We start from the raw sequence: 46,275 nt of genomic DNA, 5'->3' as shown, positions 1-46,275 counted from the left end.
CGGTGTGACCAGCGAAAGTCGGCAGGTTTATCGAGCGGACGGATCGTTTCCATATCCTCCGACGTGAGGACAAAATCAAACACATCCAGATTTTGTTTCATACGCTCGATATGGGTACTTTTGGGAATAGCGATGATGTTCCGTTGTATCAAATAACGCAGGGCAACCTGTTGTACCGTCTTATTATATTTTTCTGCCAATCCTACTAATACCGGATTGGTCTGCAGATCAGGATCGCCCTGCGCCAGTGGCCCCCACGCCATGATATGCGTGCCGTAAGGTTTCATTTCAACCTCTGCATCCCACTGCTGGCTGAAGACATTGGTTTTTAACTGGTTTACGGCAGGTTTGATGTCGGCATACTCTGCCATATCCACAAAACGGTCAGGATAGAAGTTAGAAAGCCCGATGGCACGTATCTTTCCTTCCCGCACAGCCTTTTCCATAGCCCGCCATGTTCCCGGATAGTCGTTGAGCGGCTGATGGATAAGCAGCAAGTCGATATAGTCGGTGCGTAGTTTGCGGAGTGATTCGTTGATGCTACGAGCCGCTTTCTCTTCTCCAGCATTGGTAATCCAGACTTTGGTCGTAAGAAAAAGCTCGTTGCGAGGTACACTGCATTTGGCAATCGCATTGCCCACGCCATCTTCATTATAATAAGCCTGCGCAGTATCTATCAGACGATAGCCCGCAGCGATAGCGTTAAGTACGCAACGTTCACATTCTTTTGATGATACTTGAAAGACACCATATCCTAATGTCGGCATTTCAATGCCATTGTTCAATTTTATAGTTTCCATACTCAGTTATTATTTTGATTCCAATTCTTTCCGAAATTAGTCTGTTCCGTTTCTACACAACCACGATGTCCATGCACTTTACAAGTATCCAAAGCCGATTGCAACTGTTGAAATTCCATATCAGAAAGTTCCACATCCCAAGCTCCGAGATTTTCAAGAATACGTTCCTGATTTTTTGAACCGGGAATAGGAATAACATTCGGATATTTATGAAGCATCCACGAAAGGGATATTTGTGCCATAGTTGCATTTTTCTTTTTGGCATACAACGAAAGCAAATCCAAAATTGGCTGATTTGCCTCGATATTCTCTTTCGATAATTGAGGAACAAATTTTCTCACATCGTCAAATCCGAATTGAGTCTGTATCGTTACATGGCCGGACAAAAAACCACTTGCTATGGGAGAAAACGGCACTACACCAATATTCTTTTCCATACATAGTGGAATAATTTCTTCCTCGCAGTCGCGTTCCATTATCGAATACAGGTTTTGCACAGTAGATAATGGAGTAATAGCATGTGCCGAACGAATTTGTTGGGTTGAAACTTGGGATAATCCCCAGCCTCGTATCAAACCTTCTTTAATAAGTCTCCCCATAGAGATAGCCATCTCTTCAAGTGGAACTAATGTATTAGTACGGTGCAGATAATAAATATCTATATAATCCGTACGTAATCTTTTCATCGATTCTTGTAAGTGGTGATAAATCTCTGAATAGATGTCTGCATGACGCAAAGCTTCGTTCTCTCCAAGATGGAGTTTTGTCGCAAGAACCACTTCGTTGCGAAAAGGCTCGACAGCTTTACCTACCAAGACTTCGTTGTGTCCAGCATAAAATTGTTCCTTTCCATAAACTTCTGCCGTATCGAAATGCGTACATCCAAAATCATATGCATGACGAATGGCTTTGATTGAATACTCTTCGGAGGGTACTTGTCCATAACCATGACTGAATCCCATACAACCCATACCAATAGGCGACACTTTTATATCTCCTAAATTTCTTGTTTCCATCATATTTCTAATACTTTACAAATTGAATGCTATCAATGAATTTTATGTAATCCGATACTTTTTGCAGTCGCTAAATCCATATCATCGTAAATAGGACTTTTGCCCGTATCCAATGCGGCGATAGTTGTCATTTCCTCGTCGGAAAGGGTAAAATCAAGAATATTGAAATTCTCAATCATTCGTTCCTTGTGTATAGACTTAGGGATAACCACGATATTTCGCTGATTCAACCAGCGAAGAATAACCGCACCGACACCTTTGCCATGCCGTTCGGCTATCGTTTTCAATACTGGATGGTGGAAAATGTCATTTCGTCCCTCGGCAAAAGGAGCCCACGCCTCATGCTGTATGCCCTCGCATTGCAGGAAATGATTGGCTGCTTTTTGCTGAAAGAAAGGATGAGTTTCCAACTGGTTTACGGCAGGTTTAACTTCATTGTGCAGAAAGAGATCTTGCAAACGTTCATTGGAGAAACTAGTCACTCCGATGGCACGGATGCGTCCCTCTTTGTAAAGCCGTTCCATAGCCCGCCAAGCGGCATAATAGTTGCCATATGGCTTATGCATCAAATATAGGTCGAGATAATCCAATCCAAGTTTTTCCATCGAGAGATCGAATGCCCGCAAGGTATCATCGTACTCATAATCTTGTACCCACAACTTCGTGGTTACGAAAAGTTCTTCACGTTTAATTCCACTGTTTCGGATGGCATCACCCACCTCTTTTTCATTGAAATAAGAGGAGGCCGTGTCAATCATGCGGTAACCAATTTCAAGTGCATTTGCTACCGCCCTTTCTGTTTCATCTACTGGAATTTGATACACACCGAATCCGATGGATGGCATTATCACTCCATTGTTGAGTCTTACTTGCTTCATATTATCATTGTTTGATTTCTGTGGCAAAATTACGGCATACGAATGGCTTGGGCATTATAAAAAACTGCGGATAATTTTCATTTTTCGTGGTATTAGCCTATTTTTGCGAAAACAATATAATCCAATCTATATGAAAATTATCGAATCTGCCCCCTTGTTTTTTTTCGATACGCTCACCGAATATGACTTTACAAGCCATGCAGGTAATGTGGTTCATATTCTTTGTATTGACGGAAATATTAGTTTTACTATTCATCGCACACATTATAATATATCGTCCGGCGATTATGTTATTCTCACGAATGGGGTATCCATATCTTCTGTTTCACAATCAGAGGAGTGTCAAGTTATTGTCATGAGTATTGCCGAGTCTTTCATTTCCACGAATATTATACGGAGTAATTACGGTATTATCGGTCATCTATCATTATTGCAAAATCCGGTGATGAAACTCACGGCAGAAGATTTCGACAAATGTAAGAAAGATATGGTACGCCTACGCGAAAGACTCAGTGACCTGAAACATCTGTTTAGGGAAGAGATGATAGGAGCTTTATTGAAAGCTCATATACTCGATTTGTACGACATTCATGCCCGGGCCAATAAATGGAGAGTTTCATCGAGACCAGCAGCGTTGATGCGGGATTTTATAGGTTTGTTGCTCGACGGAGATTATGCTTCGAATCGGAATCTTGAATACTATGCCAGTCGTCTTTGCATCACTCCGCACTATCTTTCGGAAATAAGTAAAAGCATCAGCGGACAGCCTGCGACTTACTGGATCGACCATTTCTTGGTGAAGGATATTATGCAACTTCTAATTCAGAAAGATTTATCATTGAACGAAATCGCTTACCGCCTTAATTTCTCTTCAGTATCCTATTTGAGCCGATATATAAGTAAACATCTTTGCATGACACCTTCAGATTTCAGAAAATCAATATCTCAATAACAGATACGACAAGACCTGGAAATTAGATATTTTTACAAAATAGGATATCTCTGATTTTAGGGGACTTGTCCCCTTCTTAGTATATCCAGAAAATAAACTGCCCCAAATCGCACAACAATCCTTTTTGGTTTTATCTTTGTGCAGTCTATCAAAAACACATTCTTATGAAACGCCTGTTTGTTCTGGATTTACCTAATAGTTGGGCTTTGATTTATCCTATCAAGTAATATTTCACTTGATTAGAACTACAGAGTTTTTCTAATCCCTACACCAAATGTCACGAGTGCTTTCAATAAAACCATAATTGATTTTTTTCTCTGCCAATATAGTATTTAACCTTTTCCAAAATGTTGTATATTGGTCGAGTTCTTTTATTAAAGAACTGAAATAAACGAAATCGGTATCTTTATCTGTAATCATGTCTTTAAAGTTTATGAAGCAAAATTAGATGGAAAAGAAATATGGGGGACTATTCAAAAGTGCAAAAGTTATTTTCTTCCAGGACGGTTTTTTTGATGTTCGGAAATATGTATTGAAACTGGTCTTTAAGAATTATAAGGAATATCCGGATCGTACTGATCTTCTATTAATAAAATATAAAGAGCAGGGCTTCTTCTGTTTGTGAAAGACGCCTTGTCTTTTTTTGTCGTATATTACGGCTACTAAATTGTATACGTTATGAAACACAAATCTCTTATTTTACTTTGCTGGTTTTTGATTGTTTGCGGATTATTTCCACTCTCTGCACGAGAGAAACTTATATTGGCTCTCCCTGATCCCGGGGAAAAGGCTTTGCTTAATTCCGGCTGGATGGCACGGAGAGCCAGTGAGATAAAGACAGACGGAAACCTTTTAAGCTCTACACCTTTGGAAACAACAGGCTGGATGCCTGCCCGTATCCCTGGGACGGTGCTGACCACTTTACTGGAAAACGGCCTGTACCCTGCACCGGAGTTCGGAATGAACAATAACCTGATCCCCGATATTTATGAAGCCGGCAATGATTTTTATACTTTCTGGTTCGTTTGCCAGTTTGAAACGCCGACAGTACCGGACGGTCGGATTGTCTGGCTGAACTTCCGGGGAATAAACTATAAAGCAGAACTGTTCCTGAACGGCAAACGGCTTAATAATACCACCCATGAAGGAATGTTCCTGCGGAAATCGTTTAATATAACGGAACATCTTCAGAAGAAAGGAACAAATGTTTTGGCTGTCCTCGTATATCCTCCCACATACCCCGGCGATCCGAATGGCGGACAAGGCGGTGACGGACAGATCGCCCGTAATAACACCATGCAATATACGCCCGGCTGGGACTGGGTTCAACCTATCAGAGATCGTAATACCGGTATCTGGGATGAGGTATCGGTTACTACTACCGGTGCTGTTACCGTCCAGTCGCCATATATCGTAACGAAAGTGCCGGGTGTCCGCTCTCCGGAAAAGAGAACGCAGGAGGATGCTTTGGTAAAGACTTCTGTTGAGGTGGAGAATGTCACCGATACACCACGCAAAGGTCTGTTAGTCTGCGAAACAAACGGTATTCGTTTAACGCAGCGTCTCACCTTGTCTCCATACGAAAAAAGGGAAGTTCATTTCGACCCGATGAAAATAAAAAATCCACGTTTGTGGTGGCCCAACGGAGTAGGGGAACAGCCTCTATACGATATGCATATTTACTTTGAAGCAGACAACCGGGTCAGTGACAGCCAACGACTTAAATACGGTATCCGTGAGATCACAACAGATAAATGTCCGGACAACGGAGGTCGTCGCTTCTATGTGAACGGTCAGAAGATTTATGTAACCGGTGGCAATTATATCTCTTCCGACTGGTTACTGCGTCTTTCCCCTGAACGTTACCGCGATGAAGTCCGCTTTCATGCCGAAATGAATCTGCGTATGATCCGCGTATGGGGAGGTGCCTTGCTCGAACGTCCGGAGTTTTATAATGCCTGTGATGAATACGGAATACTGGTCTTCCAGGATCTATGGGGCAGCGGCGATTGTAACGGTGCCTGGGAAGACCCGATGAAAATGGACTCCCGCGAACGTCGTTGGGAATATCCCGACAATCACGATCTCTTTATCGCCTCGGTAAAAGACCAGGTCAAAATGATACGTAACCATCCGAGCCTTTGTCTTTGGTGTGGAGCTAACGAATGGCCGTTGGCAAAAAACATCGACAAGCAACTGAAAGAAAAAGTCTTCCCCGAGCTTGATCCCGAACGCCTGTTCGTCAGCTATTCGACCGACTCCCTCTTTACCCGCAACCTGTTGGGCGATAACGGCGACGGTCCTTATGGAATTCAGGAGCCGGAATGGTTCTTTACATTCCGCTCACATCCGTTCAATCCGGAGGCAGGCTCTGTCGGTTCGCCGGAGGTGGAAAGTATGCGGGAAATAATGACGGAAAGGGATCTGGCGGGATTCCCGCGAAAAGGTTTTACCCGTAATGCCACCTGGCGTTATCATCGGGATTTGGGATATCAGGATCATTTGGAACGTTATGGCGAAGTGAAGGATATTGAAACCTATTGTAAATACGCTCAGGTCGTGAATTACGATCAATACCGTAGCTTTATGGAGGGGTGGGGTTCGCATCTTTGGGACTGGTATACCGGGATACTGATCTGGAAAACCCAGAACCCGTGGACTTCCCTGCGCGGACAGATGTACGACTGGTTCCTCGATGTAAACGCTTCCCTGTACGGTACACGTAAAGGATGCGAACCCCTACATCCGTTCTACAATCCCGTCACCCGGCAGGTAGAACTGTTGAATACATCCTTGTCCGATTATCCGGATCTGATCGTAAATGCCCGTATCTACGACACCAGCGGTAAGATCCGTTGGGAAAAGGAGATAAAGTCGGATGCAAAAGCCAATACGGTAGTGCCCTTGTTTGATGTTCCCGTCCCGGAAGAGATACAAGGAGTCTACTTTCTCCGTCTGTCTATGCAACCCGCTGATCTTGAACGGTCTTCCGACGTGTCCGTGGCATTACCGGATACGCCGAATATCTATTGGCTGACCACGCTTCCCAAAGATTATTCCGGTTTATCCCGTTTGCTCGAAGCAAAGCCGGAGGTGAAAGTATCATTGCAACAGGAAGGAACAACCTGGTCGGGTATGGTATCGCTTCATTCGGAAACGAATATTTCTTTCTTCAACCGCATCAAAGTATTGGATAAGGAAACCGGCAAGCGTATCCTTCCCGTACATTATTCGGATAATTATATCACGCTTATGCCGGGTGACTACTGCACTTTAACGATCAGTTTTACCTCTTCTTTACCCGCAGACCGGATACAGATAGTTGCTGATAGTTGGACGGCAGACCGGATCGTAGCTACAGCCGATTAATATCTGTCCGGCAGTTTCATTCTGCCGGACAGTGCAGATCCTCTTTTTTTGTTTACTTTTGTTGGAATTAATCTAAAAAGGAAAAGATATGAAAAGGTTTTTAATGATGATGTTTGCAGCTATTACGCTTTTAACATGTAATAGTTGCAGTGAAACGAAAGAATCGTATGTAAAGGACTTCACCAAGTTTATCGAAAAGGTGCAGAAAGAAAGTGAAAAATATACTTCTGCCGATTGGGAGAAGGTAGACAAGACATTCCAGGAATTTGCCGTTACCAAATATGATAAATACAGCCCGGAACTTACAACCGATGAAATGTTTGAACTTACCAAGCTGAAGGCTGAATATATCACGATCCAGACAAAGCATGGCGTCAACATCGGTATTAACAAAGCTATCCGGGAAGGGAAAAAGACGATTGACGGATTAGTCAAGTGATACGGCGGAGGATTTTTTTTAAATTCTCAATTAAAGCCATATCTTTGCATAAGTATGTAACCAATTAAACTGAAAAAGTTATGAGCGACAAAGACGATTTGATTTACGACGAAGACGAATCTGTAAAATTTATTCAGAACTATCTTCCCCAGGAGTTAAAAGGAAAATTCAGTAACGACGATATCAATTATATTGTAGACCTGATCTACGATTTCTACGAATCACGCGGTTATCTGAACGACGATGCAGACGATAATACCGATATCGAGATCGACGAAGATGAATTGATCGAATATGTTATTAAGAACGCTAAAAAGGATGGCGTAGGCAAATTCGACCCCGAAGCAATAAGCTTTATTGTGCAGGGAGAACTTGAATATTGCGATTCTATCAACATGTTCGATTGATAAACTGTTATATTCATATAAGGTTTATAAAAGAGTAAAAAAATCATGAAGAGTTTTAAGTTATTATCTGTACTGCTATGTATGGCAGTAGTATTTACGAGTTGTGGAACATGGACGAATACAGGTAAAGGTACAGCCATCGGTGTAGGTGGTGGTGCTGCTGCCGGAGCCGGGATCGGTGCATTGGCTGGTAATACAGCTTTAGGTGCCGTTATCGGAGCTGCCGTAGGTGGTACAGCCGGAGCCCTGATCGGCAAAAAGATGGATAAGCAGAAGAAAGAACTCGAAGCTACTTTACCGCCTGAAACCACTGTTGAAACGATCAACAATGGCGAAGCTCTGAAAGTAACTTTCGACTCCGGTATTCTATTTGCCACCAACTCGAGCACGTTGAGCGACGCTTCACGCAGCGCATTACGTAAACTGGCTGTCAGCCTGAATGAGAACCCGGATACCGATATCAAAATTATCGGCTATACCGATAATACCGGAAAGGTAGACTATAACCAGACATTGTCTGAAAAACGTGCCAAAAGCGTTTATGACTATATGATGGTAGACCAGGGCGTAAGCGGCCGCCGCATGGAGTATGAAGGCAAAGGCGTTCACGATCCTGTTGCCAGCAACGATACGCCTGAAGGACGTGCGCTGAACCGTCGTGTGGAAATTCTGATCCTTGCCAACGAAAAGATGGTGCAAGATGCACAACAGGGCACATTGAAATAAAAATTATTTCGTAAGAATAATCCAAAGGCCTGAAATAGCGTAAGTTATTTCAGGCTTTTTTGCGTTTTAACTATCGTTTACGAGCGTTTTGAAGTCTTACAACAAGTTAATTAACACAGCCAAAATAACATCAAAGAGAACCTTTTTTAATTTCTTGTTGTTTCATGGATAACTTATATATAAGCACAAATAATAGTATAAACTGTTTTAAACGTTAAAATGAGATGAAAAAGATTATTCCTTTTTTCTTGTTGATCCTTTTACTGGCATCCTGTCAGAAAGATCCGGATATGTCAAAGCTGGATAATGATTTTGTGGTGTACACAGATCATGATAGTAAGGCGGACTTTAAGTCATTCACTACATTCTATGTTCCCGATAGTGTGCTGTTAATCGGCAGTAGCGAAAAACCTCAGTACTGGACAGCAACCGAAGCCGACGACATCATCACGACATTGATCGGTAATATGGAAAGCCGTGGTTACACCCGTACTATGGATAAAGAAAGCGCCGACCTGGGTTTACAGGTATCTTTTGTAGAAAATGTAAATTATTTTACAAACTGGTACAATGATTATAACAACAACTACTGGTGGTGGGGTTACCCAGGTTACTGGACACCGAATTACTGGAGACCAGGATGGGGACCGAGCTGGGGTTATGACTGGCACGATTGGTATTATCCGTATGCAACTGTCTACAGCTATAGCGTAGGTTCACTGCTTGCCGAAATGGTAGACCTGAAATCGCCGGCTCCAAAAGCTGATACTAAACTGCCGGTTATCTGGACTGCCTATATGTCCGGCTTATTGTCTGGTTCCGACAAGGTAGATACTCAGTTATGCATCCGTGCTCTCGATCAGGCATTTGTTCAATCATCATACCTCAGGAAATAATTAAACGCGAATCAGTAAAATTTGAGTCTTATGAAAAAGATAAATAAATCAATAAAATTAGTCGCTTTACTTATCGCCTGTTTAGCGATGCCCTCACTGGCTGGCGCCCAGGTTGTAAACAATATGTATTTCAATATCGACTGGGATATTAACACTCCGTTCGGCAATAGCTTTGCCGACAAGACAAGCGGTTGGGGTGCTCACGGTGAAGCCGGTTATTATGTCGTTCCTAACTTTGCGGTAGGTGCATTTATTTCTTATCACACGAATAATAAATATATCGACCGTCAGACACTCGATGTAAGTGGAACTTCTGCTATCACATCCGATCAGCAACATTCCTTGTTCCAGTTGCCTTTTGGTGCAGCGTTCCGTTATAGCTTCACCCGCGAAGGTCAGTTCGAACCTTATATTTCAGCTAAATTAGGTACCGAATACAGCGAAATGTCGACTTATATGAATGTAATGAAAGTATACGACCGCCAGTGGGGTTTCTATGTAGCTCCCGAAGTCGGTATGAATATCTTCTTTACTCCTGAAAAGAAGTTCGGTTTGCACGTAGCTGCTTATTATAACTATGCAACAAACAAAAGCAAAGTCCTGACTTATTCCATGGACGGAATAAATAACTGGGGCGTACGCTTCGGTGTTGCATTCTAAAATAGAAGTTTGTTCTTTTAAGTGTTTTATGTAGTTTATTAGAAAATGGGGAGCTGCAGTGGCAGCTTCTCATTTTTTGTTTTTATACTCATACCTGTTATTCGATCAGGAAGTCGTCATTTTCCTCTTTCGGTTTAAAAAGGTCTTTGATGAATAAATAACCAATACTACCGAATATTGCCAGGAATACGAAACCTATCAGGATCAGTGGTTTCTTGGGGGATGCCGGCTTCAGAGGAACAGTGGCAGGTTGTATAACGGTATAAACCGGTGTCTGTTCCTGAACCCGCAATTTATCCTGTTCCAATTTCTGTGCCAATGTGTTGTAGACATTGAATGTCAGTGTCATTTCATTCTTCAATCGTTCCTGTTCTGTCCGGTAACTGGCAGAAATAATATTCTTGTTGGCATCTTCAAAGGTAGCGTACGCACGTTGAGCTTTATAATAAGACTCACGGGCTTCTCCGAATACTTTTTCTGTGAATTCCAGGTCCTGCTTGGCCTTTTGGGTACGGTAATTAGTAATATATTCCTGAAGTTTATCTACGACAACCTGGGTGATACTGGCAGAGATCAACGGGTCTTGCATCTGTACCGCAACGGTAATAACCGATGTTTTTTTGTCGACGGAAGCAGAGATACGCTCCTGCAACCCTTTTATTACATCCGCCTGTTCCTTCGTCAACCGGAAAGAACTCAACTCACCGCTATTTACCGGTTCCTCTTTTGAGAACAATTCTTTTACCCCACCTATTAATTTGAAAGGTGCCTGTATTACATAACTCCACCAGGCTCTTTTCTGGTGGTCATCCATATAATCGTATAAAGAGGCTGAATAATTCCCTTTTTCTGTCGTTACCTGTATCGGAAACAACTCCAGTAGAAAAGGAACACTGCTGACTACATCCGGATACAGCTCCGGAGAGATAGCATCCGAGCCGGAAGATGTATTCAGGTTTATACCGGCCATGGCAGCTAGTCCTCCCAGGTTCCCCATCTTTTTGCTTGGATCGGAGGTTTCCGGTGCCAGTTTTACGCTGGTACTATATTCTTTAGGTATGCTGAAAGCAACGATAAGTCCCGCAACTACGGCTATTCCACAACATTTAAAGATGAATTTACGCTTGCCCCACAACTGTTTGGCTAATTCGATCAGATCGATTTCCTGTGTATTGTTGTCCGTATCCGGAGAACTCATTTGAATCATATCCATATATTTTGTCGTATTATTTCATATTGTTAATAATAGAGGTAACCATTGCTGCCATTGAAGTCGTTGAACTGGCTATACTCAATATCTCTGCCAAACCAGTCTTACGATCACGTTGTGTCTTGGTCGGTACCACGATTTCACATCCCGGTTCGACTTTTGGATAATGTTTGAAGAAAATGAGTCTTTTCTTTGTGGTAGCGACTTTTCCGTTCATATAAATAACGATCGGGTATTTACGGGCAATATCGTTATATCCTCCGGCTTGCGATAGGCAATCACCCACCGACATTCCTTTCGTATACGTCACACTGTTCGGATAAGTGACGGCTCCGTTTATCTTTACTGTGCTTTGTAGCTGCGGGATGTAAAGAATGTCTCCGTCACGTAATACTACATCGTGAGAACTTCCGGGATTGGCTAAAGCTTTTTCCAGATCGATACCGACTGAATAATCTTTGATATTATCCAGTGATAAAGCCACTGAATCGCGACTTTGTTTGTTTGTACTCAGATCCATCAACGTTTCAAGACGGCGCATTTCGTCTTCTGTCAGTTTGCGTTTTAAACTGGCTCCTTTGACATAAGCATCCGGGGTTACTCCACCGGCTTTTTGAATGATATTACTCAGGCGTGAATTCTTTTCAGCAAGCACATAATCACCGGAGAAAGTGATTTCACCATTGATTCGTACAACTTGTTGTTCCAGATAACCAGGTGAGAAACGAACATACACTTCATCAAAAGGTTCCAATGTGAAGATCGTTCCGGTTGTAGTCCCATCGGCAGGAATCAGTCCCAGGTTATCGTTTAATGTGAAGTTAAATACTTCGGCCCTATGGCTACTGTTCTGTTCTGCTTTCGGGTTTTTAATACGGCGGGCAACTTCAACATTTACTGTAGCCGCAGATTCCTGCAGGCCTCCGGCCATAATGATAGCGTCCTCTATGGTTAGACTATGGCGGTAAGGTAACACCGTGTCTTTGTAGTTGACTGCTCCACTGACTTTTATCGTATAAGGTTCGCGAAGATCGAACAGGGAGGGTATTTCCAATTTGTCTTCCGCTTTCAATTCTATATCCGGAGACGTACCGTTGAGTATGCCGCGTATATCCACCGCAACAACCGTTGTTGTGAAATCGGGATTCAACCGGGTGATTTGTGCACGTCCGGCAAATTCATCTCCTTTCAGGCCGGCAGCTTGCTTAACCAGATCTTTGACTGTACGTACTGTCGTACCTAATTCATATTCTCCCGGACGCCATACGGCTCCTGTAATCGTCAAGCGGTTTTCGTAGAACGGAATTACCGAGTCTACCAACAGCGAATCCGCATCCATCATCGTGAAGGTCGGGTATTTGTCTTCCGTAACGGTGGCAATCTGATAGCGGCTGCCGGCTTTACGTTTTACGCGGACATCTTTGGTATATGCATCCCCGGTAAATCCTCCGGTCATATTCAATAATTGCTGTAACGTTTCCCCTTTCTTCATTTCAAAAATGCGGTTACGTTTCACTTTTCCGCGTACCACAGCCAGTTGGTCGTATGGAGGGATTATGATCATATCGTTTTCTTCCAACCGGATATTGGTGCCGTATTTTCCGTTCAACAGATAATCGTATACATCCAGGTTAGCCACCTCCTTGCTGTTGCGATAGACTTTGATACCACGCAGCGAACCGATCTCGTTTACTCCACCGGCTGCGTACAATGCGTTGAACAAGGTGGCAAAAGAGGGTAGGGTATAAGTTCCCGGGGCGATTACCTCTCCGACGATATTTACTTTTATACTGCGTATCTGGCTCAGGCTGACAGAAACAAATGTATTGGCCCCGTCTGTAGTACCAGACAGGGTAGACATGATACGTCCCAGCTCCTGCCGGATACGATTTTCGGCGGTTTCGATAGTCAGACCGCTCACTGAAACAGGGCCCAGGTTGGGGATCAGGATAGTTCCTTCGGGAGAGACTTTCAGTTTCATATTCAGTTCCGAGTCTCCCCATACATTGATCAACAACTCGTCGCCGGCCGACAGGATATAGTTCCTGGGAGTCGGTATGTTAAGATCCGGCTCAAACGACAGGTTCTTGTTTGAAAATATCTCCCGTCCGAAAACTGTTTCTTTCAGATCATTTTCCGGAAGATTCCTCCGGCGTTGTTCCTCCAGCGTTGTTTCTTCTTTTCCTTCGGGAATAGCAACGATCCGGTCGGAAACCGTTGCATCGGAAGCCCTTTGGGGCATTTGCTCTGTCCCCGACTGCCCCATCCTTTTAGTGATCTCCTGCCGTATCTGCTCTTCCGTCATTCCGGCAGCTTTCGCCTTGTCGATCAAATCCTGGGGAACCTGTGCCGCCATCGGAACCGACAGCAACAGCAATCCCCCCATTAATACATTTCTGATTACGGTATTCATATTGTTGTTTGTTTTTGTTATTTCAATTGAAAAAGATATTTTAAAATAGAAAAAAGTGAACCTATACAACAGACCTCGTAGGGGCGGGTTCCAAACCCGCCCAATATCAACAGGATGTAATCGTCACAACGGGCAGGTTTGGAACCTGCCCCTACGAAGCCGGTTATATTGCTTCACATCTGTCAATAATTGAACCTATTGCTATCTCCATCGGCATATTGGCACATTAGCAAATTGGCTTATTATTGAAAATAATTGAAACATCCTCATATAAATTTCAGATCAAAATTTCCTGAACTCTAACCGGGCATAGTCCGATTGTAAAACCAGATGTTTAGATGTTAATTCTTTTACCCCGAAACGTTGTTCTGTTCCGTTCATGCCGAAAGGCAATAAATCTTCGACTGTACTGATCGGCATGGTTACAAACAGTGAATCTCCGGTATACTCCATATTTCCGGTTTGATTGGAAACACCGACCTGCATTAGGTTGATTGTATGTAATGCCACACTATAATAAGCCCGTTCAGGTGTTTCTTCCTCTCCGGAAGCATATTCTATCTTCATAATCTGCCAACGGCCATCCAGATCACCGTTGATAGGCATTTTACCACACGCACTGATAAATAAAATCAGCAGCGTAAAAAATATTCCTTTTTTCATCGTATCCATCCTGTTTTTCTGATCGTTATCATTCCTCCGGTACTTTTCCCCAGCATAGCACCCCGGTCTATGCCTAATGAGGCAGTGAAGTCCCATCCGTTTAATTGGTGCGGTGTATATTTCAATTCGACCAAAGCGTTTCCATTTTTCTTGATTTCATAAAAAGGGAGTACATAAGTACCCCAATTTCGGGAAACCGATAAAAGAATACGATATTGTAAATCGGCACAAGGGTTACCCATTATCCCAAAATGATGTCCTTGCATCCGGTTGCTTTTAAAACTAATATCACCGTCAGTATTATAAATAGGAGAGATGACGAGCGGATTCCCAATACCCATTCCCCAATGTTGCCATCCACTATAAATATAGTGGTTATAATAATTATCTGTACCACTTACTTGCTCCGGTATCTCAGGTGTATGATCCCAGTAGACAGGCCCTGTCTGATCTTTTGTTGAAATATATTCGTAGACAAAACTGCTAACTATTGGATTTCTGGGAAATGTAATCTCTATTCCCGCCAGACAATCTTTCCAACCATATTCGCCGAACATCTGAGAATGATCCTCGAAATAATGTTCATAATAAGGGCGGATTGTCCAATTTTCGGGAGCATACCAAGTGAGTGAAAAGTTCCAACTACCCAAATGGTTCCCGTAAATATTTGTTTGTTCACCCATTGGAGTTTCGCTACTACCTCCACTGGGAATAAACACCTTGAAAAAATCCTTTATCCCGTTTGGCATATCTGTCTTTTCATCTCCGATAAACGCATTCCCTCCGAACTGTGCAGCCATTTCCAATCCCCCTTCAAGGATCAGCGGAAATTTCTCCCGGTTACCGATCTTTACATATAAGTCTTTGGAATGATAAAGTACATGTTCCGTATATTTATTTCCCGGAGCTACAAAATCCTTTTGCCATCCGTCGTCGGTAAACATGCCGTAAGCAATATGACCTTTGAATGCCAGCCATCCTTTGGTACCCGGTACAAGCGTATATTCAGGAATACCGATACGAATTTGAGGGATCGGACGTGCATTCCCTGAAAATGTCAGCCCACCGCTGCTGAGAATCGGATTATTGAATTCACTGTGCCGTTCCTTGCTTCCGATACTCAGTTGCAGGCAACGGTATTTGAGGTCTGCGTACAATTGTTGTATGATAAAGGAGGACGTGAAATTATAGGCAACAGCCAGATCCGCACCAAAAGCATAGGAGAAACGTTTATCGTCTTCCATCTCCCGGAAGATTCCGGCACGGAGGTATCCGCTGTTTTTTTCGATAGACGAAAGTCCCTGTTTATTGGCTGTCAGCCAGAAAGGCGTATGTTCCCCTCCGCTAAAGCTGATCCCGGTCTCTGTCCGGTAATTCAATCCCTTGGTAAACTGAGCATAAGAGGATACGGGAAGCATAAAGATGCCTCCCATAAGTAGTAAGTTTGTTACAAATTTCATTTATTTCGATTTTAGAAATATCAATACCAAACGGCTCCCGGCCTATCCAGATTCTCCGATACGTGACGTAGCTGTTCGCGACGTTCGGCAATATGGACAAGGATGGCGAGACGTTTCTTTTTCTTTTCAGGGGTAGTTTCCAATAACAGGCGAACCTGTTTTTGTATATCCCGGAGGATACGGTTTTCCGTATATAAAAAGAATAACCGGGTCAGGTACATATCCATTACGTTCGTAGCGTGCGGGTAAAGAGATTCGAACTGTTCTTTTTCATTGTAAACCAATAGATCATATTCCGTATGCAGTTCATCGGCTATCTCTTTTAATGCCGGTGGGAGGTCCGATTCCAAATACCCTTCGGCCAGATGTGCCAGTATCATCCGGTTCTCTTTATTTTCCAAAAGTAAGTTGTCCGTTTCCAGGATGCTATTCAATAATTCGGCAAAAAGACAAAGCGAACCTTTGAACATATAATAAGTATCCGCAAACAACAGGCTGGCTGTCAGCAACAACTCTTCCGACAGGTGAGGCTTCGATTGGTATCTATGGATCAGGGAAACAAAAGCATCTTTGCCGAGTCTGCGGAATAAGGAATCTGGGTCTTCACCTTCCGGCAGCGGGATCGTTTGCACCTCCATCGAAGCCGGATCGAGCGATAAGGATATTTTGCGGGCAGCTTCCCGTCCCGGTATGTCTCCGTCGAGCAATAGACAGATTCGCTTCGTATACTTTTGCAGCAAAATAAGCTGTCCGGCGGTCAACGCCGTTCCGCACAGGGCTACCGTATTGGTAAAGCCGGCTGCATGCATGGCAATTGCATCTTTGTAACCTTCTACGAGGAAAATAAAACCTTGCTCTTCAATCCCTCTCTTTGCCCGGTAAAGAGCATAGAGGTTTTCACTCTTTTTGTATCCGTCAGCTGTCGAACTATTAATATATTTCGGTTCATCCCGCTTTCCATCCGCTAACCGGCGGGCAGCGAAGGCTACTAGCTCTCCGGCTTCATCCCGGATCGGAAAAATGATACGGTTACGCATGATATACCATTCCCTCGGAACGTTTACAGGCGATTGTCCGACCTCAAAATCCAGATATGAAGGCGTTAATTCCGAATTACCGCATGCATAGGGAAGGAGGGAGGAAAGAAACTGTAAGTTTTTTTCAGTTGACAGTTGACGAGTGACAGTTGACAGATGCTTCGCATCGCTATTTATATTTCTTTTTTTTCTACCTGTCAACTTCTCTCTGTCGAATGCCAACTTTCCAACCGCTTCCATAAACCCGCAATGTTCCATCTTCTCTATGAACCCGATCGCATCCCCATGTTCCCCACAGGCAAAGCAATGAAAAGTTTGCTTCTCAGGATTCACCATGAGTGAGGGATGGTGGTCGTTGTGAAACGGACAAAGTCCGATATAGTTAGCCCCTTTCCGTTCCAGCTTTACGGATTTTCCGATCACCTCTTCTATATGGAGTGACGATTTCAATTCTTCTATCTCTTTCTTTGTCATGATCGTCTGCGTATATAGTTTGTGATCCGGGTATAACTCTCATTATAGCGGTAACGGGCAATCCCTGTCGAACCGTTACGCGTCTTTCTTATATATAGTTTTCCTACCAGATGCAAGCTCTCGCCGGTGAGTTCGTCTGTCGTGATCCCGTAATGTTCGGGGATATAAACGAAGTAGACACAATCGGCTACCTGTTCGATCACACCCGAATCCCGTAGGTCATGCAAATCAGGGATGTGTGCCTTGTCGGCCCGGTTCACACTGTTACGGTTCATCTGCGAAAGAACAAGTATCGGGATATCGGCATCCAGTGCCAGTTGTTTCAAGCCCTGTATATTACGACCTATCATCTGGTCTACGGTATCTTTTCCGTGATTCTCCATTTTCATCAGGTGAAGATAATCTACCACTGCCAGGTCACATTGTTTCTTACGTTTCTGGAGCATCACCTGGGCACGTATGTTTTCCACACTGTTTGCCGAGGTATGGTCGAAATATAACGGAAGATTCTGGAACTCATCTGCCATTTTTTCCATTTTAGCCAGGTCGTCCGGATTGGCGCCGTCGATACGCAAATGGTTGGCATCCACACCACCGTAACCGGCAAACAAACGGTTCATTGTCTGCAAAGCCGTCATTTCGAGACTGAAGAAGCAGACATGCTTTCCCGCCATTGCGGCATTCACCGCAATCTGCATGGCGACAGCCGTTTTTCCGTCACCGGGACGTCCGGCCCCGACTGTCAGTTCGCCTTTGTAAAGTCCTCCGGTCACATAGTCGAACTCTTCGATACCTGTCCGGATACGCATGGTATCCACGCCGTTTTCCAGTCGTTCGCGATGCATTTTCAGTACATCGTTCGCTGTTTTACCGATCCGGGAGATCTGTTTACCTGCAATCCCGTCCTCCCTCAGTTCCAGTAACGACGATTCCGCTTCTTCGATCAGAGCCATATAGGACGAATCGAAACTGTGAGCCTTTGCCTGCAAGGTCGTGAACAAGGTTGCCAGCAAACGAAGCATATATTGCCGCTTCACCTCTTCGACATATTGTTTCAGGTTACCCGTATGACGTATCTGCGTCATGACCGTATTGATCGCTGCGATCCCGTTCACCTCTTGCCACCGCTTTTCGTTCAATCGGTGCATTTCTATATCGGTTGTGACCAGGTCTGCCTTTTCTCTCCGGTCGTTCAATGTGCGGATGGCCGTATAGATGAAAGATAACAAAGGGTCGCTGAACATCTCCGGCTTCAATACCGGAGCAACCTGCCAGATGGCAGATTCGGAAGACAGAAGTGCACAAATCACGGCTTCTTCTACCTGGCGTACAGATTCTAATGTTTCCATAAGCGCTGTTAATCAGGTTGATTAGTAGGATTCTGCATACTTCGTCCGCCCATGTTTTTTTCAGCTTCGGCCATTTGAGCAGCTGCATCCGTTGCCGGTGCATTCTTTGGCGTCTCTTTGCTTTCCTGTATCCGGGTGAAAACATCATATCCCTTCACCTGTATACGGCTTCCTCCCGGTATATGAGTGACGGATATCAATTGAAGTTTCACCAGTTTATCGATCAACCGGCTCAATGACCCGGGTCTGATCCCTGTAATTTCGGACAACCGGAGTTGGGTACCGACATATTCCCCTCTCCGGCAACTGACTTTGCGATTGTTTAACATCGCATATCCGTCTGTGTGATAACAAATCCCGAACAGGCATACATGTAGTCGGGCCATCTGGCGTTCGACCAACCGGACACTGTCTAAACGATCCATTATACTTCTGGGAATCTTTATGAAAGTCTTTCCCAGGTAGTCTAAGGCAATCTTCTCATTTTCAATACTTTTTGAACATCTCATGATACTAATTTTTTAGTTGATATTTCATATTAGCGCATGATTACGGATTTTGTCCTTTAATGAGTTGATTGCCAGTTGTTTTAATGTGTCTCATATTAGACTTCGGTGATGGTCTTATTTTTCTCTTTAAATATAGAAAGAATATTCTTTATAAAGATATATAAGGCCTCCGGCATTTTTTTTCAGCTTTTAGAGGAATCAAAGAGCGTATTTCACTTTGCTGATACAAAGGTATATTGCTCCTGCCTCTCCCTGTATTACTGAAATAACCGGTTTTTATTTGTTTAGAATGCTGTTTTACAGCTGGTTATAAAAATGGATGTTTAGCAAATCATTACTTTTTCAACTTCTTTAGTTCCTTGATAAAGTTCTGAATGACAGCCTGGTAAATATGTTCCTGATAGACTGTTTTCAGTTTTGTGCAAATGGTATTTATTGTATTTGTAAAATTGAACGTGGCGTATAATATTCTGGCCAGTTGTTTGTAAGAACATTTTCCCAGTAAACCGAACTGTTTCAATAAGGCGAACAGGCAAAACAACAAATCTTCGTTTTCCACTTCGAAGCGTCCGTCTTGCGGGTTGACCGTGTCATAACCACACCAGTGCAGGATAGAATCTTTATACTTCTCAAAGAAGCTGGTTCTTAAATTGTTCCACGATTTATGACCGGTTATGCATTTACTTCCCAATAGCAGGACTAAATAAATGATCAGTTCTTCGTTTTCTTTCTGGCTTTCTATATATTCGACCAGTTTCTCAAAAGCCAGATCTCTTCCTATGATCCCGGCAATTTTTTTTTATATTGTTTGATTGAGTTGTGCATTATAAATAAAATATTTACGCTGCAAAACAGACATTCTCTGCTATATACTCAATCTCCTTTTCATGCGATGTTTATTTAGGGTTTGAAGACAATAGTTTTCAGTCACAAAAACAATTGTATTTGTAATCAAAAACAACTGTTTTTCAAATCAAATACAATTGTTTTTATAGCCATAAATGAATTATGGTTCACCCAGGAAATCAACCATTATTCCCACCTGTAAAGGTGAAAGTATACGACAACCTTTTGTCCATCCTGAACGGATCAGACATTTATATAGCTCCTTGTTTATCAATACCCACTTCGTAAGTCTTTTGGAGGCGGCATGTGGAGTCAGATCGGGGGCATAAAGAACTGCTAATTCCTGCCATCTGTACGTTTTTTGTTGGAATTCATCTTTCATAATACGATGATTTAGAGTGTGATTATTATGCTATAAATATACAAAATAATCCAATTATAAAGGCTTTATTTTCAAAAGAATTCAATGAAAAGTGCCCTTATATTCCCGCCCGGTTCCATCCGGTTCATTTGCCCCATATCCACCTCATATCTTTGTAACGTATTCAAGAGAATAACACCAGTTAACTTCTTCCGAATCCACAACGAATTATTCATCATTCATTATTAATTATTAATTAAAAAAGCTATGCCGTTAAAGTATCGTATCGTCCTCAAAAAGGACATGAGCAAAGGAGCCGCCCAAGGCGCTCAATTGTATTACGGTCAGATCCGTTCGTTGGAAAAGACCAATTTCAAAAAACTGTGTAAACTGGTATCCGGTTACTGCACCGCCAAACCCGGTGAAGTGGAACTGGTTATCGACGGTCTGATCTATGTATTGTGTATGCTGCTCGAGAGCGGCAATGTTATCCAGATGGGCGAGTTCGGCAATTTCCGTATGGTAGCCGGTAGCAAAGGTTCCGCCACCCTGAAAAATTTCGACCCGATGTTGTTCAAGAAAGCCCGTATCGTCTTCACCCCGGGTGCCATGTTGCGCCAACTGATCTCCGAGACCAGTTACGACCGTCTCGACCCGTTCTCCGATCCTGAGGAGAAAGAAGATGGAGAAGGCGGAAGCGGAGAAGATGACAGACCGGTAATCGAGTAATAATGTGCTAATAGGATAATGTGCCAATATGCCAATTGTGGGAACATTTCAAACATTTGGTATTAGCATTGGCACATTGTCATATTGGCAAATTGGCAAATTATTTATTATGACGAAACAAGAATTTACCACCCAGTATTTTCCCCTGGCTCAAAAGGCCGGGGAAGCTTTCCGGATCAATCCGGTAGTGATCCTGGCACAAGCTGCCATTGAAACGGGTTGGGGACAAAGCGATCTTTGTCTTTTATATCATAACTTTTTCGGAATCACCGCCTACGGTAAAAAGAACGTTTGGTGGGCGGGTACCGCTACGCAACTAAGCACGAACTCCCTCTCTTTCCGTACATATCCCGACCCGTTACACTCTTTCATGGACTATGCCCGTCTGATCCGTCACGCCTACACCGCAGCCGCCGACGTCAGCAACAATCCGTCCGCCTTCGCCCTCAAAATCAGTTACAGCAAATATATCAGCGAAGTCAACGGCGACAACCGCGAAGCGTATCGGCGAATGCTGGTTTCGATTTGCCGGTCGATCGGGAAATTAATTAAAAACTAATTCATTCATATCGCTTATTTTTGGAAATCTCTATGAATCCGTTCTAAGATAAGTCTTTTGGATTCTTCCAGAGGCATTCCGTGTTTAAGAGCTTCGGCCCTTGACATATAAGGATAAGATGTTTTGTATGTTACTTCCGGTTCTTTTACCGAAGAAGTGTTATTTTCTACAATGGGATATTCATTCAATTTTTTCATAAGACAATACTTTTACTTGGTTATTATGCAAAGATAAGATAATCCCATTAATCCGTAATCATTTTTCAATCATTAATTTTCAATCAATCATGAATGTGCTCGAAACAATTCTCAGTTTCCTCACCAGTCTTGCCCGGATCATCTTTCCCCGCAAGCGAAAACCGGCAACCGGTGACTGCCCTTGTCCCGATCCATACCCTCGTCCTTTTCCTGATGGCGATCACCCTGCTGTCTCTCCTGATGCAGCAAACGGAAGTGACCCTGACAGCGATCGGAGCGATACTCTCGCTCTCCGGCAGGGCGACTGGGGAACATCCTCCGGTATCCAACCCATAAACATAGTCGGTTATTGCCTGATGGCCGCGGGCGGTATCGGGTGTTTGTATAAACTGTTTGCCGTGTGAGTTGGAAAGATAATTACCTTCTATTTTTCATCATTCTCGACTAGTATTATCAGAAAGAGGAGTGGGAGGATGCAGAAATGGAAGTTTGAGAGTTTAAAGTCTGTTATTTTCTCTTGCTAAGAGAGGGTGACGGGCTTTTTCGGTTATTTTGAGGTAGTTAATTTTTTCATGAGGATCAAAAAGTTATTTCTCTTATCAAAGAAAGGTTGTACCTCTTCTTCTGTCTAGTCAAAAAGGTCATCGTAATCACCTGATTGATGCATATTAAACAACCGTGAAATCAGATGTACATTTTCTTTGGATAGAAAATCCTTCTTTCAAAACTCAGAACCAATTATGTGTATCTCCAATAACCCAATTGGGAATTATCTTCGGCTTCCTGAATAATTTTCTCCTTACCTGTCCAACAGTTGGCCGTTTCCAGCAACTTTACTCAATATCATTAGCTCTGTAGATTCGCTTTCCAGTTCCAAAAGTAGCTTTTATCTCGTTACGTTCTCCCATTTTTTTCCACTTTCAACAACTTGAATTATTCAGGGAACTCTAAATAATCCTCCTCATACTATGAGCTAAAGACCTTGCTTCTATAATATTATCTTCGATAGAACAATATGTCCAACTACCATATCTTCCAATTGAGTATATATTATTGGCAGCTAATAATTGTTTGTACTTATTTAAAGCTTCTGTGCTTTTTTTATTAATATGTACATAAGCAGGATTCATTAAGACTGTCTCGTAATCAATTAATTTTTGAGAAGAAATTATTCCTGCTTTTTTAAGGTCTGTCAATATCCGTTCTAAATAATATGAATTATCTTTTAATTCAGCCTTTTCTGGAAATCCAATTTCTACATATAAAGACATCCTATCACCTCCAATAATATTATCATAATAACCTATCCGATAAAATATAAAATCCTTATTAGGCATATATATCCAATTGTTAATTATATCATCTCCTTTTGAATCAAATCCTAAATTGAAAACAAGTACCTTATTACAAGTGAAAATATCTTGTGGATATTCTACACTGCACTTATCAAGAAGAATGGGAAAAGGCAAGGTTGAAATCAAATTATCATACCTAATCTCACGTTTAGTTGTAAATGCGATCTTGTTATTTACATCAATGCTCTGAAGTTCTTCCTCGATGAATATTTTATCTGAATCTATGTTTTTTACAAGCGAGCTAATATATTCTATTGCTCCTTCTTTTGGATAAGTAAAATGGCTATTATAAGAAGTATTATTAGTTGCTTTGAAGTTTAATATAATTTCCTCTTTATCGGCTTTCGGAAAGAAACGCCCCATAGCATCCATATCAAGGATGTCTAGATTACAAGCATATAATTTTTCATTATAAGGAATAAGAAACTTCTCTGCAATTGATTTACCAAACTTGGCGTAAATCATTTCTTTAAATGTAGAGTAGTTTTCTCCATCAGATACATTAAACAAATCATATAAGCAATCTATTAGTTCTTCTTTTTTAAGTTGATGAATGTTTTTTTGGAAAGGAAAATCTATATATTTTCCATTATATAATATTTGAGTATGCTTTTCTACTTGTACAAGAGCTTTTGGAGATATGTTTTTACAAACAGTTTTTTCTATTTCAGAATCTCGAAAATGGAAAAAATGACCGGAATAATCCCATACATATCCATTTCTCTTAATTGTTCTGCAGTATCCTCCTAATTCACTCTCTTTTTCAATGACAATAAAATCATTCTTTGTGAAATTAGCATAACTAATTCCAGACACACCTGCTCCTATAATTAAATCCATGAAATCTATCTATATTTAAAAAAACCATTAATAGCCCAATTTATGAAATAATAAGTGCTTCTTATCAAACCTAACTTCTCAACTTTATAATATACCATGAATTGGGGTTTCATTACTTTTTTTTTATTTCCGGTTGTACTAGCTGCAAATACACGATACGAAGCTAGAATGTCTTTATTTCCATAAGCGTAATCTATTTTTTTTAGCATAGAAAGCCAGAAAACAAAATCATCTCTCATGCTTTTTAAAGATTCATTAAAAAATATTTCTCCTGTTTTTTCTTTATCAAACATTGCTGTTAAACATGATATAGAACACGTTTTTAATAAACCATTATAATTAACTTTATTAGGTACAATAAAAGGTTTAAGTATTTCTTTATTATTCTCGTTTACACGACGATAAGAAGCATAAACTAGTCCTGCATTTTTACTTTTAATGAGATGCAACTGTTTTTCGAGAAACTGATTGTCTAATAAATCATCAGCATCTAAGAAGCAGATATATCTACCATTTGCATGTTTCAATGCATTATTTCGTGCAGCAGCAGAACCTGCATTAGGTTGCCATATTAATCTAATTCTCTTATCTTTTTGAGAATAATTTTCTACAATCTGTGGACTGTTATCTTTAGAGCCGTCATCTACTATAATCATTTCCCAATTTGGGTATGTTTGTGAAATAACCGACTCTATTGTCTGAGATACATACTTTTCCCCGTTATACATGGGGGTAATGATGGATATTAGTTGATTATTCATTATATGAGGTGGTATATAATTTAATATACTGTTGTACTGTTTTTGAAATATCGAAATCTTTAGATCTTTTTAAACATTGAATTCTTATGCTTTCATAGTAAATAGGATCATTTAGAGATGTTATTTTTTCAGCTAAATCATTTATATCATAATTTTTAAACAACAGCCCATAACCTTTAACAAGTTCTCTAATTCCATCGATATCTGATACAATTACAGGTTTTCCTGCTGCCATTATTTCTAAAGTTGACAAGCCGAACCCTTCATAGTTAGAGGCAAGAAGTCCAATGTTACACATTTTTGCTAACTCGGGTATATCGGAACGTCTACCTAAAAAGTGGATTCTATCTGCAACTCCATATTCTTTAGCTTTTTCTTTGTAAAAATCCACTGTATCTCCAGAACCGACATATAGTAAATGTGTGTTGAAAGGTGTTAGTGATAATGCCTTTATTGGCGTAAGGTGGTCTTTTTGAGAAAAAAATCTTGCAACCATTAATATCAATTTATCATCATTCGTAAAACCTAAATTTTGTCTTGGATGAGGTGATGCATTATGATATTGATTTAAATTGATTCCATTATATATAGCATAAGTCTTATTTGAAGTTTTCGCCCATTTATCCAAGCAATTTTTAGCTTCAAAGCTAACTGTTGTAATATACCTATATTGTTTATATATGAATGTTTCAATTAATCTTAACCAATATTTAGATCTACGACGATTATAGCTTGAATGTTCCGTAGTTATCATTATTGGAACTTTGAATATTAATAATTTAGCTATAGCTGCGAAATATTGTGTGGGAAAGAGATGAATATGGATAATATCATATTTTTTTAAATATTTTCTTATTATAAAGATATTCAATGGATTATATATACAATTAAACTTTCCTGTATGAATTTTTATACCTTTTTCTTCAAAAATCGGTTTCAATTTTACTTTATTTTTATCGAGAACCAATAACTCCACATCAATATTATTATTTTTCAGTAAAGGAAGCAATTCATATAAAAAAGTTTCAAGCCCTCCTTCTTCAAGAGTATTTGTGATATGTAATATTTTCATAGAGAAATTATTAATGAGAACTTATTAATCAATGATGTTATGAGTGTTTATGTTACTTACTTCTTAATGTGATTTTTAGATATAATAGCATTGAGAAAAAGATCATCTGAATACTGATAGAAAAAAAAGTGAAGATATAATCTGCAAAGAATGTTAGGAATAACCAATAAAAAAATAAAGCATAAATTAGAACAAAAACTCTAATATTTCTTTTGGTAAAATTGAATAATTGCCCCCAGACTATCCCCAATAATGATGAGAAGAAGAATATACCTAAATAGCCAAAATCAATATAAAAAGTTTGCATGACAGTAAAAACATTTGTCGGCAAAGGAACATTAACCCACCATGAATCAACTTGATATTGTTTTATTCCGATATTTACACCTACTGCGTCGAATATTCTAAATAAAGCAGCAAAAGTCATGCTTCCTGGGAATCCGCCAGATACTACAAATTCAGAATTTAGTACCATGTCGAAAGCAGGAAGGGGAGATAATATATATATAAGTAAATAATTAATTAATGTTGTATCTTCGGCATCATTTCTAAATATAACAACGGCACTCATAAGAAATATGCATCCTGAAATTATAGTAATGAATATCTTTTTATTTAATTTATTTTTAAATTGTAAAATGTAGATTGTTGCAAACATTAATTGAGCTATTGTTCCCTTATTGCCTTGGAATAAGATTAGAATCAAATATAATATACATAGAACCTTAAATTTGTTTGAATAATTTATATTCTTTTCTAACAAATAGCATATAATAAAAACAATACCAAAAGTGAATATATACATCAAAAAAGAAATAGAGGTAGGTAACTCATGATTAATAGAAAGCATCCGAATAGTTCCTGCTATACTATCACTCCCTTGTGAAATTTTATAAAGCAGAAATATAAGTAATGTACTAGTTATAAGCATTATATTCAAGAGTGCTTTAATCCGATTTGAGTTAGGGAATTCTTGTTTTAGAATTTTAGGGACTTTTAAATTGAATTTCGAAAATAAAGAAGAAAAAATACAAAAAGGAAGAACCCAAAGTAAAAGTGAATAATAAAATTTATTTGAAAGATTATACAGTTCATGTGGCAGATAATTATAAGCTGTAATAATTATAAGCCATAAAGTCGAAGTTATAAAAGAAGGACTTGTCCAGTTCTTTTCTAACTTAAAACTAATAAATGAAAATAAGCTAAATAATAATATGACTATTTGTGGTAAATACATCTATTTATTTTTCAAAAATAGGATCCTATTGAACCAGTTAAAGTTTAATATATATAATAAAGTTAGAGTTTTCACCTTTACATAAAAAGGTAATTTCATATACATATATATAAAAATAGGAGTTAAAGTTTTACATTTGAGTTGTATAACTTGCTTAAATGATAAATTGGTAGATAATAGATGTTTTAATGTTCTTTCTAAAATTTCATTATTAACGTTTGGGAAACGGTAAATGGCATAAGCATTAGATAAACTTTGATATAATATGGATACTATTATAGTGTCAACAAGTAAACTATGTTCATATTCATTTATGAGTTTTATTTTATTTCTTATTATCTCAACCATTTGATTACACAAAAATTCATTGAATGAATTTCTGTGTGTTCCCATAGCAGAATCTTCATTCATATAATAATGATATGTTTCATCAGATGATAAAAAGCAAGATTTTGTTTTTAATATTACTTTAAAAGTGAATAATTCGTCTTCATTTAAGTGAGTCGGTTCACATAATATGTTATTATTTCTTAGAAAACTTACACTATAGAGCTTGTTCCATGTTGTTATATTTAAGTGATTCTTTTTCAGGTAAACGTAATTAGACAATGAAGATTCTCCTTGTATCAGTTCATCTTTATATTTATTAAAACATCCTATTACTCGTAGACTTGTGAATCCTTTGAGGATAACAGAGCCAGCAACAAAGTCTACATCTAATTGATTCATTTTACCATATAGCTTACTTATACAATCTGTAGTAATCTCGTCATCACTATCCATAAAAAATAGATATTCCCCTTTTGCATGTTCTATTGCTAAATTTCTTGCATCGCCAAGCCCTATATTTACATCTCGTTTAATAATGCGGATTTCTTTATTCCCTTCATAGTTTGCAATAACTTCATTAATGATTTCCATACTCTTATCAGTACTTCCATTATTTATGATCAAAATCTCTGTGTTTTTAAAATCTTGATTTAATGCTGACACAAAGGCACGCTTTATATATTTTTCTGATTTATATACTGGCATTGAAATAGTAACCATGCAATTGTTATTATCCATAGATGTCCTGTTTTAAGATATTAAGCCCTTCAACTATACTAATCCTTGCTCGCCAATTCAGTATTTCAATGTTCTTAGCTATTGGAGCTACGGCATACATTGTATCTAATTTGCGATAATCCATTCCACCCCATTTGGCTTTGATTTTCTTTCCAAAGATAATTTCCATTAGATCTGCTATTTTTTTTATGGAATGTCCTTCTCCTGTTCCTAAATGGAATTCATAGAAGTTATTAATTAAAATTGCTCGTTTATTTAACAATGTAAGAAAAAAATTTGCTATATCATTTACATGAATGAAATCTAAAATTTGTTCTCCCTTGCTGAATTTTATGGGGCATGGAGCATCCATTGAATCAATCATATAATCTAATACTTTTTTATGTTCATTCTTCTTTCCATAGGGGGAATATATTATAACATTAATCCATTTCCATGTGGATTGGGTTTGATAATATTTAATTATAGGGCGAACAGCGGTTTTACTTGCTGAATAAAGATTATTGGGAAAGTATTCACCAGCTCCATAGAGGTATTCGGAAAAAGTGCCAATATTGATAAAATGGGTACAATCGGTGTGAGAAATTGCTTCTAATAATAGTGTTGTTAGTAATATATTGGTTTCTATAATTTTAAAAGCATTCTGGGCATCACATTTGGTGTTGAATAGAGTAGCCATGTGTAAAACAATATCTGCATTATAAGATATGACTTCACTTCTCCATTCTACATTATTTACAGTTATCAAAGACAATGGAATATTGGGAAACAAAGCTGTAGCTTTATTTTTGTCCCTCACCAACAAGGCTATATCTGTAACACCATTTGAATAAAGATAAGGCACTAATGTTTTTCCTACAAAACCGGTAGCTCCTGTTATTAATATTTTCATGCCTAAAAATTATATGAGATTTCGTCTATTTCTTTTCTATCTGCCTCTTTCGGATCATGTGGCTCTGGGATAATATTCATTAACATAGAAGTTCCTTTATCCATACCACAAAAAGCCAACCATAACCCTGGAGCAATCGTCAAACGCTGATAGTTCTCTTTGGGAGACAATATAATTTCTTCAAATGTTCCTTTTGTGACGCTTTCTTCTCTGCCATCATAAATAATGAATTTAATACGTCCTAGTGGAACAATTAAATTAAGAGTCATACGGTTATGACGTTTCCAGCCTTTCACTACCCCTTCTTCCACTTGTGAAAAATAAGCTTCTCCAAATCCCTTGTATCCCTCATCCGTGCTTTTCAAAGCATGATAAATATCCCCTTTAGGTACAATGATGTGTTTAAGAGGATGCAATGTCACTCCTTCCATTTTTATTTTGTCCAATCGAGATTTTGTTTCTTAGCTTCAGACATATAACTATTTATATGCCTTACGGTTAAGTCATACATACTTGTTGTTTTAGTGACATAATATTCTTTATACCAATCTACAATCATTTTTACACATTGATCATAATGTAAAGTTGACTGCCAATTAAGATAGACCAGTGCTTTATCGCAATTTAGTTTTAATAACGTAGCTTCTTTGAAAGGAATATCATCTGTTAATTTCACCGCATTAGTTTTATCATCTTCCCACAAACGGGCTAAATCTTGTGTTAATTCATAAACAGTCTTTGTCTGTTCTGCACGAGGACCAAAATTATAAGCTTCACCGTTTTCTGATATTTCTTCATATAGATATCTGCCTAAAGTGAGATAACCACTTAATGGTTCTAATACATGTTGCCACGGACGGGTGGCCTTGGGGCATCGGATTTCAACAACTTCATTGTTTGCAAACGCTTTTATACAATCTACTACAATCCGGTCTTTCGCCCAATCTCCACCTCCAATTACATTTCCAGCTCTGGCAACTCCTAATTTTATATTTGATTTATTTTTGATAAATGAATGCCAAAAACATTTTATTACAAGCTCTGCTGCTCCTTTGGAACCGGAATATACATCTTTTCCTCCTATGGAATCATTTTCACGATATCCCCATATCCATTCTACATTATTATATGCTTTATCACTTGTAATCAATACGCAGGTACATTTCCAAGAAATATTCCGAATGGCTTCTAAAACGCATGTTGTACCCATTACATTAGTTTCAATAGTATCAAAAGGTTCTTCATAGGAAGTTGAAACAATGGCTTGAGCTGCTAAATGAAATATAAAATCAGGTTTTATTTCCTGTATATAATCATTCATTTGCTTTTTATCTCTGATATCTCCATAACGATGATGGATTTTTTTGTTTAATTGAATGGTTTCAAATATAGATGGAGTTGTTGGTATATTATTAGCATACCCGTAAACATCTGCACCCAAAACTAGTAACCATGTTGAAAGCCAACTACCTTTAAACCCCGTATTACCTGTAATAAGGACTTTTTTTTCTTTGTATATATTATTAAATGCCATAAATTAGTTTATTATAAGTTTGTTATTCCCAGACTTTCCAAGGAGCTTTGTTATTATCCCACAATTTATTAAATTCAATGTTATCACGAAGAGTATCCATTGGTTTCCAAAATCCCGCATGTTTTATTGCGTGCAATTGTTTATCAAGCAATATTCTTTGGATCGGCTCTTTTTCAAACATTTCATGGTCACCTTGTAAATAATTAAAAATCTGTGGCTCACAAACAAAGAAACCAGCGTTAATCCAAGTTCCCGTATCTGTTGGCTTTTCAATAAAAGATTCAACAATTCCATTTTCCTCATTAATGTTCAAGACTCCTAAACGTCCCCCTGGTTGATAGGCCATCATAGAAAGATATTTACCGGATTGCTTATGTGCTTCAATCAATTTTGAAATATCCACATCGGCTACTCCATCACCGTAGGTTAAACAAAATGTCTCATTTCCTATATATTTTTGAACACGTTTAATTCTTCCTCCAGTCATGGTATCTAAACCTGTATCAATCATTGCCACTTTCCATTTTTCCGAATGATTACTTAAAATATCAATATTGTTATTTGATAAATCAACAATCATATCACTATTGTGTCTGAAATAATTAGCAAAATATTCTTTTATTACGTATTGCTTATAACCACAGCAAATTATAAATTCATTGACTCCGTAATAGCTGTATATTTTCATGATATGCCAAAGAATAGGTTTCCCTCCTATTTCTACCATAGGCTTAGGTATTAAATTGGTCGCTTCGCTCAAACGAGTACCATATCCTCCTGCTAAAATTACTGCTTTCATAAAATATTATTTTTCGATTAAATCACTCCATTGATTAATTATTTTGTCTACAGAAAATTTTTGAGAACTTTCAATTGCTTTTTTTGCCATCAATATTCTCAAACAATCATCTTTCATAAGATTCTCTAAACATTTTGCATAGACATTTATGTTATTATTTGGAAGTATAAAACCATTTACATTATTTTCAATAATATCATGTACACTTTCAAAGCTATCGAACACTAATGGTATTACTCCCATTTGCAAAGATTCCGTTAATGTTAAGCCCCAACCTTCCATGTCCGAAGTCATCATAAATATTGAAGCTTTAGAATAGTATTCTATTATTGATTGTTGTGTACCTTCAAAAGACAATTGCGTTAGTCCTAATCTTTCAGCTTCCTTTTTATAAATATTTTCATCTCTCCCACAACCTACAATAGATAAATGCCAATCACTAAATGTGTTTGTTGACTCTATTATGCTCCATATCTTCAATGCTACTAAAAGCCGTTTTCGATTTTCATCAAGCCGGCTGACTATCAAAACTTCTTTCTTTTTCGTTAATATACTACTGGATGGTAGACAAGAATTTAGAGTCAAGCAATTTCCAATAGCTGTGACTTTATGTATATTTTCTTTTCTAATATATTTCTGTCCCGGTAAACGGAAACGCTGTGATAATATTACTATTTTATCAGCATAAGTGCAGGCTGTTCCAATTTTATGTCGCAAATATTTTTGTATATAGAAACTATACAATGGGAATAATGCTAATTTCACACTAGCTTTGGCTCTTTCTATTCCGCTTCCATTTTTTAATAGAAAAAGCATATAATTTTTAATGCTTCTAATTAGGCTATTGCTTAAATAGTCGTGTTGAACATAAATTACATCAATATGTCTTCGCTCCTTATCAATGACGCGTTGCAAAATTTCTACAGCCATGGGAAGTTGCTGAATAATAATAGTATTGATATTATTTTTTAATATAAGATCAGATAATTGCTTGCTGCCTTCTCTTCTTGATAGTTTAGTTCTTGTGTTAAAAAAAGGACGAATGAAACTTTCATCAATGTCTTTATAATAAGCTAAATGAAATCTGTATTTATTCTTTTTGATTAATTCTTGAACAAGGGTAGTTGTTATACTTTCAATTCCACCTCTTTGTGGAGATATATCATTTTCGTTTATAAATAATATATTTTTCATTAGAATTTTATTTTAGTATAATTTTTTTTAGTAATGATAATCCTTTTATTTTGAATAAATAAGACATACATAAGTAAGATGTAAAAGCTGTTAAACTCCCTATTAATACTTGTATTAGTGGATTTATTAGAACTGATGTAACAAAAAGTATTATTCCACTCATGAAGATACATAGCAGTCCTATGGGAAAAATAATGTAACAATGTTCTTTTATTGTCATATTAGTCAGTACTTTCATTAGGAAATGGGACATAATTAAAAAATCACAAACAGCATAAATCACAAGTCCCCAACACATTATTTTAACTCCAAAAGGCATCGTAATAAATAGTAAAGTAATAGAACTCCCTTTTTTATAAAATTCGGCTTTTAAAGAATAATCACTTCTACCTTTTACATTTAGAACTTGAAGCATTAAAATCATTATCGGAGTCAAGAAATAGGCTAAGCATAAGATTTGAAGCAATTCACTACTTGGAAGCCATTTTTCTCCTAAAACAACAAGGATAAAAGGTTTAGCTATACATAATATGGTCGTCATTAAAGGAAAAATACAATATGCTGTTATGCATATAGCTTTTTTATAAGCATCTAATAATTTCTCATCATCGTTTTGTACTTCGCATAAAATAGGGAACAAAGCCCTGTTTACTATGCTTGAAATATTAATAGAAGGAAATTGTGCAATGGTAGAAGTTCTATTATAATATCCTAATGTTGTGGCAGAAAAACGTTTACCTATGACAAGAGAATATAGATTTAAATAGATTGTATTTAACAAATCAGCAATAAGCAATTTCGATCCAAATCCGAACAATCCTTTAAACGATTCCCAAGAGAAACAGATTTTCGGTATCCATTTGGCTATAATCCACAACAACAAAGTATTCAGAAGGTTATTCAACAGAGCCTGAAAAGCAATCGCCCAAACCCCATAACCTACATAAGCCATATATACTCCGACTGCTCCACTAACCATAACGGCAATCAAAGAGGCAACAGCTTGTAACTTGAAATTTAAGGCAATGGTGAGTTTGGCTCTTTGAACAACAGAAAAGGAGTTAATAATCAGATTTGAACCAACAACTTTAGTAACCAAATCCAATTTAGGCTCGTTGTAAAAATTTGCTAGGAATGGGGAACAAAGATATAATAATACATAGACCACCACTCCCACAACGATATTGAAATAGAATACTGTTGAGAAATCAGTTTCCGTCCTGTCTTGTTTCTGTATCAATGCATTGGAAAAACCACTATCAATAAAAGTTTGAGCAATAGCAAGAAATATCCCGAGCATGGCTATCAAACCATAATCGGAAGGGGATACAAGTCGGGCGATGATAATGGTAAGTATGAACTGAATACCTTGGACGGAGAAACGTTCAACAGCACTCCACATCACACTGTTAGCTACTTTACCTTTTAATAATTCTGACATTTATTCAACTTTCCATCTCTAATCCTATCAAACCATAAATTCAATCTAACCCAAATAATTATATCAGCTATAAGCAATATATTATTATCCACAACAGATACCAGCATGATATTAAGACAGCTAAACACTAGAGCCATCGTCAAGATAAAAACCATTGTTCTGCGCGGATTGAATCCCATATCCAAAAATTTGTGATGTAAATGATTTCTATCAGCTTCAAATAACGGCTTATGATTTCGAGCACGTACTAATACGACCCGAATCACATCAAACATGGGTATTATCAATGTAGAAAAGGCAACTATAATTGCACCTTCTGAATAAGGGGCTCTTTCCGGGTTATAGTTGGTGTAGGAGATTGCTAAAAAGGCTAATATATAACCTAATGTCAAACTACCGGTATCTCCCATAAATATCTTCTTACAGCGATCTACTTTTCCGAATACATTATAATAAAAGAAAGGAAGTAGTACGCCGAGGGTGGAAAATGCAAGTATTGCATAGATCCATTGGTCATAATAAATGTATAGACAACCGAGTGTTAACAGCGATATGCTACTTAGCCCTGAAGCCAATCCGTCGATGCCATCGATCAGATTGATCGCGTTAACAATGAATACAGTTAATAAGATGGTGAAGGGGATACCTAGCCAGGGGGTAAGTTCGTCGATACCGAAAAGGCCATACAGGTTATTGATCCATAGACCGGATAGAGGAATTAGAGAGGCGGCTATGATCTGTACGACAAATTTGCTTCGATAACGCAATCCTACCAGGTCGTCTTTTATGCCTGATAAATACAATAACGTGAGGCCACAGGCCATGAAGTAAAATTCAGGAATTATGAAATGGAGTCTTTCTGCAGGGATTTCATAACCGATAAGATATCTTAAACCGGTGGTGAAAGAGAGTGCAAAAAGGATAGTGGGGACAAAAGATATACCTCCGAGGCGAGGTACTATTCCATTATGGACTTTTCGTTCATTAGGTATATCGAATAATTTTTTTCGGAAGGCAACTACCAGAATACGTGGAATAATCAGCGCTGATAGAATTATTGATATAAGTAAGGATATAGCTATAAGTAGGTAAGCCATTACATTAATACTAGTTGTAAAATACGACAATGTTCGTCAGTCACAGATGTGAGCTGACGAATGAATGACTAAATTAAACGATCGTTTTTTTTAGTCATTATTGTGTGCTTTTTAACAAATTGTATAATTGTTTATTAGGACATGAATATCATGTATTAATGATTTTTTAGTTTGTTGTATATACGAATAAAATGTATACCTTTGCAGTGACTAAAAAAAACGATCGTTTTTTTTAGTCATGTATTTTCAAACCATCTATTTGATATCTAGTTGTTTATTGCGATTTATGGGCGGTATAAAAAGATCGTTTATATATATAAAGGCAAAGATGTATTTATAGATGAAATATGACAATAAGTAGGGCTGTTTTTCTAATGATTTAAAGTAAGAGTTCCGTTTAATATAGGATATTAAATCTTTATCCTATATTAAACGGAACTTTCTGAAAGTGGCCAATGTATAGTATCGGTCGTTATAATATCTGGAACTTCAGGCCGAACGACAGGCTCAGATAGTCTTTCGGTTTAAGGTATTTGTTTCCGAATTTACTGAGAATATACAGGTCGCATGTGCTGAGTTCATAAAACAAGGTGACGGATTTGTGCCATCTTCCCGGATTGTTGAATTTGAAGGTGATACGTTCACCCAGGAAAATATGGGTACGTATCCGTGTCGGGAAAAAATAATATCCGTCAGGGTATTTATTGGGGCTGTGTACCCAATAATCCCTGTCGAGTAGGGTGCTGATATACATGCCTGTTGTCAGTGGCTCGAAATCAATGCTTTTGTGTAAAGGAACCCTCCAGGGTATATAATTTTGTTTCAGAGTAAAAGTGGCCATAGCGTGACGTTTTTTTGCACTTTCCGGGCTCAGGTTGCGTGTCGATTTTGGTACAAACCCAAATAGCAGATCTGTCTCCCAATGATGGCGATAATAATCCCAGCCTAATCCGAAAGAGAACATACCTATGGAGCCTGCAAATTGTATTTTGCTATATCGTGGGATCAGATTCTCCCATAAAGATGTATATCTTTCCACATGCCTTTCATATAAGGTGGAGGTAGGGATACTGTCTTGCGCATCGATACTAAATGAGTAGGATATGAATAAGAATAGTAGGAGGTATTTAGAATTTAATGATTTCATATGAATAGCCATCAGGTGTTATAGTGTAGAGAAGATAAGTTCGTTTTCCTATATTGTCGCAGCAATAGTAAATAATCCCGTCGTTGAACAGGTCGCGTGCCACAAAGTTATGATCGTGGGCATGCAGGCAGAAAAGGGGAGAGGGGAACTCTTTGATCTTTTCCTGAAAGATATCCGCGACATTATTGTTGAACTGATCGCTTCCCGGTGGAACATGCATGACGAAGACGGTATGCTTATCTTTTTCTACCGTATTTTCTAATTGATTTTTAATAAAAGAAAAATTGGGTACAGGGGTTGAATAGTCATATTCAAGCGCATTGGTATTCAAACAGATGAAACGGAGACCTCCACCTGTCCGGAAAGAAAAGTTTTCGCTACCATATAAAGCTTCGTAAACCAGGTCGCCTTTACCGATGATATCGTGATTACCGATTAAGGCGACATAAGGAATCTTTAATCGGGACAGGATCTCATGTTGCAGGAGATATTCTTTTTTGATACCGAAGTCGGTCAGGTCTCCGCCATGAATGACAAAGTCGACCGAGTCGAGTTGGTTGACGTGTTTTACGAAATCCTCTGTTTCATCATACCAGCGTTGTGTATCACCGGTAAAAACAAAACGGATAGTGTCTTTTTCTGCACAGGCTTTTTCAATCCTGGCGATATTGGTAGCGTTGATGTCTTTGTCTTCTTTGTCCGGAATTCTCCCGTCATACGGGTGATAGTCTATCAGGTCGCAGGCGGCGAGCAGGACGAATAGTAATAATGCGAATTTGTTTCTCATAATAAAGCCCTATCTTTTTACAGGCAAAGATAGGGCGACTTTTATGTTAGGAAAAGGTCTCTATTGAACTATTGGTGGTCAAAAAGTCTATATGTCAAAGATTTGTTCCAGTTCTGTAAAATCTGAAATTACGATATCTGCCGTCTCGTCTCCCTGATATTCGTTCCAGCCGATACTTTTCAACCAGATCGTTTTACATCCGATGGAAGTAGCAGGGATGATATCCTTATCGTAGGAGTCACCGATTACGACGATCTCTTCCGCCGGGAGTGCTAATTCTTTTACGCCTAATCCGAAAATGGCGGGATCTGGTTTACGGATACCGACAACTGCCGATTCGATGATCGACTGAAAATAGATATTGAGGTGGAAGTCTTTCAATACAGATTCGATATTCCCGTAAAAGTTAGAAACCAGCACCAGCGGATATTTTTTAGATAAGGCGGCGAGTATGGGACGGGCTGAATCGATCGATCTTCGTGCATACGCATAGCACCAGTCTGCCAGGCGTTGTTTCAGTCCCGGGGTGGCATATTCTTCCGGGAGGAAATCACCCGCTTTGAGCCATTCGATTTGCAGGTCGGTTTTCAGGCGCAACATGTCGAGGAAGGTGTGATGCGGTTGCACGATCGGATTTTTACCTAGTGTCCGTTCTCCATGCACATAAGCTTTACGGAAGGTTTCTTTACTTACCGGTACTTCTTCCGCCTGGTAAGCTTTCCAGATCACTTCGGCCCAATGCATACCGTTGCTGTCGATAGTACCGCCGTAATCGAATATGATCCCTTTTATCTTATCTGATTCTAACATATTATCTTATGATTTTGATTTAAGTTCTTTGGTAAATTCTGCACAGAAATGTTCGTGCGTGTATATCATATATATCAACATCGTATTTAATACAGTCATTTCAAATACGAAATACAGCCACGGCATATCAATAAAAATACTGATGAACAAAGCGATGACACGTGTGTTGAACGACAACATATTCGTGTATTTCATCATCGGGAGGCTCTTTTCCCGGAATGCTTTGCGGAACCACTCCGGAGCTTCGTCATGATATTTGCTGCGGATGATATCCATCATCTTCTGAAACTTCGGTGTTAAGGCTTCCTGGCCGACAGTGTAGTTGATATAGAATGTTTCGAATAGTTTGTAGATGAAATCCTTTTTCCAACTCATTGTCTTGTATTTCTCTTTCAGGGCAGGGGAGTGGGATAATTCGCTTCCGGCCTTTCCCTTCAGGAACAGGAGGTGGATGTTCCGGTAATAGTCGGCCATAGCGGCCTGTTTACTGTGGAAGAATCCGGTGATGGCGGCCAATATCCATATCCAGATACCCCATTCGGGTGTGAGGCGAAGACAGATTGCCGCATAGATAGCTATGAACCAGCAGTCGCCGGCAGTACCGTCGAGTATGCGTCCCAGAGGCGTTTTCTTTCCGGTCATACGGGCCAACTGTCCGTCTGCACTGTCGTAGGAGTTTGCCCAGATAAGCAGTAGCATACCGATTATATTGATTGTCAAGTCCTGGAAGTAGAAACAGATACCTGCTGCAATCCCTATGAATATACTTGCGACGGTAATGGCATTGGGCGATACTCCCAGTTTATTGAAGAACAAAGCCCAGCGATAACCTATCGGACGATAGAAATGAATGTCGATAAACTCTTCCGTGTCCAGAGATTTGAGAGTCGATTCTATATCGGGTTTCTTTTTTGTTTCTTCCATTATTTGTTGATTAAATTGTAGATGCGGCGGGCTATCTGGGGAGCGGCTTCGTCCCGGCAAGGGGCAAAGCTGGGCCAGTCGTTGAAGTCGATCAACCGGGTCGAACCGTCTTCGGATACAATGCAGTCGCCACCGTAAACATGTATATTTAATACTTCGGCGGCCTGGCTACAAAGCTGTTGCAGCTTTGAATCGTCAAACGGAATGCCTTTAGCCGTTCCGTTTATTTGCTCTAAACCGAATTTGCTGTGATGCTGGTTAGAGGGATAGAACCAGTAAAAGAAATCAGTACCGGTTACACCGTAAAACTTAACCAGGTCGCCTACCAGGTGTTCGTTGATAACCGCCGTTTTAATGCCGCGGATAGCGTATTCTTTCAGTATCGTTTTGGCCTCCTCCGGGTTTCTGACATACGTAACGTCTTCCCTGTGGATGGCATGGAAGTCGCCGCGTTTGATCCAACTTGTATAGAAGCCTGCCTCTTCGAGTGCGGCAGTCGGATCTTCATCCGTGCGAAGGATCAGGCTGGCTGGATGTGAGATATTGTTCGACATTAACAGGCGTGTCATTTTCTCGCGCGTACAGTTTTCAATGCCATAACCGGAGTTGATAACGATATATCCCTGATCCTCCATTTGCTGAAGCTTATGGATGGATGTCCAGTTTCTGACCATGTTGAAGATCGCAGTCTCTTCAAAATTTCGGACAATCAGGTCTGATTCAATGTATTCGTTTACTTCACACCCCAAATCGCGCAAATATTGAGCGGTCAGGGAAAAGATGGCGGCATCGTTTCCGATATGATTGGGGGAGAATTGATTTTCCCTGCGGATGCCTGCTATTGTTAGTTTACTCATTGTTTACTGTTTTAAAAACTCTTCGGCTTTTTGGATATCTCCGGCATGGTCGACGTCGATTATTTTACTGAAAGGATAGGCTTTTAGCTGTAAGCCTTCAGCAATAAGCTGGCGTTGATAATTACGCATGCGCGACATTCCCTGTTCGATGGCTTTATTCAAAACCTTTAGCCCGGAACGTCTCAGGCAGTAGATACCACCGGATATGTAAGAACATGCGGGTTCTCCCTGTTTGTCTAAAAAGCCGCGGATCATTAAATCCTTGTCTGTATCTACATATAGGGGTTTTTCATCATCTATAAAATCGGTTACGGCCATCAGTCCGTCCAATTGTTTTTCTTTCAGGAATTCATCGATGTATCCACTGAATTCGTCTTCCTTAAAAATCGTATCGACAGTTGTCAGGCAGATATTGTCGCTGTCCAGGTGATGGCTCAGTTCATAGAAACTATGCATCGAACTGGGAGTCGACTTGACCAGCAGCCGGAAAGGAACCGGAAGTTCCATCCTCTGCAGGTGTTCCTGTACCTCTGTCATTTCTTCGTTTACAATAATACTGATAGATGACGCGTCGTTTTTCAGGAAGACATCGATCAGACGGTCTATAAGAGTGATACCATTTAGTTGCACTAAAGGTTTGGGCCATTTAATACCTTCTTGCACCAATCGGGAACCCTCGCCTGCTGCAATGATTGCATAATCCATATTGTTATAGAATCTGTTTGAATTAAAAAGAGTAATATATGAAAAGAATTTCTTCTTTCTGTGAGAAGGCGGGCTTTTCACGGAAAGAAGAAATCTTTATCTCTGTATGTGTTTTATCAATCCAGATAGCTGGGCTCTTTTTCGCCGATCATGTTACGCAATGTCTGTTTAACCATTCTCCATTGCTGGAACAGGTCATGAACAGGCTGGTGTTCGAAGTCGTGCATCGGGCTCTTGCAGAAGAATGACAACCAGGTTTGGATACCGGACATACCGGCACGCATAGCAAGGTCGCTGAATAATACAAGGTCGAGTGCGATAGGAGCAGCAAGGATAGAGTCGCGGCAAAGGAAGTTTACCTTGATTTCCATCGGGTATCCCATCCATCCGAAGATGTCGATGTTGTCCCATGCCTCTTTGTTGTCTTTACGTGGCGGGTAGTAGTTGATACGTACCTTATGATATACATCGCCATAAAGATCCGGATATTTCTCGGGTTCGAAAATGTTATCGATTACCGACAGTTTGCTGACTTCTTTCGTCTTGAAGTTTGCAGGGTCGTCCAATACTTCGCCGTCGCGATTTCCTAAGATATTGGTAGAGAACCAACCACTGACACCCAGCATACGTGTTTTGAACATCGGGGCCAGTACTGTCTTCATCAGTGTCTGTCCGCTCTTGAAGTCTTTGCCGGAGATAGGAACATTCATCTGTTTGGAGAATTCCCACATAGCAGGCGTGTCTACGCACAGGTTAGGAGCACCCATGATGAACGGAGCACCTTCTGCAATGGCTGCATAAGCATAACACATACTGGGAGAAATGGCCTCCGTATTGTTTTCCTTCATGGCTTTTTCCAATGCGGCAAGCGACATATGTTCTTCTGAAAGAGGGATATAGATTTCTGTACTTGCTGCCCATAATACAGCGATACGTTCGCAGTTGTTGGCGGCTTTGAAATCACGAATGTCCTGGCGAATCTGCTCTACCATATCCCAACGAGTAGCAGCTTGTTTAATATGCGTTCCGTTTAAGCGTTTGGCCCAGTTGTGATCGAAGGCTGCCGGCATCGGCTTAATAGCCTCCAGTTCGTCTTTCACCTTGTTCAGGTCTTTTTCCTTTAAAACTTCTGCATACATGGCGGCTTCATAAGCATTGTCTGCGAATATATCCCATCCGCCGAATACAATATCGTTCAGATCCGCCAAGGGTACAATGTCTTTAATTGCCTTCTCTTCTCCATTTTCCAAACGCATTGTCGCCATTTCTGCGATCGATCCGATTGGTTTGGCTGCCCCTTTACGAGCTGCCAGTGTACCTGTAATCATGGTGGTAGAAACTGCACCACCTACACCCACAACGAGAATACCAAGTTTTCCTTTGGCTTCTTTTACTTCGATTTTTTCCATGTCAATTTAAGTTCAAAAATAATTGTGCAAATTTAGGCCTTCTAATTTGAATTAAAAAGGATAAATATGCGATATAATTGGTCAAAAATACTATAATTTCCATTAACTTGTCCGGATAACGATTTAAAAGTGCTATGCTTTACAAGTCCGTTTTATGTGTTACAAAATTATAAAATACATTTTACTTGACAAATAAATTCGTGATCATGATGATTTATCAAATAAAAATACTTTTCTTTGTCCCATGTGAACAACATAGTTTTCAGAAATAGTTCTTTTATCTCCGATGTAATATTCAAAAATGAATTTATTTTGTAGTAATCGACCTTTCCAAGCTTATTTGTTACAGTTTTTTTATTAATTATTTTATATCATTTTTGTATGAATATTTACATTGGTAACCTGAACTACCGGGTTAGAGAATCTGACTTACAGCAGGTTCTGGAAGAGTATGGAGTTGTAGAATCAGTAAAGTTAATCATTGATCGCGACACTAACAGATCGAAAGGTTTTGCATTCGCTGAGTTTACAAATGAAAGCGAAGCAAGAAATGCAATCAAAGAATTAGACGGTGCTGAATACGAAGGTCGTCAGATGGTTGTTAAAGAAGCGACTCCGAGACGTTGAGTTAGCTTTAGCAAATAAAATATTAAAAGGGATGCGGTAGGTAAAACTTCCGTATCCCTTTTTATTTATGCCGATAATTTCTTACGTTTGCTGCAAATTAAGAAAACAAATGAAAATAATAGGTGTTTCTTTCGTGCTTGCCGGTTTGCTGGCTATACAAACCGTTGCAGCACAGATTCCTGAACGTGTATTCAAATCGGATCACAGGATCGATCCGGATAAGAAGGGGCAACTATCCGTGGAGCTCGATAATATAAGTTTTTTCAAAGACAATGAATATACGGGTTCTATTATGAAGGGATATTCTCTGCCGGGACTTTGGGTTCAGCCGAAAGTGACTTTCTATCCGCTAAGTAACATCAAGCTCGAAGTGGGTGCTCATATGTTGCGTTATTGGGGTGCGACTAAATATCCCAGCCTGGCTTATCAGGATATTGCATCCTGGAAAGGTAACCAGTTTCAGCACGGATTCCATGTACTTCCTTTCTTTCGTGCACAGATGGCCTTGTCGGATCATGTAAATATAGTATTGGGAGATATTTACGGAGGGGCGAATCACAATCTGATCGAACCGTTATATAATCCCGAGCTGAACCTGACAGCCGACCCTGAAGCCGGCCTGCAATTATTATACGATTCCCGCCGGTTCGATCTCGATGTGTGGGTGAACTGGGAGAGTTTTATCTTTCATGGGGATACTCATCAGGAAGCGTTTACGGTCGGTTTGTCTGCGCGGTACAAGTTGAACAATCCGGAATCACGTTTTCATTTCTATGTACCCCTGCAAGGTCTTGCCCAACACCGGGGAGGAGAGATAGATACGATTTACACTAATTCGGTTCAGACTTTGATGAACGGTGCGGTTGGTGCCGGTGCCGTATGGAATACAGGAAATCCAATATTTAAGAATGTCAATCTGGAATTTGACGTAACCGGTTATTACCAGCAAGCCGGTGAATTATGGCCTTATGATAGCGGGACCGGCTTTTATGTTCGCGCCTCGGCCGATATTTATGATTTCCGTGTGAAAACATCCTATTGGAATAGCAATAAGTTCATATCGATGTTCGGTAGCCCTTTCTATGGAGCTGTTTCAACATCCACGGAAGGTGTTACGTTTGACGGACAGAATATGTTCTATCTGGGATTTGAATACTCCCGGAGTTTTGGAAAAGGTTTTTCTATGGGAGTAGATGTCGATATATACCAGCATCTTCCTGTTAACATGTATGAACAAGGAGTTGACGGAATCAGTAAGTCCGGTAGTGCGACGAGTTTTTCTGCCGGAGTTTATTTACGGATAAATCCGTCATTCCTGATCAAAAGCTTTTAATTCAGCTTTGCCTTAGCCTCTTTCTGATAGGATTCGAGCAGGTAGATCGTTTTTGCCAATGAGGGGAATGTCGGGAGGATGACCGGTCTTTCCGGGTCCCATTCCGGATCTTCCGTGATCATGGCAGATAAACTTCCTGCATACATTAATACTGTTTGTGCATCGGTAACGGCCGTTATGATATAACGTTGTTCTGCGGGCAGCAAAACAAAATACCCTTCATTTAGTTCTATGGCCGAAGTTGATGTTTGAGAGTCGATAAGAAGTGTTCCGGAGGTAACAAAAAGTAAGACATTGCCGATCGACTCTGTGTCGTATGCTGTTTCACCTGCTCTAACTTCTTTACATTCAAACTGATTAAAAAAATTCTTCATAAAAAAATATTACTCATTCAGTATTGCTTCAGACTGCCTGTTGGGTAGATATTGGAGCATGCCTTCAGAGTATTCTATCTGATGTTTACCATTTTCATCGGAGTAGATTACATAATATTCAATATCAGGGATGTTTTTGGCTGCCTGACGTGCTTTTTCAAGCCCCATTGCCATGAAGGCCGTTGCGTAGGCATCGGCAGTGATACAGTCATCTGCAACAATAGTTGCGCTTAAGATATTCTGTTCAGACGGGTATCCTGTACGCGGATCGATCGTATGTGCATATTTTTTTCCGTCTTTTACGTAATAATTCCGATAATTGCCTGAAGTGGCTACTCCACCTTTTTTACATAGCTGGACAACCTCTTCTATATCGTTTCTTATTCCGGTGGAATCGTCTTCCGGTTTGTTAATACCGATGCGCCAGCAGTTTCCATTCTGGTTGACACCTTTCATCGTGACTTCGCCGCCAATCTCGACCATGTAGTTCTTAACGCCTTCGCGTTCAAGCAGGCGGGCTATTATGTCGCTCGCATATCCTTTTGCAATGGCTGAACAATTCAGTAAAATGCGGGGGTCTTCCTTCACTACTTTTCGTCCGTCCAGTTTTACTTTCCGGTAACCGACAAACTGTTTGATGCTGTCGATCATCTGTGGGGTGACGCTGTCCATTTTGCTGAAGCCAAATCCCCAAAGGTTTACCAGCGGAGCACATGTAATGTCGAAGACGCCTTCGGAATGATCTGAAACTTCCTTCGCTTTATTGAATACCTCAATAAACCAGTCGTCGGCTTCAACAGGGGCGTTCTGATTCACTTTGGATATGATAGAGTTCGGGTTGAACGGGTTCAATGAAAGATTAAACTTCTGAAATTCAGCGTCAATCTTGTCAGTCAGCAGTTCGGATGCTTCATATTTGACATGGTAGATTGTATGAAATACGGAGCCGCTCTCTTCAAAATATTGTTTCTGGTTTGTGCAAGCAGTGAGAACAAGTATCCATAGGCTTACCAGAAAACCGATTTTCTTATACATCTCTTTTAATTTTAGGTCGGCAAAGATACTAAAAATCTCTGGAAAAGACGAATAAAAAGGGACAAATGTCTTCGTAATGCCTGTCAATAAGGCGTTTGCGAAGACAAATGAGGACAGGCGAAAAATCGAGGTAACGTAAAGGAAAGCGGATTTATGAAGAAGAACGGTCTCCAAATCATTACCCGCCGAATGGTGATTTTTAACACACCGTGTTGTATTTGGCAGCTTGTGGCACAGGTTGGCATATCAAGGTCTAACTCGTTGAGTAATAACTTTGCAAACAAAAAACGAGTATGGCAAGAAGCACATTCAAGGTTCTGTTCTACGTGAACGGCAGCAAGGAGAAAAACGGTATTGTCCCCATCATGGGACGAGTGACAATCAACGGGACTGTGGCGCAGTTCAGTTGTAAGCAGAACATCCCGAAAACGCTTTGGGACGTGAAAGGAAACAAGGCGAAAGGCAAGAGCCGCGAGGCACGAGACATCAACCTTGCCCTTGACAACATCAAGGCGCAAATCATCAAACATTACCAGCGCATTTCAGACCGCGAGGCATTTGTTACGGCTGAGATGGTGCGCAACGCCTATCAGGGAATCGGCAGCGAGTATGAGACGCTGCTAAAAGCATTCGACCGTGAGAACGAAGTGTTCAAGAAACGGGTAGGCAAAGACAGGGTAATGGCTACCTATCGGGCACGTGTACGGGCAAGAAACCATGTAGCCGCCTTTATCAAGTCGTTTTACAGACGCAGCGATATGTCCATGTTGGAACTTACTCCCGATTTCATCAAGGAGTTCGCCGCATACCTCTCGACTGAAGCCGGATTGCGGAACGGTTCGATATGGGCAAACTGTATGTGGCTGAAAGGCGTGGTCATGAAAGCGCATTATAACGGGTTGATACCGCGCAATCCTTTCATCCAGTTTCATATCAGCCCCAATGTGAAAGAACGGGAATATCTGACGGAGGATGAACTGAAAGCGGTCATGACACATGAGTTTGCAGACAGCAAGCTCGCATACAT

The 46,275-nt window shown here is 39.8% G+C and carries 48 protein-coding genes; 14 read left to right on the top strand and 34 right to left on the bottom strand.

The genetic code is table 11. The features are described 5' to 3' along the window. The 3 genes from QZ076_RS14000 to QZ076_RS13990 form a co-directional block, all read right to left on the bottom strand. On the bottom strand, positions 1–800 hold an 800-nt coding region (locus QZ076_RS14000), incomplete at its 3' end, for an aldo/keto reductase (RefSeq protein ID WP_293713968.1). 2 nt (positions 801–802) lie between these two features. Next, positions 803–1,816 (bottom strand): aldo/keto reductase, encoded by a 1,014-nt coding sequence (locus QZ076_RS13995; protein WP_293713974.1) that lies wholly within the window; start codon positions 1,814–1,816, stop codon positions 803–805. A 32-nt stretch (positions 1,817–1,848) separates the two neighbouring features. Then, entirely contained in the window at positions 1,849–2,694 is an 846-nt protein-coding gene (locus tag QZ076_RS13990; protein ID WP_293713966.1) for an aldo/keto reductase, read from the bottom strand. Positions 2,695–2,824: 130 nt separating this feature from the next. On the opposite strand from QZ076_RS13990, the gene QZ076_RS13985 reads away from it, so the two are divergent. From QZ076_RS13985 to QZ076_RS13950, 8 genes are all read left to right on the top strand, one after another. Continuing rightward, positions 2,825–3,646 (top strand): helix-turn-helix domain-containing protein, encoded by an 822-nt coding sequence (locus tag QZ076_RS13985; RefSeq protein WP_293713964.1) that lies wholly within the window; start codon positions 2,825–2,827, stop codon positions 3,644–3,646. 448 nt (positions 3,647–4,094) lie between these two features. Next, positions 4,095–4,271 carry a hypothetical protein gene (locus tag QZ076_RS13980; protein WP_293713962.1) on the top strand — a complete coding sequence of 59 codons (177 nt, stop codon included), beginning with the start codon at positions 4,095–4,097 and terminating at the stop codon, positions 4,269–4,271. Between the two features lie 53 nt (positions 4,272–4,324). Beyond that, positions 4,325–7,015, top strand: coding sequence for a glycoside hydrolase family 2 TIM barrel-domain containing protein (locus QZ076_RS13975; RefSeq protein ID WP_293713960.1), 2,691 nt, complete (start codon positions 4,325–4,327; stop codon positions 7,013–7,015). Between the two features lie 88 nt (positions 7,016–7,103). Continuing rightward, complete coding sequence (locus tag QZ076_RS13970) at positions 7,104–7,454, top strand: DUF6565 domain-containing protein (protein WP_293713958.1); 351 nt, start codon at positions 7,104–7,106, stop codon at positions 7,452–7,454. An 80-nt stretch (positions 7,455–7,534) separates the two neighbouring features. Further along, a complete protein-coding gene (locus QZ076_RS13965) occupies positions 7,535–7,861 on the top strand; it encodes a hypothetical protein (RefSeq protein WP_075558231.1) in 327 nt (108 codons plus the stop codon). A gap of 45 nt (positions 7,862–7,906) precedes the next feature. Next, the gene (locus QZ076_RS13960; RefSeq protein ID WP_293713956.1) at positions 7,907–8,587 is read left to right on the top strand and encodes an OmpA family protein; all 681 of its coding nucleotides are present in this window, start codon (positions 7,907–7,909) and stop codon (positions 8,585–8,587) included. A 224-nt stretch (positions 8,588–8,811) separates the two neighbouring features. Then, positions 8,812–9,483 carry a DUF4136 domain-containing protein gene (locus QZ076_RS13955; protein ID WP_293713954.1) on the top strand — a complete coding sequence of 224 codons (672 nt, stop codon included), beginning with the start codon at positions 8,812–8,814 and terminating at the stop codon, positions 9,481–9,483. Positions 9,484–9,513: 30 nt separating this feature from the next. After that, positions 9,514–10,143, top strand: a complete 630-nt coding sequence (locus QZ076_RS13950) for an outer membrane beta-barrel protein (RefSeq protein ID WP_293713952.1) — start codon at positions 9,514–9,516, stop codon at positions 10,141–10,143. Positions 10,144–10,240: 97 nt separating this feature from the next. Here the strand turns inward: QZ076_RS13950 and QZ076_RS13945 are convergent, their stop codons facing one another. The 9 genes from QZ076_RS13945 to QZ076_RS13905 all read right to left on the bottom strand — a co-directional run bounded on the left by QZ076_RS13945 (position 10,241) and on the right by QZ076_RS13905 (position 20,486). Continuing rightward, a complete protein-coding gene (locus QZ076_RS13945; protein WP_293713972.1) occupies positions 10,241–11,350 on the bottom strand; it encodes a Wzz/FepE/Etk N-terminal domain-containing protein in 1,110 nt (369 codons plus the stop codon). Positions 11,351–11,369: 19 nt separating this feature from the next. Further along, positions 11,370–13,766: an SLBB domain-containing protein gene (locus QZ076_RS13940; RefSeq protein ID WP_293713950.1), complete on the bottom strand. Its 2,397-nt coding sequence runs from the start codon at positions 13,764–13,766 to the stop codon at positions 11,370–11,372. Between the two features lie 282 nt (positions 13,767–14,048). Continuing rightward, positions 14,049–14,438 (bottom strand): lipocalin-like domain-containing protein, encoded by a 390-nt coding sequence (locus tag QZ076_RS13935; RefSeq protein WP_365325733.1) that lies wholly within the window; start codon positions 14,436–14,438, stop codon positions 14,049–14,051. After that, positions 14,426–15,889 carry a capsule assembly Wzi family protein gene (locus QZ076_RS13930; RefSeq protein WP_293713946.1) on the bottom strand — a complete coding sequence of 488 codons (1,464 nt, stop codon included), beginning with the start codon at positions 15,887–15,889 and terminating at the stop codon, positions 14,426–14,428. Before QZ076_RS13930 ends, QZ076_RS13935 begins: the two co-directional genes overlap by 13 nt. 20 nt (positions 15,890–15,909) lie before the next feature. Continuing rightward, complete coding sequence (locus tag QZ076_RS13925; RefSeq protein WP_293713944.1) at positions 15,910–17,400, bottom strand: CHC2 zinc finger domain-containing protein; 1,491 nt, start codon at positions 17,398–17,400, stop codon at positions 15,910–15,912. Further along, the gene (locus QZ076_RS13920; protein WP_293713942.1) at positions 17,397–18,749 is read right to left on the bottom strand and encodes a DnaB-like helicase C-terminal domain-containing protein; all 1,353 of its coding nucleotides are present in this window, start codon (positions 18,747–18,749) and stop codon (positions 17,397–17,399) included. The genes QZ076_RS13925 and QZ076_RS13920 overlap by 4 nt, the downstream gene beginning before the upstream one ends. Before the next feature lie 8 nt (positions 18,750–18,757). Beyond that, entirely contained in the window at positions 18,758–19,258 is a 501-nt protein-coding gene (locus QZ076_RS13915; protein ID WP_293713940.1) for a MarR family transcriptional regulator, read from the bottom strand. Positions 19,259–19,592: 334 nt separating this feature from the next. Beyond that, entirely contained in the window at positions 19,593–19,949 is a 357-nt protein-coding gene (locus QZ076_RS13910; protein ID WP_293713938.1) for a hypothetical protein, read from the bottom strand. A gap of 315 nt (positions 19,950–20,264) precedes the next feature. Next, complete coding sequence (locus QZ076_RS13905) at positions 20,265–20,486, bottom strand: DUF4248 domain-containing protein (RefSeq protein WP_293713936.1); 222 nt, start codon at positions 20,484–20,486, stop codon at positions 20,265–20,267. A gap of 246 nt (positions 20,487–20,732) precedes the next feature. Between QZ076_RS13905 and QZ076_RS13900 the strand changes: the two genes are divergently transcribed. Together QZ076_RS13900 and QZ076_RS13895 are read left to right on the top strand one after the other, a co-directional pair. Beyond that, positions 20,733–21,194 carry an HU family DNA-binding protein gene (locus tag QZ076_RS13900; protein ID WP_293713935.1) on the top strand — a complete coding sequence of 154 codons (462 nt, stop codon included), beginning with the start codon at positions 20,733–20,735 and terminating at the stop codon, positions 21,192–21,194. A 109-nt stretch (positions 21,195–21,303) separates the two neighbouring features. Beyond that, positions 21,304–21,753 (top strand): glucosaminidase domain-containing protein, encoded by a 450-nt coding sequence (locus QZ076_RS13895; protein WP_293713934.1) that lies wholly within the window; start codon positions 21,304–21,306, stop codon positions 21,751–21,753. Positions 21,754–21,767: 14 nt separating this feature from the next. On the opposite strand, the gene QZ076_RS13890 is transcribed toward QZ076_RS13895, so the two are convergent. After that, a complete protein-coding gene (locus QZ076_RS13890; RefSeq protein WP_293713932.1) occupies positions 21,768–21,950 on the bottom strand; it encodes a hypothetical protein in 183 nt (60 codons plus the stop codon). Between the two features lie 89 nt (positions 21,951–22,039). Here QZ076_RS13890 and QZ076_RS13885 point away from each other — a divergent pair, with 89 nt between their 5' ends. Next, a complete protein-coding gene (locus tag QZ076_RS13885) occupies positions 22,040–22,354 on the top strand; it encodes a hypothetical protein (RefSeq protein ID WP_293713931.1) in 315 nt (104 codons plus the stop codon). A gap of 543 nt (positions 22,355–22,897) precedes the next feature. On the opposite strand, the gene QZ076_RS13880 is transcribed toward QZ076_RS13885, so the two are convergent. The 19 genes from QZ076_RS13880 to QZ076_RS13790 all read right to left on the bottom strand — a co-directional run bounded on the left by QZ076_RS13880 (position 22,898) and on the right by QZ076_RS13790 (position 41,879). Continuing rightward, positions 22,898–24,145: an NAD(P)-binding protein gene (locus QZ076_RS13880; RefSeq protein ID WP_293713930.1), complete on the bottom strand. Its 1,248-nt coding sequence runs from the start codon at positions 24,143–24,145 to the stop codon at positions 22,898–22,900. Between the two features lie 5 nt (positions 24,146–24,150). Beyond that, on the bottom strand, positions 24,151–24,906 hold the full coding sequence (locus QZ076_RS13875) for a glycosyltransferase family 2 protein (protein WP_293713929.1): 756 nt from the start codon (positions 24,904–24,906) through the stop codon (positions 24,151–24,153). After that, positions 24,899–25,978: a glycosyltransferase gene (locus tag QZ076_RS13870; RefSeq protein WP_293713928.1), complete on the bottom strand. Its 1,080-nt coding sequence runs from the start codon at positions 25,976–25,978 to the stop codon at positions 24,899–24,901. Before QZ076_RS13870 ends, QZ076_RS13875 begins: the two co-directional genes overlap by 8 nt. Positions 25,979–26,030: 52 nt before the next feature. Continuing rightward, positions 26,031–27,215, bottom strand: a complete 1,185-nt coding sequence (locus QZ076_RS13865) for an O-antigen polymerase (protein WP_293713927.1) — start codon at positions 27,213–27,215, stop codon at positions 26,031–26,033. Next, positions 27,216–28,283, bottom strand: a complete 1,068-nt coding sequence (locus QZ076_RS13860) for a glycosyltransferase family 2 protein (protein WP_293713926.1) — start codon at positions 28,281–28,283, stop codon at positions 27,216–27,218. Continuing rightward, positions 28,276–29,175 carry an NAD(P)-dependent oxidoreductase gene (locus tag QZ076_RS13855; RefSeq protein ID WP_293713925.1) on the bottom strand — a complete coding sequence of 300 codons (900 nt, stop codon included), beginning with the start codon at positions 29,173–29,175 and terminating at the stop codon, positions 28,276–28,278. Before QZ076_RS13855 ends, QZ076_RS13860 begins: the two co-directional genes overlap by 8 nt. A 2-nt stretch (positions 29,176–29,177) precedes the next feature. Next, on the bottom strand, positions 29,178–29,606 hold the full coding sequence (locus QZ076_RS13850; protein WP_293713970.1) for a dTDP-4-dehydrorhamnose 3,5-epimerase: 429 nt from the start codon (positions 29,604–29,606) through the stop codon (positions 29,178–29,180). Between the two features lie 2 nt (positions 29,607–29,608). Further along, positions 29,609–30,709, bottom strand: coding sequence for a CDP-glucose 4,6-dehydratase (gene rfbG, locus QZ076_RS13845; RefSeq protein WP_293713924.1), 1,101 nt, complete (start codon positions 30,707–30,709; stop codon positions 29,609–29,611). Positions 30,710–30,731: 22 nt separating this feature from the next. Then, positions 30,732–31,508, bottom strand: coding sequence for a glucose-1-phosphate cytidylyltransferase (rfbF, locus tag QZ076_RS13840; RefSeq protein ID WP_293713923.1), 777 nt, complete (start codon positions 31,506–31,508; stop codon positions 30,732–30,734). 6 nt (positions 31,509–31,514) lie between these two features. After that, positions 31,515–32,702: a glycosyltransferase gene (locus QZ076_RS13835; RefSeq protein WP_293713921.1), complete on the bottom strand. Its 1,188-nt coding sequence runs from the start codon at positions 32,700–32,702 to the stop codon at positions 31,515–31,517. 7 nt (positions 32,703–32,709) lie between these two features. After that, positions 32,710–34,143 carry a lipopolysaccharide biosynthesis protein gene (locus QZ076_RS13830; protein WP_293713919.1) on the bottom strand — a complete coding sequence of 478 codons (1,434 nt, stop codon included), beginning with the start codon at positions 34,141–34,143 and terminating at the stop codon, positions 32,710–32,712. After that, positions 34,128–35,240 (bottom strand): MraY family glycosyltransferase, encoded by a 1,113-nt coding sequence (locus tag QZ076_RS13825; RefSeq protein ID WP_293713917.1) that lies wholly within the window; start codon positions 35,238–35,240, stop codon positions 34,128–34,130. Before QZ076_RS13825 ends, QZ076_RS13830 begins: the two co-directional genes overlap by 16 nt. 472 nt (positions 35,241–35,712) lie before the next feature. Beyond that, on the bottom strand, positions 35,713–36,399 hold the full coding sequence (locus QZ076_RS13820) for a hypothetical protein (protein WP_293713915.1): 687 nt from the start codon (positions 36,397–36,399) through the stop codon (positions 35,713–35,715). Beyond that, entirely contained in the window at positions 36,368–37,174 is an 807-nt protein-coding gene (locus QZ076_RS13815) for a metallophosphoesterase (RefSeq protein WP_293713913.1), read from the bottom strand. Before QZ076_RS13815 ends, QZ076_RS13820 begins: the two co-directional genes overlap by 32 nt. An 87-nt stretch (positions 37,175–37,261) precedes the next feature. Beyond that, positions 37,262–37,984: an HAD family hydrolase gene (locus QZ076_RS13810; RefSeq protein WP_293713911.1), complete on the bottom strand. Its 723-nt coding sequence runs from the start codon at positions 37,982–37,984 to the stop codon at positions 37,262–37,264. 6 nt (positions 37,985–37,990) lie between these two features. After that, a complete protein-coding gene (locus QZ076_RS13805; protein ID WP_195375011.1) occupies positions 37,991–38,908 on the bottom strand; it encodes a CDP-alcohol phosphatidyltransferase family protein in 918 nt (305 codons plus the stop codon). Then, positions 38,908–39,765, bottom strand: coding sequence for a hypothetical protein (locus QZ076_RS13800; protein WP_293713909.1), 858 nt, complete (start codon positions 39,763–39,765; stop codon positions 38,908–38,910). The genes QZ076_RS13805 and QZ076_RS13800 overlap by 1 nt, the downstream gene beginning before the upstream one ends. A gap of 3 nt (positions 39,766–39,768) precedes the next feature. Further along, positions 39,769–40,470, bottom strand: a complete 702-nt coding sequence (locus QZ076_RS13795) for an NDP-sugar synthase (protein WP_293713907.1) — start codon at positions 40,468–40,470, stop codon at positions 39,769–39,771. 116 nt (positions 40,471–40,586) lie between these two features. Next, positions 40,587–41,879 carry an inositol-3-phosphate synthase gene (locus tag QZ076_RS13790; RefSeq protein ID WP_293713905.1) on the bottom strand — a complete coding sequence of 431 codons (1,293 nt, stop codon included), beginning with the start codon at positions 41,877–41,879 and terminating at the stop codon, positions 40,587–40,589. Between the two features lie 381 nt (positions 41,880–42,260). Here QZ076_RS13790 and QZ076_RS13785 point away from each other — a divergent pair, with 381 nt between their 5' ends. Further along, positions 42,261–42,506 (top strand): RNA-binding protein, encoded by a 246-nt coding sequence (locus QZ076_RS13785; protein WP_028730423.1) that lies wholly within the window; start codon positions 42,261–42,263, stop codon positions 42,504–42,506. A 109-nt stretch (positions 42,507–42,615) separates the two neighbouring features. Continuing rightward, the gene (locus tag QZ076_RS13780; RefSeq protein ID WP_293713903.1) at positions 42,616–43,839 is read left to right on the top strand and encodes a hypothetical protein; all 1,224 of its coding nucleotides are present in this window, start codon (positions 42,616–42,618) and stop codon (positions 43,837–43,839) included. Here the strand turns inward: QZ076_RS13780 and QZ076_RS13775 are convergent. Next, positions 43,836–44,213: a hypothetical protein gene (locus QZ076_RS13775; protein ID WP_293713901.1), complete on the bottom strand. Its 378-nt coding sequence runs from the start codon at positions 44,211–44,213 to the stop codon at positions 43,836–43,838. The two genes, QZ076_RS13780 and QZ076_RS13775, sit on opposite strands and share 4 nt — an antisense overlap. Positions 44,214–44,222: 9 nt before the next feature. Then, entirely contained in the window at positions 44,223–45,248 is a 1,026-nt protein-coding gene (locus QZ076_RS13770; RefSeq protein ID WP_293713899.1) for an FAD:protein FMN transferase, read from the bottom strand. A gap of 293 nt (positions 45,249–45,541) precedes the next feature. On the opposite strand from QZ076_RS13770, the gene QZ076_RS13765 reads away from it, so the two are divergent. Further along, positions 45,542–46,275 (top strand): phage integrase SAM-like domain-containing protein (locus QZ076_RS13765; RefSeq protein ID WP_293713897.1); only part of this gene is annotated, 734 nt, incomplete at its 3' end.

It is taken from the genome of uncultured Parabacteroides sp., assembly GCF_905196875.1.
Taxonomy (GTDB): Bacteria; Bacteroidota; Bacteroidia; order Bacteroidales; family Tannerellaceae; genus Parabacteroides.
This window is presented reverse-complemented; position numbering and strand designations above follow the sequence as displayed.

Coding starts and splice junctions, on each gene's coding strand:
- QZ076_RS13995 (WP_293713974.1), bottom strand. CDS start 1,816: ATGGAAACAAGAAATTTAGGAGATATAAAAGTGTCGCCTATTGGTATG.
- QZ076_RS13990 (WP_293713966.1), bottom strand. CDS start 2,694: ATGAAGCAAGTAAGACTCAACAATGGAGTGATAATGCCATCCATCGGA.
- QZ076_RS13985 (WP_293713964.1), top strand. CDS start 2,825: ATGAAAATTATCGAATCTGCCCCCTTGTTTTTTTTCGATACGCTCACC.
- QZ076_RS13980 (WP_293713962.1), top strand. CDS start 4,095: ATGGAAAAGAAATATGGGGGACTATTCAAAAGTGCAAAAGTTATTTTC.
- QZ076_RS13975 (WP_293713960.1), top strand. CDS start 4,325: ATGAAACACAAATCTCTTATTTTACTTTGCTGGTTTTTGATTGTTTGC.
- QZ076_RS13970 (WP_293713958.1), top strand. CDS start 7,104: ATGAAAAGGTTTTTAATGATGATGTTTGCAGCTATTACGCTTTTAACA.
- QZ076_RS13965 (WP_075558231.1), top strand. CDS start 7,535: ATGAGCGACAAAGACGATTTGATTTACGACGAAGACGAATCTGTAAAA.
- QZ076_RS13960 (WP_293713956.1), top strand. CDS start 7,907: ATGAAGAGTTTTAAGTTATTATCTGTACTGCTATGTATGGCAGTAGTA.
- QZ076_RS13955 (WP_293713954.1), top strand. CDS start 8,812: ATGAAAAAGATTATTCCTTTTTTCTTGTTGATCCTTTTACTGGCATCC.
- QZ076_RS13950 (WP_293713952.1), top strand. CDS start 9,514: ATGAAAAAGATAAATAAATCAATAAAATTAGTCGCTTTACTTATCGCC.
- QZ076_RS13945 (WP_293713972.1), bottom strand. CDS start 11,350: ATGATTCAAATGAGTTCTCCGGATACGGACAACAATACACAGGAAATC.
- QZ076_RS13940 (WP_293713950.1), bottom strand. CDS start 13,766: ATGAATACCGTAATCAGAAATGTATTAATGGGGGGATTGCTGTTGCTG.
- QZ076_RS13935 (WP_365325733.1), bottom strand. CDS start 14,438: ATGGATACGATGAAAAAAGGAATATTTTTTACGCTGCTGATTTTATTT.
- QZ076_RS13930 (WP_293713946.1), bottom strand. CDS start 15,889: ATGAAATTTGTAACAAACTTACTACTTATGGGAGGCATCTTTATGCTT.
- QZ076_RS13925 (WP_293713944.1), bottom strand. CDS start 17,400: ATGACAAAGAAAGAGATAGAAGAATTGAAATCGTCACTCCATATAGAA.
- QZ076_RS13920 (WP_293713942.1), bottom strand. CDS start 18,749: ATGGAAACATTAGAATCTGTACGCCAGGTAGAAGAAGCCGTGATTTGT.
- QZ076_RS13915 (WP_293713940.1), bottom strand. CDS start 19,258: ATGAGATGTTCAAAAAGTATTGAAAATGAGAAGATTGCCTTAGACTAC.
- QZ076_RS13905 (WP_293713936.1), bottom strand. CDS start 20,486: ATGAAAGATGAATTCCAACAAAAAACGTACAGATGGCAGGAATTAGCA.
- QZ076_RS13900 (WP_293713935.1), top strand. CDS start 20,733: ATGCCGTTAAAGTATCGTATCGTCCTCAAAAAGGACATGAGCAAAGGA.
- QZ076_RS13895 (WP_293713934.1), top strand. CDS start 21,304: ATGACGAAACAAGAATTTACCACCCAGTATTTTCCCCTGGCTCAAAAG.
- QZ076_RS13890 (WP_293713932.1), bottom strand. CDS start 21,950: ATGAAAAAATTGAATGAATATCCCATTGTAGAAAATAACACTTCTTCG.
- QZ076_RS13885 (WP_293713931.1), top strand. CDS start 22,040: ATGAATGTGCTCGAAACAATTCTCAGTTTCCTCACCAGTCTTGCCCGG.
- QZ076_RS13880 (WP_293713930.1), bottom strand. CDS start 24,145: ATGGATTTAATTATAGGAGCAGGTGTGTCTGGAATTAGTTATGCTAAT.
- QZ076_RS13875 (WP_293713929.1), bottom strand. CDS start 24,906: ATGAATAATCAACTAATATCCATCATTACCCCCATGTATAACGGGGAA.
- QZ076_RS13870 (WP_293713928.1), bottom strand. CDS start 25,978: ATGAAAATATTACATATCACAAATACTCTTGAAGAAGGAGGGCTTGAA.
- QZ076_RS13865 (WP_293713927.1), bottom strand. CDS start 27,215: ATGTATTTACCACAAATAGTCATATTATTATTTAGCTTATTTTCATTT.
- QZ076_RS13860 (WP_293713926.1), bottom strand. CDS start 28,283: ATGGATAATAACAATTGCATGGTTACTATTTCAATGCCAGTATATAAA.
- QZ076_RS13855 (WP_293713925.1), bottom strand. CDS start 29,175: ATGAAAATATTAATAACAGGAGCTACCGGTTTTGTAGGAAAAACATTA.
- QZ076_RS13850 (WP_293713970.1), bottom strand. CDS start 29,606: ATGGAAGGAGTGACATTGCATCCTCTTAAACACATCATTGTACCTAAA.
- rfbG (WP_293713924.1), bottom strand. CDS start 30,709: ATGGCATTTAATAATATATACAAAGAAAAAAAAGTCCTTATTACAGGT.
- rfbF (WP_293713923.1), bottom strand. CDS start 31,508: ATGAAAGCAGTAATTTTAGCAGGAGGATATGGTACTCGTTTGAGCGAA.
- QZ076_RS13835 (WP_293713921.1), bottom strand. CDS start 32,702: ATGAAAAATATATTATTTATAAACGAAAATGATATATCTCCACAAAGA.
- QZ076_RS13830 (WP_293713919.1), bottom strand. CDS start 34,143: ATGTCAGAATTATTAAAAGGTAAAGTAGCTAACAGTGTGATGTGGAGT.
- QZ076_RS13825 (WP_293713917.1), bottom strand. CDS start 35,240: ATGGCTTACCTACTTATAGCTATATCCTTACTTATATCAATAATTCTA.
- QZ076_RS13820 (WP_293713915.1), bottom strand. CDS start 36,399: ATGGCTATTCATATGAAATCATTAAATTCTAAATACCTCCTACTATTC.
- QZ076_RS13815 (WP_293713913.1), bottom strand. CDS start 37,174: ATGAGAAACAAATTCGCATTATTACTATTCGTCCTGCTCGCCGCCTGC.
- QZ076_RS13810 (WP_293713911.1), bottom strand. CDS start 37,984: ATGTTAGAATCAGATAAGATAAAAGGGATCATATTCGATTACGGCGGT.
- QZ076_RS13805 (WP_195375011.1), bottom strand. CDS start 38,908: ATGGAAGAAACAAAAAAGAAACCCGATATAGAATCGACTCTCAAATCT.
- QZ076_RS13800 (WP_293713909.1), bottom strand. CDS start 39,765: ATGAGTAAACTAACAATAGCAGGCATCCGCAGGGAAAATCAATTCTCC.
- QZ076_RS13795 (WP_293713907.1), bottom strand. CDS start 40,470: ATGGATTATGCAATCATTGCAGCAGGCGAGGGTTCCCGATTGGTGCAA.
- QZ076_RS13790 (WP_293713905.1), bottom strand. CDS start 41,879: ATGGAAAAAATCGAAGTAAAAGAAGCCAAAGGAAAACTTGGTATTCTC.
- QZ076_RS13785 (WP_028730423.1), top strand. CDS start 42,261: ATGAATATTTACATTGGTAACCTGAACTACCGGGTTAGAGAATCTGAC.
- QZ076_RS13780 (WP_293713903.1), top strand. CDS start 42,616: ATGAAAATAATAGGTGTTTCTTTCGTGCTTGCCGGTTTGCTGGCTATA.
- QZ076_RS13775 (WP_293713901.1), bottom strand. CDS start 44,213: ATGAAGAATTTTTTTAATCAGTTTGAATGTAAAGAAGTTAGAGCAGGT.
- QZ076_RS13770 (WP_293713899.1), bottom strand. CDS start 45,248: ATGTATAAGAAAATCGGTTTTCTGGTAAGCCTATGGATACTTGTTCTC.